65 protein-coding genes (2 of these 65 only partly in view) are annotated in these 55696 nt (G+C 57.6%); 6 read left to right on the forward strand and 59 right to left on the reverse strand.

Annotated features, from left to right (window positions below):
• On the reverse strand, positions 1 to 1256 hold the beginning of the coding sequence (gene glnE, locus HNR38_RS13615) for a bifunctional [glutamate--ammonia ligase]-adenylyl-L-tyrosine phosphorylase/[glutamate--ammonia-ligase] adenylyltransferase (RefSeq protein WP_183705210.1). The gene continues 1648 nt to the left of window position 1, outside the view; the window shows 1256 of its 2904 coding nt (coding positions 1-1256); the start codon lies at positions 1254 to 1256; the stop codon falls past the left edge of the window.
• Between the two features lie 80 nt (positions 1257 to 1336).
• Here glnE and HNR38_RS13620 point away from each other — a divergent pair, with 80 nt between their 5' ends.
• Positions 1337 to 2512 (forward strand): ion channel, encoded by a 1176-nt coding sequence (locus HNR38_RS13620; RefSeq protein ID WP_183705212.1) that lies wholly within the window; start codon positions 1337 to 1339, stop codon positions 2510 to 2512.
• Here the strand turns inward: HNR38_RS13620 and HNR38_RS13625 are convergent.
• The 5 genes from HNR38_RS13625 to typA form a co-directional block, all read right to left on the reverse strand.
• The gene (locus HNR38_RS13625; protein ID WP_183705215.1) at positions 2489 to 3349 is read right to left on the reverse strand and encodes a CYTH domain-containing protein; all 861 of its coding nucleotides are present in this window, start codon (positions 3347 to 3349) and stop codon (positions 2489 to 2491) included. The genes HNR38_RS13620 and HNR38_RS13625 overlap by 24 nt on opposite strands.
• 94 nt (positions 3350 to 3443) lie before the next feature.
• A complete protein-coding gene (locus HNR38_RS13630; RefSeq protein WP_183705217.1) occupies positions 3444 to 4496 on the reverse strand; it encodes a porin in 1053 nt (350 codons plus the stop codon).
• A gap of 513 nt (positions 4497 to 5009) precedes the next feature.
• Entirely contained in the window at positions 5010 to 5459 is a 450-nt protein-coding gene (gene dtd, locus HNR38_RS13635) for a D-aminoacyl-tRNA deacylase (RefSeq protein ID WP_183705219.1), read from the reverse strand.
• 107 nt (positions 5460 to 5566) lie between these two features.
• On the reverse strand, positions 5567 to 6529 hold the full coding sequence (pip, locus tag HNR38_RS13640; RefSeq protein ID WP_183705221.1) for a prolyl aminopeptidase: 963 nt from the start codon (positions 6527 to 6529) through the stop codon (positions 5567 to 5569).
• Between the two features lie 149 nt (positions 6530 to 6678).
• The gene (gene typA / locus HNR38_RS13645; protein WP_183705223.1) at positions 6679 to 8490 is read right to left on the reverse strand and encodes a translational GTPase TypA; all 1812 of its coding nucleotides are present in this window, start codon (positions 8488 to 8490) and stop codon (positions 6679 to 6681) included.
• A gap of 307 nt (positions 8491 to 8797) precedes the next feature.
• On the opposite strand from typA, the gene glnA reads away from it, so the two are divergent.
• The 4 genes from glnA to ntrC all read left to right on the forward strand — a co-directional run bounded on the left by glnA (position 8798) and on the right by ntrC (position 13683).
• The gene (gene glnA, locus HNR38_RS13650) at positions 8798 to 10201 is read left to right on the forward strand and encodes a glutamate--ammonia ligase (protein ID WP_183705225.1); all 1404 of its coding nucleotides are present in this window, start codon (positions 8798 to 8800) and stop codon (positions 10199 to 10201) included.
• A gap of 164 nt (positions 10202 to 10365) precedes the next feature.
• A complete protein-coding gene (locus tag HNR38_RS13655) occupies positions 10366 to 10887 on the forward strand; it encodes a DUF4124 domain-containing protein (RefSeq protein ID WP_183705227.1) in 522 nt (173 codons plus the stop codon).
• A gap of 277 nt (positions 10888 to 11164) precedes the next feature.
• The gene (gene glnL, locus HNR38_RS13660; protein ID WP_183705229.1) at positions 11165 to 12253 is read left to right on the forward strand and encodes a nitrogen regulation protein NR(II); all 1089 of its coding nucleotides are present in this window, start codon (positions 11165 to 11167) and stop codon (positions 12251 to 12253) included.
• The gene (gene ntrC / locus HNR38_RS13665; protein ID WP_183705231.1) at positions 12250 to 13683 is read left to right on the forward strand and encodes a nitrogen regulation protein NR(I); all 1434 of its coding nucleotides are present in this window, start codon (positions 12250 to 12252) and stop codon (positions 13681 to 13683) included. The genes glnL and ntrC overlap by 4 nt, the downstream gene beginning before the upstream one ends.
• A gap of 17 nt (positions 13684 to 13700) precedes the next feature.
• Here the strand turns inward: ntrC and HNR38_RS13670 are convergent, their stop codons facing one another.
• The 19 genes from HNR38_RS13670 to HNR38_RS13760 form a co-directional block, all read right to left on the reverse strand.
• Entirely contained in the window at positions 13701 to 17363 is a 3663-nt protein-coding gene (locus tag HNR38_RS13670) for a DUF6701 domain-containing protein (protein WP_183705232.1), read from the reverse strand.
• Positions 17360 to 17755, reverse strand: a complete 396-nt coding sequence (locus HNR38_RS13675; RefSeq protein WP_183705234.1) for a pilus assembly PilX family protein — start codon at positions 17753 to 17755, stop codon at positions 17360 to 17362. Before HNR38_RS13675 ends, HNR38_RS13670 begins: the two co-directional genes overlap by 4 nt.
• Positions 17745 to 18563, reverse strand: a complete 819-nt coding sequence (locus tag HNR38_RS13680; RefSeq protein ID WP_183705236.1) for a type II secretion system protein — start codon at positions 18561 to 18563, stop codon at positions 17745 to 17747. Before HNR38_RS13680 ends, HNR38_RS13675 begins: the two co-directional genes overlap by 11 nt.
• Positions 18563 to 19087, reverse strand: coding sequence for a type IV pilus modification PilV family protein (locus tag HNR38_RS13685; protein WP_183705238.1), 525 nt, complete (start codon positions 19085 to 19087; stop codon positions 18563 to 18565). Before HNR38_RS13685 ends, HNR38_RS13680 begins: the two co-directional genes overlap by 1 nt.
• A complete protein-coding gene (locus HNR38_RS13690; protein WP_246362723.1) occupies positions 19080 to 19511 on the reverse strand; it encodes a type II secretion system protein in 432 nt (143 codons plus the stop codon). Before HNR38_RS13690 ends, HNR38_RS13685 begins: the two co-directional genes overlap by 8 nt.
• 104 nt (positions 19512 to 19615) lie before the next feature.
• A complete protein-coding gene (locus tag HNR38_RS13695) occupies positions 19616 to 20101 on the reverse strand; it encodes a type II secretion system protein (RefSeq protein WP_281380420.1) in 486 nt (161 codons plus the stop codon).
• Positions 20102 to 20146: 45 nt separating this feature from the next.
• Positions 20147 to 20671 carry a prepilin-type N-terminal cleavage/methylation domain-containing protein gene (locus HNR38_RS13700; protein WP_183705242.1) on the reverse strand — a complete coding sequence of 175 codons (525 nt, stop codon included), beginning with the start codon at positions 20669 to 20671 and terminating at the stop codon, positions 20147 to 20149.
• A gap of 49 nt (positions 20672 to 20720) precedes the next feature.
• On the reverse strand, positions 20721 to 21263 hold the full coding sequence (locus HNR38_RS13705; protein WP_183705244.1) for a hypothetical protein: 543 nt from the start codon (positions 21261 to 21263) through the stop codon (positions 20721 to 20723).
• 7 nt (positions 21264 to 21270) lie between these two features.
• Entirely contained in the window at positions 21271 to 22500 is a 1230-nt protein-coding gene (locus HNR38_RS13710) for a type II secretion system F family protein (protein WP_183705246.1), read from the reverse strand.
• Positions 22500 to 24266 carry a GspE/PulE family protein gene (locus HNR38_RS13715; protein WP_183705255.1) on the reverse strand — a complete coding sequence of 589 codons (1767 nt, stop codon included), beginning with the start codon at positions 24264 to 24266 and terminating at the stop codon, positions 22500 to 22502. The genes HNR38_RS13710 and HNR38_RS13715 overlap by 1 nt, the downstream gene beginning before the upstream one ends.
• A complete protein-coding gene (locus tag HNR38_RS13720) occupies positions 24263 to 25456 on the reverse strand; it encodes an MSHA biogenesis protein MshN (protein WP_183705257.1) in 1194 nt (397 codons plus the stop codon). Before HNR38_RS13720 ends, HNR38_RS13715 begins: the two co-directional genes overlap by 4 nt.
• Positions 25453 to 26292 (reverse strand): ExeA family protein, encoded by an 840-nt coding sequence (locus HNR38_RS13725; protein ID WP_183705260.1) that lies wholly within the window; start codon positions 26290 to 26292, stop codon positions 25453 to 25455. The genes HNR38_RS13720 and HNR38_RS13725 overlap by 4 nt, the downstream gene beginning before the upstream one ends.
• Positions 26292 to 28016 (reverse strand): pilus (MSHA type) biogenesis protein MshL, encoded by a 1725-nt coding sequence (mshL, locus tag HNR38_RS13730; RefSeq protein WP_183705262.1) that lies wholly within the window; start codon positions 28014 to 28016, stop codon positions 26292 to 26294. Before mshL ends, HNR38_RS13725 begins: the two co-directional genes overlap by 1 nt.
• Positions 28013 to 28342: a hypothetical protein gene (locus HNR38_RS13735; protein ID WP_183705264.1), complete on the reverse strand. Its 330-nt coding sequence runs from the start codon at positions 28340 to 28342 to the stop codon at positions 28013 to 28015. Before HNR38_RS13735 ends, mshL begins: the two co-directional genes overlap by 4 nt.
• A gap of 1 nt (position 28343) precedes the next feature.
• A complete protein-coding gene (locus HNR38_RS13740) occupies positions 28344 to 29024 on the reverse strand; it encodes an MSHA biogenesis protein MshJ (protein WP_183705266.1) in 681 nt (226 codons plus the stop codon).
• Positions 29017 to 29640 carry a PilN domain-containing protein gene (locus HNR38_RS13745; protein ID WP_183705268.1) on the reverse strand — a complete coding sequence of 208 codons (624 nt, stop codon included), beginning with the start codon at positions 29638 to 29640 and terminating at the stop codon, positions 29017 to 29019. The genes HNR38_RS13740 and HNR38_RS13745 overlap by 8 nt, the downstream gene beginning before the upstream one ends.
• Positions 29637 to 30572: a type IV pilus biogenesis protein PilM gene (locus tag HNR38_RS13750; protein WP_221275823.1), complete on the reverse strand. Its 936-nt coding sequence runs from the start codon at positions 30570 to 30572 to the stop codon at positions 29637 to 29639. Before HNR38_RS13750 ends, HNR38_RS13745 begins: the two co-directional genes overlap by 4 nt.
• Before the next feature lie 215 nt (positions 30573 to 30787).
• Positions 30788 to 31333, reverse strand: coding sequence for a single-stranded DNA-binding protein (gene ssb / locus HNR38_RS13755; protein ID WP_183705271.1), 546 nt, complete (start codon positions 31331 to 31333; stop codon positions 30788 to 30790).
• 58 nt (positions 31334 to 31391) lie between these two features.
• A complete protein-coding gene (locus tag HNR38_RS13760) occupies positions 31392 to 32762 on the reverse strand; it encodes an MFS transporter (RefSeq protein WP_183705273.1) in 1371 nt (456 codons plus the stop codon).
• 171 nt (positions 32763 to 32933) lie between these two features.
• Between HNR38_RS13760 and uvrA the strand changes: the two genes are divergently transcribed.
• Positions 32934 to 35759: an excinuclease ABC subunit UvrA gene (gene uvrA, locus HNR38_RS13765; RefSeq protein WP_183705275.1), complete on the forward strand. Its 2826-nt coding sequence runs from the start codon at positions 32934 to 32936 to the stop codon at positions 35757 to 35759.
• Positions 35760 to 35813: 54 nt separating this feature from the next.
• Here the strand turns inward: uvrA and bfr are convergent, their stop codons facing one another.
• From bfr to rpoC, 34 genes are all read right to left on the reverse strand, one after another.
• Complete coding sequence (gene bfr / locus HNR38_RS13770) at positions 35814 to 36281, reverse strand: bacterioferritin (RefSeq protein ID WP_183705277.1); 468 nt, start codon at positions 36279 to 36281, stop codon at positions 35814 to 35816.
• A gap of 184 nt (positions 36282 to 36465) precedes the next feature.
• Positions 36466 to 36864, reverse strand: a complete 399-nt coding sequence (rplQ, locus tag HNR38_RS13775; RefSeq protein ID WP_183705279.1) for a 50S ribosomal protein L17 — start codon at positions 36862 to 36864, stop codon at positions 36466 to 36468.
• A gap of 33 nt (positions 36865 to 36897) precedes the next feature.
• Entirely contained in the window at positions 36898 to 37902 is a 1005-nt protein-coding gene (locus HNR38_RS13780) for a DNA-directed RNA polymerase subunit alpha (protein ID WP_183705281.1), read from the reverse strand.
• A gap of 35 nt (positions 37903 to 37937) precedes the next feature.
• A complete protein-coding gene (rpsD, locus tag HNR38_RS13785; protein WP_183705290.1) occupies positions 37938 to 38558 on the reverse strand; it encodes a 30S ribosomal protein S4 in 621 nt (206 codons plus the stop codon).
• An 18-nt stretch (positions 38559 to 38576) separates the two neighbouring features.
• The gene (rpsK, locus tag HNR38_RS13790; RefSeq protein WP_007153992.1) at positions 38577 to 38966 is read right to left on the reverse strand and encodes a 30S ribosomal protein S11; all 390 of its coding nucleotides are present in this window, start codon (positions 38964 to 38966) and stop codon (positions 38577 to 38579) included.
• A gap of 13 nt (positions 38967 to 38979) precedes the next feature.
• Complete coding sequence (gene rpsM / locus HNR38_RS13795) at positions 38980 to 39336, reverse strand: 30S ribosomal protein S13 (RefSeq protein WP_183705292.1); 357 nt, start codon at positions 39334 to 39336, stop codon at positions 38980 to 38982.
• 141 nt (positions 39337 to 39477) lie between these two features.
• On the reverse strand, positions 39478 to 39591 hold the full coding sequence (gene rpmJ / locus HNR38_RS13800; RefSeq protein ID WP_111498293.1) for a 50S ribosomal protein L36: 114 nt from the start codon (positions 39589 to 39591) through the stop codon (positions 39478 to 39480).
• Positions 39592 to 39621: 30 nt separating this feature from the next.
• Positions 39622 to 40944 carry a preprotein translocase subunit SecY gene (gene secY / locus HNR38_RS13805; protein WP_183705294.1) on the reverse strand — a complete coding sequence of 441 codons (1323 nt, stop codon included), beginning with the start codon at positions 40942 to 40944 and terminating at the stop codon, positions 39622 to 39624.
• A 17-nt stretch (positions 40945 to 40961) separates the two neighbouring features.
• Positions 40962 to 41396 carry a 50S ribosomal protein L15 gene (gene rplO, locus HNR38_RS13810; protein WP_183705296.1) on the reverse strand — a complete coding sequence of 145 codons (435 nt, stop codon included), beginning with the start codon at positions 41394 to 41396 and terminating at the stop codon, positions 40962 to 40964.
• 1 nt (position 41397) lies between these two features.
• The gene (gene rpmD / locus HNR38_RS13815; protein WP_183705298.1) at positions 41398 to 41586 is read right to left on the reverse strand and encodes a 50S ribosomal protein L30; all 189 of its coding nucleotides are present in this window, start codon (positions 41584 to 41586) and stop codon (positions 41398 to 41400) included.
• A gap of 4 nt (positions 41587 to 41590) precedes the next feature.
• Positions 41591 to 42091 (reverse strand): 30S ribosomal protein S5, encoded by a 501-nt coding sequence (gene rpsE / locus HNR38_RS13820; RefSeq protein WP_183705300.1) that lies wholly within the window; start codon positions 42089 to 42091, stop codon positions 41591 to 41593.
• A gap of 12 nt (positions 42092 to 42103) precedes the next feature.
• Positions 42104 to 42451, reverse strand: coding sequence for a 50S ribosomal protein L18 (rplR, locus tag HNR38_RS13825; protein ID WP_183705302.1), 348 nt, complete (start codon positions 42449 to 42451; stop codon positions 42104 to 42106).
• A 9-nt stretch (positions 42452 to 42460) separates the two neighbouring features.
• Entirely contained in the window at positions 42461 to 42994 is a 534-nt protein-coding gene (rplF, locus tag HNR38_RS13830) for a 50S ribosomal protein L6 (RefSeq protein ID WP_183705305.1), read from the reverse strand.
• 9 nt (positions 42995 to 43003) lie between these two features.
• The gene (gene rpsH / locus HNR38_RS13835; protein ID WP_183705307.1) at positions 43004 to 43396 is read right to left on the reverse strand and encodes a 30S ribosomal protein S8; all 393 of its coding nucleotides are present in this window, start codon (positions 43394 to 43396) and stop codon (positions 43004 to 43006) included.
• Between the two features lie 88 nt (positions 43397 to 43484).
• A complete protein-coding gene (gene rpsN / locus HNR38_RS13840) occupies positions 43485 to 43790 on the reverse strand; it encodes a 30S ribosomal protein S14 (RefSeq protein ID WP_183705309.1) in 306 nt (101 codons plus the stop codon).
• Positions 43791 to 43802: 12 nt separating this feature from the next.
• Complete coding sequence (gene rplE / locus HNR38_RS13845; protein WP_183705311.1) at positions 43803 to 44342, reverse strand: 50S ribosomal protein L5; 540 nt, start codon at positions 44340 to 44342, stop codon at positions 43803 to 43805.
• A gap of 15 nt (positions 44343 to 44357) precedes the next feature.
• Positions 44358 to 44678, reverse strand: coding sequence for a 50S ribosomal protein L24 (gene rplX / locus HNR38_RS13850; RefSeq protein ID WP_183705313.1), 321 nt, complete (start codon positions 44676 to 44678; stop codon positions 44358 to 44360).
• Between the two features lie 16 nt (positions 44679 to 44694).
• Positions 44695 to 45063, reverse strand: coding sequence for a 50S ribosomal protein L14 (gene rplN, locus HNR38_RS13855; RefSeq protein ID WP_183705315.1), 369 nt, complete (start codon positions 45061 to 45063; stop codon positions 44695 to 44697).
• Positions 45064 to 45081: 18 nt separating this feature from the next.
• Positions 45082 to 45348: a 30S ribosomal protein S17 gene (rpsQ, locus tag HNR38_RS13860; RefSeq protein ID WP_183705317.1), complete on the reverse strand. Its 267-nt coding sequence runs from the start codon at positions 45346 to 45348 to the stop codon at positions 45082 to 45084.
• A gap of 1 nt (position 45349) precedes the next feature.
• Positions 45350 to 45541 (reverse strand): 50S ribosomal protein L29, encoded by a 192-nt coding sequence (gene rpmC, locus HNR38_RS13865; RefSeq protein ID WP_183705397.1) that lies wholly within the window; start codon positions 45539 to 45541, stop codon positions 45350 to 45352.
• Positions 45541 to 45954 carry a 50S ribosomal protein L16 gene (rplP, locus tag HNR38_RS13870; RefSeq protein WP_183705319.1) on the reverse strand — a complete coding sequence of 138 codons (414 nt, stop codon included), beginning with the start codon at positions 45952 to 45954 and terminating at the stop codon, positions 45541 to 45543. Before rplP ends, rpmC begins: the two co-directional genes overlap by 1 nt.
• A 12-nt stretch (positions 45955 to 45966) precedes the next feature.
• Positions 45967 to 46650, reverse strand: a complete 684-nt coding sequence (gene rpsC, locus HNR38_RS13875) for a 30S ribosomal protein S3 (RefSeq protein ID WP_183705321.1) — start codon at positions 46648 to 46650, stop codon at positions 45967 to 45969.
• 11 nt (positions 46651 to 46661) lie between these two features.
• A complete protein-coding gene (rplV, locus tag HNR38_RS13880) occupies positions 46662 to 46994 on the reverse strand; it encodes a 50S ribosomal protein L22 (RefSeq protein WP_183705323.1) in 333 nt (110 codons plus the stop codon).
• 16 nt (positions 46995 to 47010) lie between these two features.
• Positions 47011 to 47286 (reverse strand): 30S ribosomal protein S19, encoded by a 276-nt coding sequence (gene rpsS, locus HNR38_RS13885; RefSeq protein ID WP_183705325.1) that lies wholly within the window; start codon positions 47284 to 47286, stop codon positions 47011 to 47013.
• Positions 47287 to 47310: 24 nt separating this feature from the next.
• On the reverse strand, positions 47311 to 48138 hold the full coding sequence (gene rplB, locus HNR38_RS13890; protein ID WP_183705327.1) for a 50S ribosomal protein L2: 828 nt from the start codon (positions 48136 to 48138) through the stop codon (positions 47311 to 47313).
• Between the two features lie 17 nt (positions 48139 to 48155).
• Positions 48156 to 48449, reverse strand: a complete 294-nt coding sequence (rplW, locus tag HNR38_RS13895) for a 50S ribosomal protein L23 (RefSeq protein WP_183705329.1) — start codon at positions 48447 to 48449, stop codon at positions 48156 to 48158.
• Positions 48446 to 49051: a 50S ribosomal protein L4 gene (rplD, locus tag HNR38_RS13900; RefSeq protein ID WP_183705331.1), complete on the reverse strand. Its 606-nt coding sequence runs from the start codon at positions 49049 to 49051 to the stop codon at positions 48446 to 48448. Before rplD ends, rplW begins: the two co-directional genes overlap by 4 nt.
• A gap of 11 nt (positions 49052 to 49062) precedes the next feature.
• A complete protein-coding gene (gene rplC, locus HNR38_RS13905) occupies positions 49063 to 49701 on the reverse strand; it encodes a 50S ribosomal protein L3 (RefSeq protein ID WP_183705333.1) in 639 nt (212 codons plus the stop codon).
• A 75-nt stretch (positions 49702 to 49776) separates the two neighbouring features.
• A complete protein-coding gene (gene rpsJ / locus HNR38_RS13910; protein ID WP_183705335.1) occupies positions 49777 to 50088 on the reverse strand; it encodes a 30S ribosomal protein S10 in 312 nt (103 codons plus the stop codon).
• A gap of 184 nt (positions 50089 to 50272) precedes the next feature.
• Entirely contained in the window at positions 50273 to 51469 is a 1197-nt protein-coding gene (gene tuf, locus HNR38_RS13915; RefSeq protein ID WP_183705337.1) for an elongation factor Tu, read from the reverse strand.
• A gap of 34 nt (positions 51470 to 51503) precedes the next feature.
• A complete protein-coding gene (fusA, locus tag HNR38_RS13920) occupies positions 51504 to 53606 on the reverse strand; it encodes an elongation factor G (RefSeq protein ID WP_183705340.1) in 2103 nt (700 codons plus the stop codon).
• Positions 53607 to 53624: 18 nt separating this feature from the next.
• Complete coding sequence (gene rpsG / locus HNR38_RS13925; protein WP_183705349.1) at positions 53625 to 54095, reverse strand: 30S ribosomal protein S7; 471 nt, start codon at positions 54093 to 54095, stop codon at positions 53625 to 53627.
• Between the two features lie 115 nt (positions 54096 to 54210).
• Complete coding sequence (gene rpsL / locus HNR38_RS13930) at positions 54211 to 54585, reverse strand: 30S ribosomal protein S12 (protein WP_183705351.1); 375 nt, start codon at positions 54583 to 54585, stop codon at positions 54211 to 54213.
• 166 nt (positions 54586 to 54751) lie between these two features.
• Positions 54752 to 55696: the final stretch of a DNA-directed RNA polymerase subunit beta' gene (gene rpoC, locus HNR38_RS13935; RefSeq protein ID WP_183705353.1), read on the reverse strand. It continues 3270 nt past the right edge of the window; 945 of the gene's 4215 nt are visible here — the last part of the coding sequence; its start codon lies beyond the right edge, outside the window — the gene reads right to left on this strand; the stop codon is at positions 54752 to 54754.

Below are 55696 nucleotides of genomic sequence, written 5' to 3' on the forward strand. Positions count from 1 at the left end.
GCTCGGGTCAGTTCGTCATCCGGTAAGACCTGAGTCTGCTTGTCGTCCATCCCCTGGAGGGCATGCTCAAGGTTTCTGAGAAAGCGGTATGCCTCAATCAACTCACGCACTACCTGCGAGGGCAACAGTTCCAGCGCTTCCAGCTCCCGCAGAATCACCAGCAGCTCCCGTTGCTGAAGCTCCCTGTCGCGGCCACCCCGTATCAACTGGAAGGCCTGAACGACGAATTCGATCTCGCGGATGCCACCACTACCCAGCTTGATGTTGTTTTCCAGCCCCTTACGACGGACCTCGCGACCGATCATCGCCTTCATCGATCGCAAAGATTCAAACGCGCTGAAATCGATGTACTTGCGATACACGAACGGGCGCAACGTCTCCATCAGCACCTGACCGGCACGCTGGTCCCCGGCCACGACTCGGGCCTTCACCATGGCGTAACGTTCCCAGTCGCGGCCCTGATCCTGGTAATAGGCCTCCAGGGCGGCAAAACTCAGCGCCAGTGCCCCGCTCTGGCCGTAGGGCCTCAGGCGCATATCGACCCGGAACACAAAGCCGTCGGCAGTGATCTGGTCCAGGGCCTGAATCAGCCGTTGTCCCAAACGAACGAAAAACTGCTGGTTATCGAGGGAGCGGCGCCCACCGCGCGTCTCCCCTTTGGAAGGAAACCCGAAAATCAGATCAATATCGGACGATACATTGAGCTCCCGGCCACCCAGCTTGCCCATGCCGAGCACCACCATTTTCTGGGGCACTTCCTCACCGGTAATAACATCCTTGCCCCAGGGCGTCCCGAATTCTTCACAGGCCTGCTCATAAAGCCAGTCGAGCGCACCGTCAATGCAGATATCGGCCAGGGCACTGGCCGCAGCCATGGTTTCCTCAAGTTCTGCCCAGCCCAGCAGATCTCGCCAGATAATCCGGAACTGGCTCTCACGCCGGAACTGGCGCAGCGCCCGATGCAGGTCCGCTTCGCAGTCAACAACATCCATGAAATCGGCCCATCGCTGGGATAACCAGTCCGGGCTTGTGGCCTGGGTCAACCCCCGGACCTCAAGGGACGCCTGAATCTGCTCAGGATGCCGCTCCAGCATCTGGCTCAGAAAGGGGCTCACCGCAACAGCACGGGCGACATCCTGTTCGGGCACATCCCCGGCCAACAACCATTCCGGCATTCCGTCCGGAAACACCGATGACCAGGCCCCGGAAACCTCCTCCGCCAGCACTGCCGGTAACGCCTTCCAAGGCTCAGACATAACGCAAACCCCTGTCTCTCTGTTATATTTCGGGTACTGTATAACGAACACGCCAAGGACTGAACAGGCTCCCCCACTCCATGATGAGAAATCGCCGTCCCCTGAACCCGGAGCACTCCCAGCCTCACCTGCCTATGGGGGAATTGATCCGCAATCGGATAAAGCGGCTTTTTCTCATTCTCGGCGGCCTGGTATGCGCCCAGATCCTGATCCTCTGGGCCGTTGAGCCGCTGAACTTTTTCGAAGCCGTGTGGCTGACCATGACTACACTGGTCACGGTCGGCTACGGTGACTATGCACCCGCAACAGCTTTGGGGCGGATAAGTACCATCGCCCTGATGTTTGTTTCCGCCATCACCCTGCTGACACTCATTGTCAGCGACTACATCGAGTACCGGTTTTACCGCCGGGAACGAATCCTGACCGGACGCTGGGTTTACAAGATGAAAGACCACATTGTGATCATCAACACACCACGCAGTGGCGGCGAGCAGTATTTCATGCGCTTCGCCTCCCAGATACGCTCTGTCCCCGAGTACCACACCACGCCCATCATGCTGCTGACACGGGAGTTCCCGGAAGGACTGCCCGCGGAGCTTAGGGATTGCGGTGTGGTGCATTTTCATGGCTCGGGCACGGATCCCGCAGCTCTGCGAGCGGTTCACATCGGCAGTGCGAAACACATTATCGTGCTCTCGGCGGATGAAACCGATACCTTCTCTGACAGCCTGACCTTTGATATCGCCCACCGATTGACGGAGTCGAATCTGGGATCACACACCACGGTGGAGTGCGTCAGTGACGACAACCGGGCTCGGTTCAAGGCGCTTGGCGTGCGCACGATCATCCGGCCGGTTCGGACCTATCCGGAGATTATGGTCAGGGCCGTGGTGGCGCCGGGGTCAGAAAAAGTCCTCGAGGACATGTTCAACTATGAGCGGGATCACCCACACCGGTACGATCTGGAACTGGATGACCTGATCTGGGCGGACATTGTCAGCGCCCTGGTCCGGCATGGTATCGGGACGGCGCTGGCCTACATTGACCATAACAACGAAGTGGTGTGTCACCCGGATACCAACGCAGAGGTAGAGGGTAAAGGGCTGATTGTACTGGTGCGTTCGGCAGAAACGCCGGAAGTATCGGTCGTGGAAGAGGCCCTGGACCGCTACCGGGAGTTTCTGGCCCAGTGGCGCACCATGCACAAACAGAACGAAGAGAAGCGAAAGGCCTCAGCCGAGGCTGGCGATCGCTAACTGAAGTTCACCAAACCGGGGATTTTCCGCCAGCAAACGCTCAACACTCCCCCCGCTCAACAGTAACTGGCGAGCCGGCAACCAGATGCTCTCCAGCCCGGCCTGTGATACTGACCGATCAACCTGCTGAAGAGCGGCCTCACTCAGGGCCGGCTCTTCCCCGGTTAGCCAGGCCACACTGAGCAGGTGCAGGAACCCGGTAATCGACAGAGGCGTCTCTTCTACAGAGAGGTCAGGCTGGTAGACACCCGCCAGAAAATAGCCCTGCTCGGCCTTGCTGACCAGGTTCAGAAAGACCTGCACGTCAGCAGCCAACCTGCGCGCTTCGGCCATCAGACTCCCGGGGTCACCGGATTTAAGCTCAAACTCCACTTCATGCAGCGGACGGGATAGACCACCGCCAGCCACATGCCCGGAATCCACAGCCACCTCGATGAGGCTTTCCCCGGATTCAAGCATCACCACCTGACGCTGGAAGTCGGTTTCAAAAGCCAGCCGCAAGCCACCAAGATCAATACGCTCATCCAGCGGTGTCTGCGCCAGCAGGGACAGATCGAGTTCGGGCCTGTCCAGATCCCATTCCCACTCCTGACGGTTATGGGCACCGTGTACAAACTCACCCCGGGTTTTCAGGGTCTGAATATACCGGTCGTCGGCCTGTCGCACTCGCAGGGCGGCACGGGCCTTATTCAGAGCAGCCTCAGGGGTATCGTAATATCGGTTCAGCAAGGTTTTACGACCGGCTTCTCGGGCTCCGGGCAGCGCCAGCAACCATTGAAGCGCCTGCTTCTGGGCAGGCTCAGAGACCGTCAGCTTGATTTCAAGTTCCGTCGCCATCTGGGGTTCTCCGGTTTTCAGGGTATCCAGAAACAGAAAAGCCGGTGACCTGAGTCACCGGCTTTCTGATCTACTTGATTAGCCGATGGGCTGATCAGAAGTAGTAAACAGCACCAACGGCTGCGACGGTACGCTCGTCGCTGTAGTCTGTAGCGGCGCTGAAATCGTCATCACCAACTGCGGTGAAGTTATCACCATATACATCGTCGCCGCCACCGAAGTAGCCTTCAGCGTAGATGTACATGTTGTCAGACAGGTGACGCAAAGCCTGCAGAGTCACAGTGCTGCGGTCATCGTCGCCCATTTCGTCGTCATACTGAGCCAGCTCGTAAGACAGGGCAAACTGGTTCTGGCCGATGGCGTAGCTTGCGAAGGCACCCCAGGTGTCGCCGAACTCGTCACGAGTCTGGAACTGACCGGTCAGACGCAGGTCGCCCATGGTGTAGCTGGTACGCAGGCCGTAGGTGTTTTCGTTGTTGATGCTGCCGCCATTGCCGGAGTAGGAAGAACCACCGTCGTTGGAGTCCATAGCAACTGCAACTTCCAGGGCGTCAACCATGTAAGTCGCGGCCAGCTGGTACGGGTAGGACTTCTTGTCGTTATCCCGATCACCATTAACCTGAACCGCGCCGTGCAGCTTGAAGCCGCCGAAGCTCGGAGTGGAGTACTGGATCAGGTCGCCTTCGCCGGTATCGTAAGGACCACCGATGTTCAGGTCAGCGGCTTCGTAATAGTTGGCGATTTCGTCGATAGCGGTTTCATAGGTGGAGTCGTCGGAACCGATCCAGACCTTACCGAACTGGTCGCTTTCCACACCGATGTAAGCTTCATCAAGAGAGCTCAGGCCAGTGCTGTTTGCTTTGTCGTCGGCATTGAATTCCATTTCGGCTTTGAAAAAGCCGGTCAGGCCGGGCGCGATTTCGTGATCGTGTTTGATGCCCAGGGTGGAGCCGTTGTCACGGTGTTCCAACTCGGACGGACCGTTGTCAACGGCGTCGTGAATCAAGGCATACTGGATGTTACCGTAAACCTCGGGCAGGGAATCCATCTTCGCAGCCAGCTCGGAAGCAGACATGGTAGTCTGGCCGAAAGCAGCACCGGAGAAGGTTGCGGCTGCGATTGCAGAAGCAAGAATCGTTTTTTTCATGTTGCGTCTTCCTTTTTGAGTTAACTCAGGTTTTCGACGGGTACAGACCCCGATTTTCATGGCAGAACCGACATAGGCCGACTCCACCGGATTCCTGATTCGGCAATACTTGCCCGGGGCAAGGCCGACATTTCTTTTTCTTGTCCGATCCGGCGACACACCGAACCTTGGATCTCAAACACTTACAAAGCTTTCTTAAAGCCCAAAGTGATGAAAACGTTTTAATACATTACCCGTTTTTTTGCAAATCTTTAATGGCTATTTTTTAGCCTTTTTCGCATCTGATCGACTGCCTGTTATGCCACTCAAACCTTTCAGTTTTATGACACCCTTGTCACCCTTCAGGCACCTGATGGAACAAATTCAGGGCCAACCAGAATAAAAGACTTAAAAATCAACCCACTAACAAAGAGTGACCAGCTTCCCCGACCTGCTCTGGGGCCTCAACCCCGACACTATACGCACTTCCATGAAGCAGAAGGGCAATCCGTGTCACTTTTTTGCGCACTTTCTTCACGCCCCGACTTCAAGCATGAAGGTCACAGGGCCGTCGTTGACCAGCGACACTTCCATATCGGCCCCGAACGCCCCTTCAGCAACGAACTCTTCCGACCACTGCTCACGGGCGGCAACCAGGAACTCCTGATACAGTTTTTCTGCGATTTCGGGTGCGGCTGCCCGGGAAAAACCAGGGCGGGTACCCGAAGCGGTATCAGCGGCAAGTGTGAACTGGGGAACCACAAGCAGAGAGCCTCCTGCATCCTGAACATTCACGTTCATACGGCCCCGCTCATCGGAAAATACCCGGTAGGAAAGAATCTTTTGGCACAAATCCCTGGCCTCATTTGACGTATCGTTCCTTTCAACGCCCAACAGCAACAACAACCCCGGACCAATGCTGGCAATCTGTCGGCCATCCACCTTGACGCTGGCCTGGGAAACACGCTGAATCAGTCCTTTCATTCCGTGCCTGATCGCTCACATACGGGGTTGCGAAAAATTAATCGCGGAAGAGTGTATCGGGCACGCCGAAAGGCCGCAACCCCTCAGATCAAGAAAAAGCGCTCCTGCTACCCGGCTTCACCATTGGCCCGGGCGACCACCGACTCAACACCCCGGATCAGGGCATCCACGATGGCCGGCTCCGAGGCGGAATGCCCAGCATCCCGGATCACCTGAAAATCCGCCTCAGGCCAGGCATTGCTGAGCGCCAGCGCATTATCCATGGGGCAAACCATGTCGTACCGGCCATGGACGATGACGCCCGGTATATCACTAAGGCGACTGGCGTTACGCACAATCTCGTCCGGCTCCAGAAACGCCTGGTTCATAAAGTAGTGGCACTCGATACGGGCAAGCGCAATCGCCACATGGGGATGACCGAAATGCTCCACCACAGACGGGTTGGGATGCAGGGTCGCGCAGCGGCCCTCCCAGACAGACCAGGCCTTGGCTGCCTGTATCTGCTCCAGTTCATTGGCACTGGTCAGGCGCCGATAATAGGCACCGACCAGGTCGTCACGCTCTGACTCGGGAATTGGGGCCAGGAAGTCCTGCCAGTAATCAGGAAAGACACGACTGGCTCCCTCCTGATAGAACCAGTGAATGTCCCGGGGACGACACAGGAAAATTCCGCGCAGCACCAGCCCGAGCACTCGATCCGGGTGACGCTGGGCATACACCAGACTCAGCGTAGACCCCCAGCTACCGCCGAACAGCAACCAGCGATCAACTCCCAGAAAACGGCGAACGGTTTCAAGATCCTCAACCAGGCGGTTCGTATCATTCCCTTGCAACTCCGCCAGGGGCGTCGAGCGCCCGGCACCACGCTGATCCAGCAGGATGATCCGGAACCGCTCCGCGTCAAAAAAACGCCGATGGGAGTCCTCGCAGCCACCACCAGGGCCACCATGGACAACGATGACTGGAATTCCCTCAGGATTACCGGATTCCTCGAGATACAGCTCGTGTGGAGCATCTACAGCCAGTCGGTGCGTTGCGTAGGGTTCGATTTCAGGATAGAGCGTCAACATCGGGAACTCCTTGTGTGGAACACAGAAGAGTCTAACCCAGGTTAGAGGCAGGGGAACAGGAGCCACCCCGGACGCCACAACAGCACTTCCGGGGCCGCTCAGAAATCACCGGGCGGCGGAGAACACCGCCCGGTCAGTCAGCAGCAAGCTCAGGCCTTCTTCGCCCGCTTACGCTCATTCTCGGTGAGAAGTTTCTTGCGAAGGCGAATGGATTGCGGCGTCACTTCCACGAGTTCGTCATCATCAATGAACTCCAATGCCTGCTCCAGCGTGTGCTTGATGGGCGGCACCAGAGCAATGACCTCGTCCTTGCCGGAGGCGCGCATGTTATCAAGCTTTTTACCCTTGGTGGGGTTGATAACAATGTCGCTCTCGCGGCTGTGAATGCCACACAACTGACCTTCGTACACCTCGTCACCGGGCGCCAGGAACAGCTTGCCGCGACTCTGGAGTGTTTCCAGAGAGTAGGTCAGCGCCGTGCCCTTGGCCATGGAGACCAGCACGCCATTCTGACGGGTGCTCATGGCACCTTCCTTGATCGGGCCGTAGTGGCTGAATGTGGATGTCAGGATGCCGCTGCCGGAGGTCATGGTCAGGAAGGCATTCCGGAAACCGATCAGCCCGCGCGCGGGAATCACGTAATCCAGACGGATACGCCCCTTGCCATCCGGAACCATGTTGCTCATCTCGCCTTTGCGCAGCCCCAGTTGCTCCATAACGGGGCCCTGGTGCTGCTCTTCAATATCGACGATCAGGTTCTCGTACGGCTCCTGCTTGACGCCATCCACCTCACGGATGACAACTTCCGGGCGGCCCACCGCCAGCTCAAAGTTCTCCCGCCGCATGTTTTCGATCAGCACCGACAGGTGCAGCTCGCCGCGACCGGACACCTTGAACTTGTCCGCGGACTCACCATCCTCAACCCGCAACGCCACGTTATGCAGGAGCTCTTTCTCGAGCCTCTCCTTGATGTTACGGCTGGTGATGTACTTGCCTTCCTTACCGGCAAACGGCGAATCGTTCACCTGGAAGGTCATGGATACGGTGGGCTCATCCACCGTCAGCGCCGGCAGCGCCTCCACGTTATTCTGGTCACACAGAGTGTCGGAGATGTACAGCTCATCCAGCCCGCTGACACAAACGATGTCGCCAGCCTGGGCATCATCCACTTCAACACGCTGCAAACCGGAATGCCCCATGATTTTGAGCACGCGGCCATTGCGTTTTTTGCCGCTGGCCCCGATCACAGTCACCGGCGTGTTGGTTTTCACCTTGCCACGCATGATGCGGCCGATACCGATCACACCCAGGAAGCTGTTGTAGTCCAGCTGGGAGATCTGCATCTGGAAGGGCCCGTCCGGGTCAACATTGGGCGCCGGCACGTGATCCACGATTGCCTGGAATACCGCATCCATGTTGTCGTCGAGGTTTTCGTGCTCTTCACCCGCGATCCCGTTAAGGGCGCTGGCATAGACAATCGGGAAGTCCAACTGCTCTTCAGTGGCCCCAAGGTTGTCGAACAGATCAAAGACCTGATCCACCACCCAGTCCGGGCGGGCGCCCGGGCGGTCAATCTTGTTGACGACCACAATCGGTCGCAGGCCGGCATCGAAGGCCTTTTGGGTTACGAAACGGGTCTGCGGCATGGGACCGTCAATCGAGTCCACCACCAAAAGAACACTGTCGACCATACTCATTACCCGTTCTACTTCGCCACCAAAATCGGCGTGTCCCGGGGTATCGACAATGTTGATGTTGTAGTCATGCCATTTCAGAGCCGTGTTCTTGGCGAGAATGGTAATGCCACGTTCTTTTTCCTGGTCGTTGGAGTCCATGACACGCTCGTTCTCGAGCTCCTTACGCTCAAGAGTGCCTGACTGACGCAACAACTGGTCGACAAGCGTTGTCTTGCCGTGGTCAACGTGGGCGATAATGGCTACGTTTCTAAGCTTTTCAATCACAACTGGTATCCTGCAGAATTTAGCGGGACGCAGTATATCCGAAAGTCCATGGCGTTAATATGAAGAATAGTGCCTAATAGGGAATGATGAAGGCTGCGCACAATTTTAATGCGAGACCTCAATGCGCGCACCATTTTAGAGCACAACAATAGTGCATTTATAGCGCGCAAGCACCCTGGGCTTTCGGGGAAATCGCACCAAACCCTTGCAGTTGCGCTTTTCTGGCGCAGAAAAAGAAAACTGGCAAGCCGCTTGCTTGAAACTAGGCAACGCAACGAACATGTAATAACCAAACGGAGCATGCACAATGTCCAAAACGATTGATCTCATTAAAGAACACGAAGTGAAGTGGGTTGACCTGCGCTTCACCGACAGTCGTGGTAAAGAACAGCACGTGACCCTCCCGGCCACCGAAGTCGACGAAGATTTCTTTGCCGACGGCAAGATGTTCGACGGCTCCTCCATCTCCGGCTGGAAAGGCATCAACGAATCCGACATGATCCTGATGCCGGACGACGAGACCTCCGTTCTGGATCCGTTCACCGAAGAGACCACCGTCAACATCACCTGTGACATCGTGGAGCCTTCCACCATGCAGGGTTACGAGCGTGACCCGCGCTCTGTTGCCAAGCGTGCCGAGGAATACCTGAAGTCCACCGGCGTTGCCGATGGCGCCCTGTTCGGCCCGGAGCCGGAATTCTTCGTGTTCGATTCCGCCAAATGGAACGTCGACATGAAAGGCGCGATGTATGAAATTCACTCCGAGGAAGCCGCCTGGGTTTCCGGTGAAGACTTCGACCGCAACAACATTGGCCACCGCCCGGGCGTAAAAGGCGGCTACTTCCCGGTTCCGCCGGTCGACAGCCTGCATGACCTGCGTGGCGCCATGTGTGCCGCCATGGAATCCATGGGCCTGGAAATCGAAGTACATCACCACGAAGTCGGTACTGCCGGCCAGTGTGAAATCGGCGTTGGCGCCAACACACTGACCCGCAAGGCGGACGAAGTTCAGATCCTCAAATACTGCGTCCACAACGTGGCTCATGCCTATGGCAAAACCGCCACTTTCATGCCCAAGCCGGTTGTCGGTGACAACGGTTCCGGCATGCACGTTCACATGTCCCTGAACAAGGATGGCAAGAACCTGTTCGCAGGTGACGGCTATGCCGGTCTGAGCGAGATGGCCCTGTACTACATTGGCGGCATCATCAAGCATGCCAAGACCATCAACGCCTTCACCAACAGCTCCACCAACAGCTACAAGCGTCTGGTTCCAGGCTTCGAAGCACCGGTTATGCTGGCCTACTCCGCCCGTAACCGTTCCGCTTCCATCCGTATCCCGTACGTGAACAGCCCGAAAGCACGTCGTATCGAAGTTCGCTTCCCGGATGCGTCCGCCAACCCGTACCTGGCGTTCTCCGCCCTGGTTATGGCCGGCATGGACGGCATCCAGAACAAGATCCACCCGGGCGATGCCATGGACAAGGATCTGTACGACCTGCCCAAGGAAGAAGCTCTTAACATCCCGACCGTGGCAGAGACATTCCAGGAAGCCCTGGAATGCCTGGAGAAGGATCACGAGTTCCTGACCCGTGGCGGCGTGTTCACCGAAGACATGATTCAGGGTTATATCGACCTGAAGCGCGAAGAAGTGGAGCGTCTGAACATGACCACGCACCCGGTCGAGTTCGATATGTACTACTCCTGCTGATAAGCCGCACCATTACGGTGCGCAGGCATCAGCTTTCAGCCCCGCCCCGTGCGGGGCTTTTTTTCGCCTTAACGATATGTAACCGGTTGCAGGAGCCCACCCGTTGCAATGGCAACACACGGCACTGATAATCCGGAAAAGGACTGCAGATACAGGTTATCGTCATGAAAGCACCCCTAGCGTTCGCCACAGGACTGCTGGTACTGGCTACAGCGGCTCACGGAGAGGTTTACCGCTACGTGGACTCCCAGGGTAACGTCACCTATTCGGATGAACCCATTGACGGTGGTGAAGAAGTCAAGGTTAAGCCGGTTACGACCATTACCCTCCCCAAACCGGAAACGGTTCAGGAAACTGAAGAGCTGCGTCAGAAAGTGGAAAAGGAAGGCTCTGTATATCAGAGTCTGTCGTTCAGCTACCCCAGCGACCAGCAGGCGTTCCATAGCGGCAATGGCAATGTGACCTTTGAAGTAAGCAGTAGCCCCGGGCTCCGGGAAGGACATAAGTACGAGGTAACACTTGACGGCCAGCCCGTTGGTCAAAGCACCTCTGGACAGGTCACTGTTAATAATATTGACCGCGGCACCCACAACGCTGGCGTCCACATTGTCGATCCTGAAGGCGTGCAAGTGAAAACCGGAACGCCCATCACCTTCACCATCCACCGTCCCTCCGTTCAGAACTGACTCCTACCTGTCGGACTGACCGGCAAGTCACGGTGCATAGGCGCGCACCATAGTTGTGCGCGCGCGCCATAGTGGTACATACTCCCGAGATCTCGCGGTAATCCTTCATGCCCGGCAGCGGCGGCAGATTGGCCAGCTGCACCAACCTATGGCATCTGACTGCCCCACTTGACGGCAGTCGCCCGTCTTTTGCCCATGAATTCGCCGCCCACCACAAATGTGGTTCGCTTTTTGCAGCCCGGCAGAGGTATCCATGTGCTCAATACGGACCGACTCCATGTCCCTGCAAACCCCGGCCCTGGCCAACAACGGCTACAAGAGTATTCTCGACAGTCTCACCACTGGTGTGCTGGTCTTGGGCGATAACCTGGATATCCGCTATCTCAATCCAGCAGCAGAAAGCCTGTTTGAAACCAGCCTCACTCGCTGCCAGGGGCAGGTGCTTGATGACGTTCTGATCGACTCTGAGGGAGCTCTGAAAACCCTTCACGAGGCTGCCGATAACGGGCATTCGTATACCCGCCGGGAAGCCGAGTTTTTCCTCGCCTCCGGCTCGCGGCTGCTGGTGGACTACTCAGTGACCCCCATCAGCGTCCAGCCTACCGAACTGCTGGTGGAAATACAGGCCAGAGAGCGCCTGATGCGCATCAGCCGGGAGGAGGACATCATCTCCCAGCAGGAGACCACTCGCATACTGGTCCGGGGAATGGCCCACGAGATCAAGAACCCACTGGGCGGAATCCGCGGCGCAGCGCAACTTCTGGACCGGGAACTGGACGACGCCGGGCAGCGGGAATACACCCGGGTGATCATCAACGAAGCCGACCGCTTGCGGACGCTGGTTGACCGGATGCTGGGCCCCAACAAAGCCCTTCAGATGGCACCCACGAACATTCACCAGGTACTGGAGCGCGTCGCCACCCTGATCGAGGCAGAAAGCAAGGGCAGCATTCACCTCAAGCGTGATTATGACCCCAGCCTGCCCGAGTTCTCAGGAGACGCAGAACAACTGATTCAGGCCTTCCTGAACATCGCCCGGAATGCCATGGAAGCCGCCTTCGAAAACGACGCGTCACAGCCTGCCACCATCTGCTTCCGTACCCGGGCGCTGAGACAGTTCACCATCGGCCACCACCGGCACCGCCTGGTCTGCCGCATCGACATCATCGACAACGGGCCGGGCATCCCCCCGGAACTGCTGCAGAATATTTTCTACCCCATGATCAGCGGCAGAGCATCGGGAACCGGCCTCGGCCTCTCCATCACACAGAGCATCATCGGCCAACACCGTGGACTGGTGGAATGTGAGAGCGAACCCGGAAGAACCGACTTCATCATCTTCCTGCCCCTGGAGGACAGCAAATGAGCCAACCGGCAAACGTCTGGATTATTGACGACGACCAAAGTATTCGCTGGGTGCTGGAGCGCGCCCTGAGCCAGGCCGGTATGCAACCGCGTGTCTTTGAAAGCGGCGAAGGCATCCTGATGCGGCTGGACCACGAACAGCCCGATGCCATTGTCTCTGACATCCGTATGCCCGGAATCGACGGTATTACCCTGCTGTCACAGGTGGTCGAAAAGCATCCCGATGTGCCGGTCATCATCATGACCGCCCATTCCGACCTCGACAGCGCCGTGACCAGCTATCAGACCGGTGCCTTCGAGTATCTGCCCAAGCCCTTTGACGTGGATGACGCGGTGGCCCTGGTCAAACGCGCTGTGGCCCATAGCCATGAAAAGCGGGCAACCGGGGAGACTCATACCGAAAGTCCACAACGCAGCGCCGAAATCATTGGTGAGGCGCCGGCGATGCAGGAGGTATTCCGGGCCATCGGCCGGCTGTCACACTCCAACATAACGGTGCTGATCAACGGTGAAAGCGGTACCGGTAAGGAACTGGTCGCCCAGGCACTGCACAATCACAGCCCGCGCGCCAGGAATCCGTTTATTGCCCTGAATATGGCCGCCATCCCCAAGGACCTGATTGAATCCGAACTCTTCGGGCACGAGAAAGGCGCCTTCACCGGCGCGGCCGCCGCCCGCCAGGGACGGTTCGAGCAGGCCAACGGCGGCACCCTGTTCCTGGATGAAATCGGCGACATGCCCGCCGATACCCAGACGCGCCTGCTACGCGTACTGGCAGACGGCGAGTTCTATCGCGTTGGCGGCACCACTCCGATCAAAGTGGACGTCCGTATTATTGCTGCCACCCACCAGGATCTGGAAAAACTGGTGCAGGCCGGCAGTTTCCGGGAAGACCTTTTCCACCGTCTGAACGTCATCCGCATCCACCTGCCCAAACTGGCGGAACGCCGGGAAGACATTGCCCGGCTGATGCAGCACTTCCTGAAACGGGCGGCGAAAGAACTGGCGGTGGAACCCAAAGTCCTGCGGCCGGAGGCCGAGGAATACCTCACCACCCTGCCCTGGCCGGGTAACGTCCGCCAGTTGGAAAACACCTGCCGTTGGCTGACCGTCATGGCCAGTGGCCGTGAGATCCACATCGATGACCTGCCGCCGGAACTGCTGCAACAGGCTGAAACGGAAACCACAGCCTACGGCCAGACCTGGCAGGAAGGTTTGCGCAACTGGGCGGATCAGGAACTGAAACGGGGCAAGAAAGGCATACTGGACATCGCCGTGCCCGAATTCGAGAAAATCATGATCGAGACCGCCCTGAAACACACCGGCGGTCGCCGTCGGGATGCCTCGATTCTGCTGGGTTGGGGCCGAAACACCCTGACCCGCAAGATCAACGAACTGGGCCTGGACCACCCCGAAAGTGATGAGGGCTGAGGCCGCAAGGCCTCAGTTCAGAGTTCCCGCCAGTAGATGATGTGGTCATTGCCCCGATAGACCCCGAAGGTTGCCAGGCCACTGGGGTCTTCGAGGCTGCCATCACCATCAAAGTCATCCCGCAACCAATCGGGCACCGTGAACGTCGCCCGCACATCCCCCTGATTGGGCTCTCCCGGTGCCGTAAGCACCAATTCATTTCCGGCGCCAGGTAAGCCGGCGTTCAAGGTACCGGTTGCACCATCCACGGCTGTGCTACCGCCACTGAGCCCGGACTGATCCAGTGCGACATCCGTACCGGTGGCATAGCTCCAGCAACTGTCGTCGGTATTGGTGATAAAACCATTGGCGGTGTAGTACTGGGCCCGGAAAGGAACAATCAAATCGGAGCTTTCCGGACCAAACGCATTATCCATTTGCACCCGTCCGTACCGCATCTCCAGGGGAAACTTGGGCTCTACGGCCACAGGCAGTTGCGTTGAGCTGACACCATCGGCGTCCGTCAGGCCGGAGAGTTCAATGCGGTAATCGGGGGTGAAGGCCGGCACCCTTGCCACAGGTGATTTGACATAGGCAATCTCATCGGCCGAGGCAAAAGCGTATTGCATGCGCCCGGGGCTCAACGTTGTTAAGGAGCCATCGTCAAGTGTCGCACTAACCGATAACGGCTGCCCGTTGGTATCCTGAGCGACCTGATCCACGGTCCCGGGGGTTCGCAGAAAATCGGAAACAGCCAACCTCCGGAAATCCCCGAACGTATAATTCCGGGTAACTGCACCCGCCACATTAAGGGCCTCAACCCTCAGCCTTGGTTCCAGCTCGTCGTCCCAGGCAAGTGCCTGGCCAGTGTAGGCAAATGGAGCAGCAGCCGAACAATAAGGCTGCACTTCCCCGGGCTCTGTGACCACCACATCAAACCGGTCCGGGATAAACCGCCCCACGTAGGGAACAGCATCACCGACGACGTCCAAGGTCCCCAGATAAGCAGAGTTGGCCAGTGAAGGCGTCAGGCTGATGATTCCCACTTCCGGCCACTGGAACTGACCACAGGCGATTCCGGCCGTCGCAGAATTGCCCTCGCAGTCTTCGGCAAAATCACCGAATTCACCCACTATATCCGGCGATACGGCATCAGAATCGGTAGGGGCGACCAGTGACGAAGCCAGCACGACGGACTCCGGGGCACTTTCCTGGCCGAAATTCGGTGTTAGGTCACCACTGGCATTGATGGCCTTTACCCGGATTTCAAAATCCGCCCCGGCAGCCACAAAATCATTGTCATCCCCCACCGCCTCCGCGGCCGGGTTATCGGGGATAATCAGTTCGAAATGGTCCGGCCGGGCGACAAAGTCGCCATTACCTTCCATCACAAGGCCCGCCTCTTCGCCGGTTCCGGTGTATTGAGCGTGCAGCCGGACCTTGCCGGCATCCGGATAGCGGAGCGTTTCCGTAGCTACTCCATCTGCATCGAACGTCAGATTGGTGGTTTCGCCCTGTGATGTCGGAATCTCATCACCATCGACCCATACGTTCAGCGTCCCGGGCTTAGGGTTCACATACTCCGACCAGAGAGCGACGGCCCTGGTTTCGTTGGAAAAGCCCGGCACGCACTCCTGGGTCACCTCGTTCTTGCGCACGGCGGCAATCGTCGCCTGAACCTCCGTGTCGGCCACATGATCCGGAATGGCTATATCAAACCCAGAGTCGTAGAAAGTCATCTCGCAATTGTCAGCGGACAGAGTCCCGGAGCCATCATCGCAAAGGGTTTGTGAAAACGCCCTTGCCCCTGGCGTTGACCCTGGCACGCCCAGAGTGACGTCGCCGGGGGATGTGACCCTCAGAGGGTGTGATGTCTGTCCCGTGAAGGTGAACGCATCACCGCCGACCCAACCGGTTGGTGTCATGTTCACCTCAACCGAGCCCGGGAACAGTTGACTGCAATCGGCATTATCACAGGCCCGGATAGTCACACTGGCAGGACTGCATGTAAGCCCCGAGCCTCCGTGCTCGATTTCGAAATGATCAACCAGTGCTTCTATCTCGCCAACTTTATAGGCACAGACCTGAAGGTTATCCATTTCATGGATGTTGGTGGATGAACCCGTTGAACCGGTTAGTGAGAAAAACAGATTTTCCGGTATTTCCGGCTGGCCACTCAGGACCTGCTCAATCAGCAACTCAAAACCGCTTCCGGCACCCGCCACCTGGCGCTCCACCGTCAGTACCGGTGTAATGCCGCCTCTTGAGTCAATGGTGATCCGGTAACGATGGGGATTGTTATCGTTAACAGCGTCAATCCCGGGTGTGAGTTCTCCCGAGTCACCAATATACTCATAATCCGGCGCAGCACCTCGAACAGCTACCGAATCCAGCGTCCGGCCGTTGTTGCCCCCCTCTCGGCCTTCGCTGTCGTTGGAGAAATTGCCGTATTCATCAATACCGATGCCCAGCCAGCCGCCAGCAAAACCACCGGAGCCATCAGGTTCCTGGGCATACCCAAGCGAACCACCGTATCCACCGGCCTGCGGTGTGATGGCGGCATCGGAAAAGACCACAGCCATACCGTCAGCACCAGACGAATCATCATAGGCGTAGTAATCAAACTCCACCCGGATGAGGTTGTCCGCCCCGGGAAACTTTCTCTGGTAAGTCACAGCCGTCGCCTGATTTGTTGCGTCCTGCGTCATACGCAAGCGGCCGTTAACAATCTGGGGCGTAAACGGCCCTCTGGAAACGGACGTCACCCAATCCTCCGAAAGCATTCCGCCGGAGTAATCATCACTGAAACAATTCAGGGGCTCCGAGAAGCAGGGCCGGGTATTACGTGCCAGTTCCTGGATCTGCGATCGCGACAAGTTCGCATCGTGAATATAGAGCTCGTCCAGCGTGCCATCGAGAAAGTTTGTCGGGTCCCCATTCCAACGGGTCCCCCCGATAATCAACGGCTGATTGAAAGCCTTGTTCGTGTAATTGCCGGTAAACGAACTCTCATCCGTGCGACTGTTACTGGCTACCACGTTGCCATTTTCATCAAACAGGGTTAACTGGAAATCAACCGAATAATCCCACTCTCCCCATATAGGCCAGAGAATCCAGCGGTACTCTTCATGGCGAAGGGCCTGTGCATTGAGGAAATACCACCGACCTTCGGTCATCTGATAGTTCATGGACAGGGATGAGGAACCACCATAAACGTTCCATACCGTCAGCTCCGGCCGGCCATCCTGTAACCGGACGTTATACTCCTGTTCCCTCCCGGCGCCTTTATGCACAAAGGTCTGTGTACCGCTCCGGTTATCCAGCCGGACCCAGCCTGATATCGACATTTCCCGGGTTGTGGCCAGAGGCGAAAGCTCATTGCTGTCCGGCACCTCAACATAGTGACGAGCCTGGTACCACGTATTATTTTCTTCCGGAACAAGAAATCCCTCACCCCGGAAGCGCCCGCCCTGACAGACCTTGGCGTCAACGGTGTTGGGCAAGGAGCCACTGTAGCCGGCCGTCCGGGCGATGCCGTCATTGCCGTTGCCGGAACTGTCCTCCACCTCACCCGGTTCACCGGACCACTGCGCTTCATCCATCTGCCAGAAAGCGACTGGGTCTTGAGCCGAGGCACTGGTGGAGATCAGACTCAAGAGCATTGCTGAAGACACCATGGCCACACGCAGGAATCGCTTCATCGTAACCGCACCTCCACCGTCCGGGCGGCCTGGTCCTGGCCGCTGCCACACTGCCCGGCACTGACCACCTCATAGACCCCGCCGCCCGGAGTCCCGCAAGTAACGGTTGCACGGCAACCAGCCAGGCCCGCCTGGCTAAACCCGACACTAATACTGTTGGTAAAACAGGCGGGCGTGGCCGGATTGGCCAAAACCCTGGCAACCCCCACCTGGGCGCCGCTTTCAGCGGCAAGGAAGGCCCGCTGGGACTGGATCTGCAGGCTGACCGAGCGGCCGGAACTCTCCTGCAACTGGGCGATCCCCGCCACAATCAGGGCCAGAACCGTGATCAGGAACAGGGCGACCGGCAGCCCGGCACCGGCCTGTCGGGTCAGCTTGTTGTCAAGGTACATTGCGAATCTGTACCTCCTGACTAAGTCGAGTTTCCTCTCCGCTCGGAGAGGTCAGAACAAACGCGAAATTTACGATAGCAGACCGTCTCAGTGACGCTGGTATGAATTTTACCCGGAAGCTATCGGGCTTCAGATTTGCAGCGATTATGCCTGCACCCAAACCATTGAGGTCACCATATGAGGGCTGGGAAGCACGTAAACCATAGCCTTCAAATCTATACAGGCGGTTGTCATCTTGACAAATACTTACCGGCTCTCGAATCACATAAAGCCTTTTTGTAGGTGACTGTGACTGAAAGCGGTGGTTCCCCTGTAGAATAACTTTCCCGTTAGCTACAGCGCCGTTATCTTGTATATCGGAAATCGGAGGGGAAATCGGGGCCGGATCAACGCTCGTGTCGAAGAAATTCGTTGCTGAGTACCCGTATACGGCCAAGCGGAATGAGGAAGGACTACTCTTTATCTGTGCGGTTACATCAGTTGAGAGTGGAGTAATTATCCCCTCGTTAGCTGCTGCTGAAAAAGGAAGGCTATCGTAGCTAGTGGCCGCAAGGATCGGAATCCACTCGATACACTGCTGGTTACTGTCAGCTCTAACTCTTATAGACAGCGGATGCGCCTCTCTTAATTGTCGAGTAATCTGTTCACTGACAACCACACCCTGTAAAGCCCTTTGTTGGCGGTCGCCAACATCGATGGCTCCCTGCGTGGACAGCGCGACGAACTGCACGGAAATGGTGGCCACGATGCCTAGAAGGACAATAACCATCACCAGTTCGACAAGCGTGAATCCACGTTGACTGCTCATCAGAAGTTCCCCCGATAAGCAGTGAAGAGATACTTATTCCCAGAGGGATCGGTGATGGTGATATCGATACGCTTAACTTCCACGTCCACACCCAACTCGCTTGTTGGATTATTAACGCATGTTACCGACACACTAACCCGGAACAGCTCATAGCCTCCCTCTTGAGGCGTTGAAGGTGTATCCCAATAGCTCGATGGGACCTCACTGTTGATCGCATCGTAGTCATCCACATCCCGGTAGTCATCACGATCACGGCTCGGGTCGATTGTCACTCGGCACCCCCCACCATAGCCCTCACCCGGATCTGCCGCTTCATCAAACGGCTTCGCCAATATTTCATCCATATAGCGTTGAGCCAACGCAACAGCACGAGTCTGGTTTAGGGGGTCAGCACTGCGCCCGACGATCAGGGAATAAGCACCGACAACACCACTGATTGCGACGCTGATGATGACGATTGTCATCACAAGCTCTACCAGAGTTGCGCCTCGTTCACGAGGCGCGGAACGGGGGCTTTCAACCATTGCAATTCCCTGTTAAATCAACTTGGTAGACAGCGCCCAGAGAGCTTATACAGAGAATAAACTTAGTACCATCTTTTGTAATTTCTATCGCAGTTGCCCCCAGGGAGTTCCCTGAAGCATCTATCGAAGCTGCTAGTCGATTGAAATAGATATCTTGGTTGGATGGAGTGGTAGTGAAATCTTCGCCATCCAGGGAAAAACTTTGGAGAGTAGATACGGAGCCATCAGCTTCTTCAAATCTGGCTCGAAATGTGGTGCCCGAAATCTCAACACGAGAATTTTTCTTACCCGCCAACGCTGCCTGCTGGGCAAGCAGCGTGGCGGATTGGAGCTGCTGGGTGGCCAGCAAGGGGGAGAAGGCGGAGCTTCTGGCAAACAGCCCGATCCCGAGTGCGGAGAGCACGCCGATCAGGATGATGACCATGACCAGCTCTATCAACGAGAAGCCAGACGCGCCGGTCCCCGAGGGCCGACGCAAGCTGCGTTCCGATGACAGTCCGGCATGAAGTTCCGCCATCGACTACCTACTCAAGGGCAGGTCACAGCTGAAATAACAGGTGGCACGTTATTTCCATTGCCGTCTTGAGTTGCTTGCGTATAGGTAAAGCTACAGTTGTCGCTAGACACTTCCAATTCATTATCATCAGCTGTGTAGTCCAACGTAAAGTCGTCAGCAGAAAGCTGAGCGGCTTCTACGATGCCCACTGCACCGTCAGTGCCACCGGTAGCGTCACCACTGTCAGCGGCTGGATAACCATTGACCATCGTAATGTTAGCGCCTTCAAGGGTAACCGTTCCGCCCTGTCCATTTGCCAGCCAAGCAGAATGCGCTATCCCGGAAGCAGACTTAACAGCGCCTTGGGCACCACGTAGCGCAGCCTCCTCCGCGTCTCCACCAAGATCCGCAAAACGTGGCAGGGCAAAGGCTGCCAGAATGCCGAGGATCACGATGACCATCACCAGCTCAATGAGGGTGAAGCCCTTTTCTTTCCGGTTCGGAATCATGTCTTTCATGTTACTGCTCCGTTCGATTACAGGTTGTTTCAGTTAAAGCGGGTTTTAGTCGACATTGGCGGTCGTTATTTCGCCCGTGTCCGCGTTGTAGCTGATCTGGCGGGCATCGCCGCCGGTCAGGCCATCCGGCTGATAGGTGTAGTCGCAGGATGTCCCGGTCGCGCTGGCCAAATACTCCACGCCATCACCGGAGGTGGTGGCCACTTCCGGGGCGTTGGACTGAAGCAGCGCGTTCCAGAGCGACACACAACGGGCGTCGGTCAGGTTGTTGGGATCATTGGCACCATCGGTGGACACAGCCCAGCCATCCTCACTGACATCGATGTCATCTTCACCAAAGCCATCCACATTATCTGCAGCCGCCGTAAGCCCGTTAGTGACCCACTGAGCCTTGACCAGAGCCACGCTGGCAGCCAATGCGCCAGACGTTGCCCGGACATTGGCGCGGTGCGCCTGCTCCGAAAGCTGCGCAAAGCGCGGCAGGGCAAAGGCGGCCAGGATCGCCAGAATCGCAATCACCACCACCAGCTCAATCAGAGTGAAGCCTTGGTTGCGTCTTTTCTCTGTCATTTCAGCTCCTTCGGCAAGCCTATTCGTGGATTGTGTCACAGTTTTCCGGTCAGTCCCTATGGGTATCCCCGGGTTTTTGACCGGATTTAACATGGATCAAGGTCAGCCCCACCGCCCGTCGGTTTCCGTCCCTGGCGGAGCGGGCGTATTCCGGAACAACCTGCAATGTCATCAGGCCTCCGGCTGCAGCCATCAGGTCATCTCTGCCATCCGCAGCCTCAAAAACATCGGTCCGCGGGCGATAAACCACCCACGACCGGTCCGCCTGAAAGCACCACCGGCCGGGCGCTGGCTGGCTGTCGCTACAGAGCCCGTCCCAGTTGGCCGGCGGCTGTTCCAGCAGTTGCGCCGGATTCAGCCCGCGCCACTGTTCAAAATTGCCGTCGCTCAGCAGGATCTCGGCACCTTTGACCACCAGCGCACTGCGAAACTGATTCAGCATCATCCGCACGCCCTGGCGCTCCGACTGCTGCGCCACCTGTTCCACCGAGTTGAACAGGTAGGTCACCGCCACACCCAGCAGGCAAACGGACAGTGCCACCTGAAAGCGCCAGCGGTTATCGGCGCCGATGTGGCCGATGCGACTGGCCATGACGGGCTTACCCCCGCCCCATGGCGGCCGCACCCAGGTCCCAGATCGGCAGGAAGACACCCAGGGCGAGGATAAGCACCAGAATGCCCATCGCCACGATCAGTATCGGTTCGATGGACTCCGCCAGCCGCTTCAGGCCGTAATCCACGTCTTCGTCGTAAAAATCCGCGACATTATTGAGCATGTCGTCCACCGAGCCGGTTTCCTCGCCCACCGCAATCATCTGCAGGATCAGCGGGGTGAACATCTGGCTCTGGCGGGCGGTTCTCAGCAGGCTTTCACCCCGCTCGATGCCATGGCGCATTTCCCGGATATGCTCGCCAATCCAGGCATTGTCCGTGGCATCGGCTACCACGCTCAGGGCATGGGTCACCGGCATGCCGGCGGTCAGCATTGTGGCAAAGTTACGGGCAAAACGGCTCAGGGTGATCAGTTCCAGCAATGGCCCGATAATGGGCACCCGCAGTTTGTAGCGATCCCACATCAGCCGCCCTTTTTCGGTCTGTTTCCACTGGCGCACCAGCACCACACCGCCAGCCAGAACCAGCAGCATCACCGGCCAGTAGCCCAGCAGGAAATTGGAGGTACCGACAAGAACCTGGGTCAGGAAGGGCAGGTCGGCCCCGAGCTTGTCGAACACCGAGGCAAACCGGGGAATCACCAGGAAGTTCACCACCATCAGGGCGGCAAACAGGGCGACCACCACGAAGGTCGGGTACCGCAGGGCCTGTTTGACCCGGCGCTTGGTATCCCGCTCCAGCTCGAGAATATTGGAGAGGCGTCGGAAAGCGTCGTCCAGCATACCGGTGTTCTCACCCACGTGGATCATGGCGATAAACAGGTCGGAAAACACCTTGGGATGCGCCTGCATGGCCGTGGCCATGGTGGTGCCGCCTTCAAGCCGGTTGGCCAGATCCTCCAGCACCTCACCCAGCACCGGGGACTTGGTGGTCTCCGCCAGCCCCCGCATGGTCCGGATCAGCGGAATACCTGCCTTGGTGAGCGCATGCATCTGGCGGCAAAAGACGATCAGTTCGTCCAGGGTCACCTTTTTGTTGAAAATCGGCAGCTTGCCCAGAGCGTCGCCAGCCGATGCCTTCTGCTGCTGTTCCTTGATGGTCAGCGGGGTAATACCGCGGCGCATGAGCTCGGTGGCCGCCGCATCCGGATTCGGCGCGGTCAGCGTGCCCTGCTGGACAGCGCCCCGGCTGTCCTTGCCCCGGTAGCTGAACTGCATCAGTTATCCACTCCCATGGCGTCCCGGGGCAGGTCATCCACTTCCAGTGACACACCGGTTTCAGAGGTGGCTGCCACCCGCGAGACCTCCTGCAGCGAGGTCAGGCCCTGCAGGGCGTAATCCATGGCACACTGCCCCAGTGGCCGGAACAGGGGGCTTCTGCGCGCCGCCCGGGTAAAATCGGAGACATCCTGCCGGCGCAGGGCATCCAGCATGTCCTCGTTCATCTCCAGCATTTCATAGACACCGATCCGCCCCCGGTAGCCGGTGTTACTGCACTGGTAGCAGCCACGGCCGTGCACGAAGCCGGCTTCGATATCCAGCGGGTCCAGCTCGAAAGAGCCCAGCCAGACCTGCTCCTGCTCGGTCGGGTGATAGGTTTCCTTGCAGTTGTCGCAAACCCGGCGTACCAGGCGCTGGGCCACCACCCCCAGCAGGGAACTGGCCACCAGGAAGGGCTCGGCCCCCATGTCGATCAGTCGCATGGCGCTGCTGATGGAATCGTTGGTGTGCAGGGTGGACAACACCAGGTGACCGGTCATGGCCGCCCGCAGGCCGATTTCCACGGTTTCCTGATCCCGCATCTCACCCACCAGGATGATGTCTGGATCCTGGCGCAGCGCGGCTCGCAATACACCGGCGAATTCCAGCCCGATCTTGGGGTTCACCTGAACCTGGGTGATCCGGGGCAGACGGTATTCCACCGGGTCCTCGGCGGTGATGATTTTGACTTCGGCCTTGTTCAGTTCGGTCAGCGCGCCGTACAGCGTTGTGGTCTTACCACTACCGGTGGGACCGGTCACCAGAATCATGCCGTGGGGGCGTTTGATCAGTTTGCGGAAGCGCTCCAGCAGTTCCGGCGGCATGCCCGTGCCGTCCAGATCCAGGGTGCCCTGACTCTGGTCGAGCAGACGCATGACCACCGATTCGCCATGCTGAACCGGCATGGTGGAGACCCGGACATCGATACTGCGCCCTTTCACCCGGATGTTGAACCGGCCATCCTGGGGCAGGCGCTTTTCGGAAATGTTGAGGCCAGCCATCAGCTTCAGGCGAAGAACCAGGGCAGAGTTCACCCGCTTCTCCTTCATCACCTGTTCCTGCAGCACCCCGTCAATCCGCTGGCGGATACGCACCACCGTTTCATCCGGCTCGATGTGGATATCGGAACTGCGGGCCTGGACGGCATCCTCAAACAGCGTCTGCAGGAGTTTGACCACCGGCGCATCGGCGCTTTCGGATTCCGCCGACAGATCGGCCAGATCGAAGGCGTCGTCGCCCAGTTCGTCTTCCAGTTCCTCCGCCAGCGAGGCGATCTCATCCGTGCGGCGGTAGACCAGATCCAGGGTATTGAGCAGTTCACTCTCACGCACCACGGCCTGTTTGACCGGTTGCTTGAGCACCCGGACCAACTCGTCATAGCCCACCAGATCCAGGGGGTCGGCCATCCCCACCAGCAGTTCATTGCCCTGCTCCGCCAGCACAATGGCCCGGAAACGACGGGCCATGGCCTCTGGCAGTTTCTTCACCAGCTCGTTATCGAACTGGTAATGGCGTAGCTGCACGAAGGGAACGTCCAGCTGGCGGGAAAGAATGTTGAGCAGGCTGTCTTCCTCGACATAGCCCAGTTCCACCAGGGTCCGCCCCAGTTTGCGACCGGTATTCTTCTGCTCCCGCAGAGCGGTCATCAACTGCTGTTCAGTGATGACATCGTTCTGGACCAGAAGGTCACCGATGCGGATTTTCTTTTTCGGTTCCGTGCTCATGATTCAGCCTGCAGTGCCCGCAGCCGGGCTCTTGCGTATTCCGTCAGCGATTCCGACAGCCCGGGCATGGTAGCGGCCTGGGCATAAGCCCGAACGGCACTGCGGGTGCGCCCGCCGGACTCCAGCGCAATCGCCAGCCCCAGCCACCAGGCCGCCCGGCTGTCGTCATAGGCAATGAGTTCAGACCAGTGGCCGGCAGACAATTCCGCCTGCCCGGCCTGTTGTAACAGCGTGGCGAGGGTGACCCGGTATTCGACATGGCCATCCACCGGCGGCACCCGGCTCTCCAGCGTGGCAACAGCCTGCGCCAGATCGCCCAGGGCCAGCTGCGCCCTCGCCCTCAGCAGCCTTAACCCGGCATGTTCAACGGTCACGGATTCCGGCAGCCAGGTGAGCGCCCGCTCCGGACTGTCCTGCACCAGCATTTCCCGGGCAAAAATTTCCCGGCTGCCCGGGGCGGCCTGACGGGCAGTAATAACTTCCAGCCGCCGCTCCGCGTCCAGGGTACGGCCACTGGCCAGCAGTTCTTTCAGTTCCTTCCGGGTTCGACGGTCGATGGCCTCCGGCGTTTCCCGTTGCTGTTTAACCTCGGCAATCGGCTGCGACGTTTCCTTTTCGCCCGTCGGAGGGAACTCCGGTTCACCCGTCTCGGTTGGCTGATCGGAATTCCGGACCACGGCAACCGGCTCCGGGTCTGGTTCGGCACTGGCCGGTGTCTGCCGGGGCTCTGGCTGCGGAGCCGGCGCTGTCTTCGGGACCTCTGCCGGTACGGCTTTCGGGGGCTGCCCGGCTACCGGCTCCGGCGCACGCTTTTCTTCGGATGAAGATAGTGCCACTTGCGGGTTTATCGGCTGCTCATTCGCAGCCTTTTCCGGTTCCGGTTTCTGTGCCGCCGGGACCGGAGGTTCCTCAGTTACCGTTTCGACCTCAGGCGCCGCGGTTGTCCTGGCGGATTCGGCCGGGGCGGTTTCCTGTGCCACATTGCCGTCGCCCGGAACCGTCTGATCTCCGGGGCCGATCAGAAACCACCACAGGGCCCCTGAACCGGCAACCAACAGCACAATCACAAGAACCACCAGAGGCAGTCGGCTGCGGGGCGCATGAACAGACTGGCCAGTGTAGGCACCCGATACCGTCGGTTGCTGCTGGCGCTGTTCGGCGGCCCTCAGGGCATCATTCAGCAGGCTCATAGCCAGCCCCCCAACGCTCCGACGGATCGGGCGCTTTCAGTATCACGAACCGCCTGCAGGACATGCTTGCGTGCCACACGCTGATCGCCCCGACCCCAGGCCGCCAGCAGGGCCTTATGGGCCAGCACGTTGACCAGCCGGGGAATGCCACCGGACGCTTTGGAAATCACCCGGAGCGCCGATGGGGTAAACAGGTCAGCGCCGTTATAACCGGCCTGAGTCAGGCGATGGCGGATATACTGGCTGACCGATTGACGGTTGAGTGGCCGCAGCCGGGTCTGGAAGGTGATCCGCTGGCGAAGCTGGCGCAGGCTGTCCTGCCCGAGCGCCACGTCCAGCTCCGGTTGCCCGAACAGGACCACCTGCAGCAGGCGGGTGCTTTCCGTTTCCAGATTGGTCAGCAGACGCAAAGCCTCAATGGTTTCTTCCGGCATGGCCTGGGCTTCGTCGATCACCAGCACCACCGGTTTCTGCTCCATGGCCAGCTCAATCAGCCACTGGTTCAGGGCTTTCAGAACCTGATGCACATTCGCGCACTGGCTCACGTCCACCCCCAGTTCCTCGGCCACAGCCTCGTAAAGCGTATCGGCAGGCAGTCCGGGGTTGGGGATGTAGGCGGTGTGGGCTTCCTTGTCCAGTTCGTTGAGCAGCAAACGGCACAACAGTGTTTTGCCGGTACCCACCTCGCCAGTGACTTTGATGAAGCCTTCCTTCTGGCGCAGGGCCACCAGCAGCAACTCCAGGGATTCGGAGTGGCTCGGCGCCCGCAGGAAGTAGCGGGTGTTGGGCGTCAGTGCAAACGGTGCTTCCTGCAGTCCAAAATGACTCTCGTACATCAGCGGGCGTCAGCCTCGGGTTGCGGTTTCACCGATTCCGGGGAGTTCAGCAACTCACGCAGCACATTCATCCGTTCGCGACTGGCCTGGATATCGGCCCGCATCTGGTCGCTGCTGGCAACTACCGGGCGCAACAGGATCACCAGTTCGCTCTTGGTGCTCTGATAGTTACGCTGCTTGAACGCTTCCCCGAGAAGCGGAATCTCACTGAAGAAAGGCACAGCGGCATTGTTGTCTTCAGTGGAATTCTGGATCAGACCACCAATCACCACAATCTGGCCACTATCGGCGCGGATAACGCTGTCGGTTTCCCGCACGGTACTGCGTGCCAGCGGCAGGGTGACATCCCGCTCACCAATGGTAATCAGCTTCTGCTGGTCTTCCACCTCACTGACCGAGGGATGCACATGCAGGGTAATGGCGCCTTCTTCGGAGATCTGCGGCGTCACATCCAGGGAGATACCCGAGAAGAACGGGGTCAGTTCCACCGAGGTGGACGTGCTTTCGGTAACAGAGCCGGCGGTGGTGTCGTCGTCAAAGTCGATGTCCGTGACGAAGAACTCATCCGTCCCCACCTTGATCACCGCTTTCTGGTTGTTGATGGTCGAAATGCGCGGGCTGGAGAGAATCTGGACATTGCCCTGTTCTCCCAGCAACTCAATCACCGCCGAGAAATTGCCTTCCCGGATGGTTGCGGAGAACAGGCCACCAATATCTGACGTCCGGATCGCCTGGCCGGCCAGGCTCTGGGCGGTAAAGTCCGCGGGCAGGCCATCGCTGGCGGTCACCGAGGAGCCTTCCTGCAGACCAGACCAGTCAATGCCCTGCTGGTAACCTTCATCCAGCGTAACTTCCAGAATCTTGGCCTCCAGTACCACCTGGCGCTGCATGATCAGCTCGGTGCGGCGCAGGTAATTCTCGACCATGTCGAGCTGCGACGTCTGGGCACGCACCATGACCAGGCCCGCGCCCGGATTGACGACCACCTGGCCCCCATCGGCCGCAACGATCATGTTCAGGGCATCCCGGATGCTTTGCCAGAAGTCCGATTCGGTTTCAGTGGAGATGGCCGTACCAACGAGATTCCGGGTCTCACCGGACTGGTTATCACTACCGGAACCGGAGCCGGAATCGTTGCTGCGGGCACTGCTGACCTGGCCGGAACTGACCCGGGTATCGGAGGTGCCACGACGTTTGAAATGCAGGTAATCGATGGGGAACAGTCGGGTCTGCACCTGATTGGCAGCAACCCGGAACAGGCGCCCGGAACGGGAGATATCCAGACCGTAGAGGTCCGCTGCGATATCCATCACCTCGGGCACGGACACGTCAGTCAAACGCAAATCAATGGTAGCGGCCACGTCGGGATGGACCACGACGTTGTAACGGGTGCCTTTGACCAGCGCGGCAAAAAAGCTGTCCGCAGGAATGCCATTCGCATTCACATCAAAGCGATCTTCCTGTTCACTGGCACCCGTTAGCGGAGGCAGCAACTGGCTACTGATGTCAGCGGCCGATGCATTCTCCGCTGGATTGGCGGTGCCACTCTGTGCCGATGCCGCTTCTGCCTCAGCCAGGGACTGATCAATCTGGTCCGCCACGTCGGTGGAAGTGGCTGTGCTGGTCCGCATCATCGGATTGTTGGCACAGGCGGTCAGCGTCAGCCCGAGGAGCACAGCGGTTAGCAGTCGGAGTCTGTTTTTCATGATTGGTTCGTCTGTCATTGGCTTTTCCGCACCTGTGGCAACGTCTCGGGATACAGTACCCGGTATTGCCCCTGGTCGGTCACTTCCACTTTGTTCCGGTGAATTCGATGCACATGGATGCCGTCATAGCTCTCGCCTTCTTCCAGAGCGGTTCCCTCGATGACCGCCACACGCCGGTCACCAGCCAGCAGGATAGACCCCAGCGTAATCTTGCGCGGCGGCGCAACTTCTTTCCCGGGAGCCCTGGCGTCTGGCGGCCGGGTCGGGTCCTGCGCGGCCAGAACGCCAGTGCTGAGAACAAGACTCAGGCAGACAAGGACACAGCCCGCACTCTTCAGAAACATGTCACACCCCCAACCAGGCAGCTTCCAGGCTCAACGTACGAACCCGAAGGGTCGCCTCTCCACTGGGCCAGTTACCGGCATCGTAGCTTAACTGCAGCCAGCCCAGGCGATCGTCCATACTCTCCAAAGCCTCCAGATAGACTTGTACGTCCGGATAACTGCCACGGATGGTGAGTTCAACATCATGGGCATAGAGCAGAGGTTCAGCGGTTTGTGCGTCTTCGTCCTGCTCGCCCGGTTGCGTCTCGAATACGGGCTGAGGAGAGAGCAACTCCAGGGATTGCAGCTCCAGCCCTTGCTGGGCCGCCAGCATGTCTCTGAGCAGCGCCACCATTTCCCGGGGAGCGATCAACTGGTCCGTGGTCTCGGCGATCTGGCGATCAAGCCGGGCCAGGCGATCCCTGCGGGCGTCCAGTCGCCGGCGCAGCTCAGCCGATGGGTCGGTGGCCAGCTGTTGCTGGAGGGACTGCTGCTCGGAGATCAGGGCATCGCGGTTATCTGACAGGGTGCCGATTTCCCGGTTCAATTGCTGTCGCTCGACCAGTGAAGGCGCGACCAGCAGTTCCCACCCCATAAGGACCACCAGAACACAGGCGGTCACCAGGATCAGTGTGCGCTCGCGGACCGGGCGATCGTCATACCAGACAGCACCCGCCGCCAGCCTGTCACGAAGTTTAGTCATCGCGGCCCTCCCCTGCCGGTGTGGTCGACAGGTGGAACCCGACCCACTCCGCCGAAGGCTCCTCATCCCCGGGCCGCCTCAACCGGAAATCCCGGAAGGTCTCCCCGGCAAAGACAGGCTCTTCGCCCAGGCGCTGGAGGTAGTCGGGAACCCTTTTGGCAGCGTAGGTTCTGCCTCTGAGCGACAGGGAATGGGGGGCAGATTCCAGAGAGATGGAAGTCAGCCACAGATCTTCCGGCACCTGCCGGGCAAGGGCCGCTAGCCGGCCGGAAAATCCAGAGTGATTGTCATTGGCCAGAGTCTCCACCCGGTCCAGCAGGCGCTGGCGCCGGGACAGGGTATCAGCAACCCGTTTCAGGGCGGCCTGGAGTTCCGGGTCCGGCTGCCGTGCATCCACCTGTTCAGACAGCTGTTGCACCGAGGCCTGAAGCCCGGCATTGCGTTGCTCCATGTTGACCACCCGCTCCGCCAACTGACGACTCTGCCATTCCCCGTACCCGGCGATGCCCAGAATCATGAGCAGGAAGACCGCCACCAGTGCGAGTGCGGCTCCTGCGGTCAGCCGCTGTTGCCGGGGACGGAGCTCTGCGGTGTAGAGATTGACCTGCTGTTTCATTCCGCCAGCCCCTTATCCCCCGGAGCGAGCGCAGCACTCCAGGCGGGCAGGCACCGGCTGTCGATTGGCTGTTCGCGGCCAAAGGCCGACCAGTCCGGCACATCAATGCTCGCAGCCATATAAGAGGAGAGCATGGAGGCCAGAGGCAACACTGAATCCCTCGCCACCAGCCGGATGGCGGAAGGAGGCGCCTGGCCGAGCTGGCTCTCGAAATAATCCACTGACCGCTGCATTTCCAGGGCCAGGGATTGCACCGCGTTTTCCTGTCGGGATGCGTCCTGCAGGTCCTCATAGGACAGCTCAAGACGACGGGAGAGGTACAGTGTCTCGCCACGACAGACAACCATCTGCCCATAGCGGTCACGCAAATGAACCAGACCGACGCCACGACCCTGGGGATCCAGACCGGCAGCAAAGTTACGCAGGGCGAGCTCCGCGATGTCGATACGCTCAAGCACCAGCGAAGCGCCATTCACCAGTTCGACCAGTTCCTGGACCAGGGATTTGCGGGTGGCCACCAGGTTGACCAGCGGGCCACGGCCCCGACTAGCATCTTCCGGAAACGCAAAGACATCCGAGACCGCATCCCGGGGATCAAAATCCAGAAAATCCTTGAGCTTCCATTTCAGGGCATCAGGCAGTTCACTGTCCTCAAGCCCTTCCGGACGCTCAAGCTGAAACACCTGATACTGATCGATAGGCAACACGAGAACGGCCGGCGCACCGGACCAGCCCTGCTCCTCAACCAGTTGCTCCAGGACTTTCTGCCGCTTGGCTGGCAGGCATTCAGCGAAACCCAGATCCTGTTTTTGCTGACCACCGGAAACCGCCCAGGCGATCCCATCCGGCCGTACTTCCAGACAGACACTGGTGACAGGGGCGCGGGAACGGAAAAGGCGGGTAATGGAATGTAGGGCAGAGATCAGGACCATGATTTCCTTGGGGATGTCCGGGTACTGTACCCCTGATAATGATGGGGCCACCAACAACGGGAATGCTTACATCGATTTACATCATAGGTGAAAAAGTAAATCCAACTCCACGTTTTTTGACGGATTTCACTGACATTTTGCAATATATCAATAAAAAGCCCATGCGGGACAGCACGGGCTTTTTATTGGGGGCACATCACTTCCAGAACGGTGTCTTAGAAGGGAATGTCGTCGTCAAAATCATCAATCGGCTCCGGCATTCCACCGGACGGCTGCCCCGAAGGCTGGCCACCACCATAACCACCAGACGGCGCACCCTGGTCCTGGGGCTGCTGTTGCGGTGGCGCATTATACTGGCCCTGCTGTTGGGGGCGGCCCTGGGGCGCGCCCTGGTTCATGCCACCTTCGCCGGCGCCACGGGAGTCCAGCATCTGCATCTGGCCATTGATGTCCACCACAATCTCGGTGGTGTAACGGTCCTGACCATCCTGGCCCTGCCACTTGCGGGTCTGCAGGCGGCCTTCGATATAGACCTTCGAGCCTTTGCGAAGGTACTGGCCAGCCACTTCGGCAATTTTGCCGAACATCACCACCCGGTGCCATTCTGTCTTGGGCACCAGTTGTCCGGTCTGACGATCCTTGTAGCTTTCATCAGTGGCAAGATTCAGGTTCACCACCGCGTTACCGTTCGGTGTGTAACGGGTATCGGGGTCCTGCCCCAGATTACCGATAAGAATTACCTTATTTACGCCTCGTGCCATAGTCCACTCCGATGATCTCTTTTGCCGGACACCCGCGGTCCATGCAAGCATCCTGTGTTTAAGAACTGTTACCCTGCCGCACAAACTCAAAGTGCGCAAGCTGATCTTCGCTAAAATCCTGACGGTCCACTTTCAGGTAGGCGGTTGCAGCTTCTTCCACAATCACCACATCCTGCACTCCCGGCAGACGCCGGAGGCAGGCATCCATGTCATCCAGGCTGGTCCCCAACGTTTCACGAAGCCTGACCACCAGGCTGGTGGTATAACTGGGAGCCGGCATGGAGAGCGCCACCAGCAGCCACAGGGACAGCCCGCCAGCCATCAGCCACAACACACCTTCCACACCAAACGTCTGCAGAAGGTAACCGCCAAGTGCGCCACCGAGGAACGCGCCAAAGAACTGGGAGGTGGAATAGACCCCCATCGCGGTGCCCTTACTGGCGGCTGGCGCTTCTTTGCTGATCAGCGATGGCAGGCTGGCCTCCAGCAGGTTGAAAGCCATGAAAAACAGGAAAAGCACACCCCAGGCCGCCCACAGGCTGTTGCCGACACCGGTCAAAGCCACCGCCGCCAGCGCCAGAAGCGCAATGGCTGAACACAGCACCGGTTTCATTTTCCGTTTTTTCTCACCGACAATGATAAACGGCACCATGGCGAAGAACGACGTGACCATAACCGTCAGGTAGAACCACCAGTGAGATTGGCTCGCCAGCCGCAGTTGATCCTGCAGCATGGTCGGAAAAACCAGGAACAGGGACGTCAGGGCGAAATGCAGAGCAAAAATACCGAAATCCAGGCGTAGCAGCCGGCCATCGGTCAATACCCGGCCGAGCATTTCCCGCGCCGGATGGGTATCGGCACTGGCCTTCTGGGAATGCGGGGCCGGCACCACCCTGGCCACAACCAACAGCGCCACCAGCGCCAGCACCGAAGTCACATAGAAAATACCGGACAGCCCCCAGACCGCCCCCAGCATCGGGCCCAGGACCAGGGAAACCGAAAACGACAGGCCAATGGAGATGCCCACGGTCGCCATGGCTTTGGTGCGCTCTTCTTCACGGGTCAGATCACTGAGCAGCGCCATCAATACGCTGGCGATCGCACCCGCCCCCTGAAGAATCCGTCCGGCAATCACCACGTATATGGAATCCGTGGATGCCGCCAGGAAGCTGCCGGCAGCAAACAGCAACAGGCCGATGTAAATCATGCGTTTCCGGCCAACCCGGTCGGAAAGCAGTCCGAACGGCACCTGCAGCACTGCCTGGCTCAGGCCATAGGCACCGATGGCCAGCCCCAGTAATGCCGGCGTTGCACCCTGAAGGTCGCGGCCCAGCAGCATGAATACCGGCATCACCATAAACAGGCCGAGCATACGCATGGCGTATACCGAAGCCAGAGCTATTACAGAGCGTTGTTCTAGCGCGTTCATGCTTACCTGCGAATAGACAATAATCAGCGAGTATCGGGGCGCGCATTGTAACAGATGCGCAGCCCCGGCGGGCACCGGCTGGCACACGGGTCCGTACAATCTGCCAGAGACGGTTTTAGCCGGGACTTGCCGAACACGATATAATGGCGGTTTTTATCCAAGCGAGGTGTTATGGACCATATCCAGATCCGGGGTGCACGCACCCATAACCTGAAAAACTTCGACCTGGATATGCCAAGGGACAAGCTCATTGTCATCACCGGCCTGTCCGGTTCCGGCAAGTCCTCCCTGGCGTTCGACACGCTTTATGCAGAGGGTCAGCGACGATACGTGGAGTCTCTTTCTACCTATGCCCGCCAGTTCCTGTCGATGATGGAAAAGCCCGATGTGGACCACATCGAAGGCCTGTCCCCGGCCATCTCCATCGAACAGAAGTCCACGTCCCACAACCCCCGCTCCACCGTCGGCACGATTACCGAGATTTACGACTACCTGCGCCTGCTGTTCGCCCGCGCCGGCGAGCCCCGGTGTCCGGACCACGGGCAACCGCTGGAGGCACAGACAGTCAGCCAGATGGTCGACCAGGTAATGGCGATGCCCGAGGGCAGCAAACTGATGATCCTGGCTCCCGTCATCCGGGACCGCAAAGGCGAGCACCTGCAGGTGATCGACACCATGCGGAGCCAGGGCTTCATTCGTCTGCGCGTGGACGGAACGGTCTATGATATCGATGACGTCCCGGCGCTGGACAAGAAACGCAAACACCAGATCGACGTCGTGGTAGACCGCTTCAAGGTCAAGGAAGGACTGGAGCAGCGGCTGGCAGAAAGCTTTGAAACCGCCCTGGACCTGGCCGACGGCATCGCCCTGGTCGCGCCAATGAGCGGCGACGGTGAGGAACATACCTATTCGGCAAGGTACGCCTGTACCCAGTGTGGTTATTCCCTCAGCGAACTGGAACCCCGGCTGTTTTCGTTCAACAATCCGGCCGGTGCCTGCCCGACCTGCGACGGGCTGGGCGTCCGTCAGTTCTTTGATCCCGACAAGATTATCCAGAACCCCGAGGCCACCCTGGCGGCAGGAGCGATCAAGGGCTGGGACCGCCGTGCGGTTTACTACTTCCAGATGCTCAACAGTGTTGCTGACCACTACGGGATGGATCTGGAAACACCCTGGGAGGAGTTGCCCGAGAAATTCCAGTCCATTCTCCTGAACGGTTCCGGCAGCGAAGAGATTCCGTTCCGCTATGTGAATTCCCGCGGCCATATCATGGAGAAGGCTCATCCCTTTGAAGGCATTCTGCCCAATCTTGAACGCCGCTACCGGGAAACCGAATCCCAGAGCATGCGCGAGGAGCTGGCCCGCAACCTGAGCACCCAGCCATGCAAGGACTGCGGAGGCTCCCGGCTGCGCCAGGCCGCCCGTAACGTGTTTATCGAAGAGCGCAATCTGCCGGAGGTTACCCATCTGCCGGTGGGCGAGGCGCACCGTTACTTCAGCGACCTCACACTGCCCGGACGCAGGGGAGAAATCGCAGAGAAGATCCTCAAGGAAGTGCGCGAACGGTTGCAGTTCCTGGTCAACGTCGGCCTGGAATACCTCACCCTTGAACGCAGTGCCGACACCCTGTCTGGCGGCGAGGCCCAGCGTATCCGGCTGGCCAGTCAGATCGGCGCCGGCCTGGTGGGTGTGATGTACATTCTTGACGAACCCTCCATCGGGCTGCACCAGCGTGACAATGACCGGCTGCTCGCCACCCTGACGCACCTGCGGGATCTGGGGAACACGGTCATCGTGGTCGAACACGATGAAGACGCCATCCGTGCCGCGGATTACGTGATCGATATTGGTCCCGGGGCCGGCGTTCACGGGGGCCACATCGTGGCCTCCGGCACCCCGCAGGAAATCATCGACAACCCGGCGTCACTCACCGGCAAGTACCTTAGCGGCGAAGAGGCGATAGCTGTCCCGGCCAAACGCAATAAAGGCAACGGCAAGAAACTGACCCTGACCGGCGCCTCGGGCAACAACCTGCAGGATGTCACGCTCAAGCTCCCCCTGGGGATCATGACCTGCATCACCGGCGTATCCGGTTCCGGCAAGTCCACGCTCATCAATAGCACCCTGTATCCCGTTGCGGCGGCCAAGCTGAACAAGGCAACCAGCCTCGACCACTCTGCGTACCGCAGCCTCAAGGGCCTGGACCACCTGGACAAGGTTATCGACATTGACCAGAGCCCGATTGGCCGGACACCCCGCTCCAACCCGGCCACCTACACCGGCCTGTTCACGCCGATCCGGGAACTGTTTGCCGGCACTCAGGAAGCACGGGCCCGCGGCTATAAGCCCGGGCGGTTCTCCTTCAACGTCAAAGGCGGTCGCTGCGAAGCCTGCCAGGGCGATGGCGTCATTAAAGTCGAAATGCACTTCCTGCCAGACATCTATGTGCCCTGCGATGTCTGTAAAGGTAAACGGTATAACCGCGAGACACTGGAAGTCCGGTATAAGGGCAAGAATATCCACGAGGTCCTGGAAATGACCGTCGAGGAAGGGCGGGAGTTCTTCGATGCCGTGCCCTTCCTGGCCCGAAAACTGCAGACCCTGATGGATGTCGGCCTGTCCTACATCCGCCTTGGCCAAAGCGCCGTGACGCTATCTGGCGGCGAAGCCCAGCGGGTAAAACTCGCCAAGGAACTGTCCAAGCGGGATACCGGTAAGACCCTGTATATTCTTGACGAACCGACCACGGGCCTGCACTTCTACGATATCCAGCAACTGCTGAACGTACTCCAGCGTCTGCGGGATCATGGCAACACGGTGGTGGTGATTGAGCACAACCTAGACGTGATCAAGACCGCCGACTGGATTGTCGACCTGGGCCCCGAAGGGGGGTCCGGTGGTGGGCAGATCATCGCAGAGGGAACGCCCGAAGAGGTAGCAGCCAACAACAGCTCTCATACCGGCCGCTACCTGAAACCCATGCTGGGCAGGGGCTAGCCCTTCGAAAGCGGCACCCATCAGACCTTGCACCTGATGGGTCGCCACCGCCCTTTACCCGCTCTGCGACTGACGGTAGTTCTCCTCACCCATCAACCGGATCAGGCGTAACTGCTTTTCAAGCCAGTAGGCGTGATCTTCCTCGGTATCCTCGAGTTGCAGGCGCAGCATATCCCGGGTCTGGTAATCCTGCACCGACTCGCACAGCGCCATGGCATCCGTCAGGTTCTCCCGGACCTGATATTCCAGCCGAAGATCCGACTCCAGCCGTTCAATCAGGGTTGTGCCTGGATAAATGGCATGGGGCGTCATATCCGGCTGCCCTTCCAGGAAAAGAATACGCTTGAGAATTGCGTCCGCATGATCCGTCTCTTCCTGCATCTCATGATTCAGGCGTTCATACAGCACCGGATAACCTTCATCCTGGTACTGCCGGGAGTGCAGGAAATACTGGTCCCGGGCTGCCAACTCGCCCTTCAGCAGTTCACACAAACACTCTATAACGTCGGGATGGCCTTTCATGGAACGATCCTCTGTAAATTCAGTATGCGTTCATTATGCCTGTTTGACCGGCCCAACTGCCAGCAAGCAGACAGCCTGTATGAATGACACTTGCTGTGGAACAAATTACGTCGCACCGGAACAGCCATAAAAAAAGCCGGGAACCTCGCGGAACCCGGCTTCTCTGGGACTTCAGACGCTGGAATTAATCCTCGTCTTCGTCCACCTCTTCAGCTTCGATGTCCAGAGGACGACCGACCAGCTCAACAAACGCCATAGGCGCATTGTCGCCGGCACGGAAGCCGCACTTCAGGATACGAAGATAACCGCCCGGGCGCTCGCTGTAACGGGGGCCCAGCTCATCAAAGAGCTTGGCAACCGCTGCGTCGTTACGCAGACGAGAAAATGCCAGACGACGATTCGCTACCGAATCTTGTTTTGCGAGGGTGATCAAAGGCTCGGCTACCCGACGAAGCTCTTTGGCTTTCGGAAGCGTTGTCTTGATCAGCTCGTGCTCAACCAGTGACGCAGTCATGTTACGGAACATGGCCTTGCGATGCGCACTGGTCCTGCTGAACTTACGACCACTCTTACGATGACGCATTGCTCTGATTCCTTACCTTAAACTAATCGGCGATTAACCGCCCAGAACCCGGTCGTCGCCACGAAGGCTTGCCGGCGGCCAGTTATCAAGACGCATACCCAGTGACAGACCACGGGACGCCAGAACGTCCTTGATCTCGGTCAGCGACTTTTTGCCAAGATTAGGCGTCTTCAGCAGCTCCACTTCTGTGCGCTGGATCAGATCGCCGATATAGTAAATGTTTTCAGCCTTCAAGCAGTTAGCTGAGCGTACTGTGAGTTCCAGATCGTCGACCGGACGCAGCAGAATCGGATCAATCTCTTCCTCTTCCTCGACACGTTCCGGCTCTTTCTCATGATCGAAATCCACGAACACGGCAAGCTGCTGCTGGAGAATGGTGGCGGCCCGGCGAATCGCTTCTTCCGGATCGATGGTGCCATTGGTCTCCAGATCAATCACCAGCTTGTCCAGGTCTGTACGCTGCTCAACCCGTGCGCTTTCAACGGCGTAAGCCACGCGGCGTACCGGGCTGAATGTGGCGTCCAGCTGCAAGCGTCCGATGGCACGAGTTTCATCCTCGTCCAGACCGCGCTGGTCGGCAGGCTCGTAGCCACGACCGCGAACCACACGCAGACGCATGTTGACTTCACCGCCCTCACTGAGGTGGCAGATCACATGATCCGGGTTCGCAATCTCAACATCGTGGTCCAGCTGGATGTCTCCAGCAGTCACGACGCCCGGTCCCTTTTTGCTGAGCGAAAGCTCGGCATCATCATGACCGGACATTTTTACGGCAACGCCCTTGAGATTCAGCAGAATCTCGATGACGTCTTCCTGGACACCTTCAATGGCGCTGTATTCGTGCAGGACTCCATCAATCTGGGCTTCAGTGATGGCGCAGCCCGGCATCGAAGACAGGAGAATACGACGCAGTGCGCTACCCAGGGTATGACCAAAGCCCCTTTCAAGCGGCTCCAGAGTGACCTTGGCGCGCGTGGCGCTGGATTCTTTCACGTCAATGGTACGAGGTGTCAATAACTCTTGTACTGAACGCTGCATAGACGCCCCTATCTGCTATCGTTGCTAACTGGGCTTTACTTGGAGTAAAGCTCGACGATGAGGTTCTCGTTGATGTCGGCAGGCAGCTCAGTACGCTCCGGCACTGACTTGTAAACGCCAGACATCTTGTTGGCGTCGACCTCTACCCAGCTCACCGGCGCACGGCTTGAAGCCAGATCCAGAGCGCCTTTTACGCGCAGCTGGTTTTTGGCCTTTTCACGCACGCTCACGACGTCTCCCGGCTTGACCTGGTAAGACGGGATGTTCACCGACTTATCGTTTACCAGGATGGCTTTGTGGGAAACCAGCTGACGGGCTTCTGCACGGGTAGAACCAAAGCCCATGCGATACACAACGTTGTCCAGACGGCCTTCCAGAAGCTGCAGCAGGTTTTCGCCTGTTGCGCCCTTGCGACGGGCCGCCTCTTTGTAATAACCACGGAACTGTTTCTCGAGAACGCCGTAGATACGACGAACTTTCTGTTTTTCACGAAGCTGTACGCCGTACTCGGACAGACGACCGCGACGCGCGCCGTGCATACCCGGCGGAGTCTCGATGTTGCACTTGGAATCGAGCGCGCGAACGCCGCTCTTCAGAAAAAGATCTGTCCCTTCACGACGAGACAGCTTGCACTTCGGGCCTATATAACGAGCCATATTTCACTGTCTCCTGTGTTAGACGCGGCGCTTCTTGGGCGGACGGCAGCCGTTATGGGGAATCGGCGTCACATCGGTGATGTTGGTGATCTTGTAGCCGCACGCATTCAGCGCACGAACTGCAGATTCACGTCCGGGCCCAGGACCCTTAACCTCTACGTCCAGGTTTTTAAGGCCGTATTCAGCAGCCGCATTACCGGCTCTTTCAGCTGCTACCTGCGCAGCAAAAGGTGTGCTCTTACGTGAACCGCGGAAGCCGGAACCACCAGAAGTGGCCCAGGACAGGACGTTGCCCTGACGGTCCGAAATGGTCACGATAGTGTTGTTGAAGGACGCGTGAATGTGCGCGACGCCATCAACAACCGTCTTTTTCACCTTTTTACGGGTACGTGTACCTGGCTTTGCCATGTTTGCCTACCTGTTACTTGCGAATCGGTTTGCGAGGACCTTTCCGGGTGCGGGCGTTGGTCTTTGTGCGCTGGCCACGGACCGGAAGGCCATGACGGTGACGCAGACCACGGAAGCAACCGAGATCCTTCAAACGCTTGATGTTCATCTGTACTTCACGACGCAGATCGCCTTCGACGGTGAACTTGCCCACTTCGGTACGAAGGGATTCAAGCTGATCGTCGCTAAGGTCTTTAACCTTGACGTCCGGCTTAACGCCGGTTGCATCGCAAAGCTTCTGGGCTGTTGTCTTGCCGATACCAAAGATGTAGGTCAGCGAGATAACAGCATGTTTGTTGTCGGGTATATTGACACCGGCTATACGTGCCATCCAAATTACTCCGCGTTCAAAGCTTTGCTGTGTGAATTTTCCGCCACAAAAAGGGCGCGAAATAATAGCGCCTGACCCGCCAGCGAGTCAAGCGCCATCATTCCGAACCCCAATTGCAATGTCAGTACTGATTCCTGGGAATCAGCCCTGGCGCTGCTTGTGACGAGGCTCCGTGCAAATGACCCGGATTGAGCCATTGCGACGAATTACTTTGCAGTTACGGCAAATTTTCTTTACCGAAGCGCGTACTTTCATTGTCGACTCCAGTTTTTCCGGGGAACGGGATTAACCGTTCCGTCCATAGCCCTTGAGATTGGACTTCTTCATCAGTGATTCGTACTGATGAGACATCAGGTGCGACTGAACCTGAGCCATAAAGTCCATCACGACGACTACAACAATCAGCAGTGAGGTGCCACCCAGATAGAAAGGCACATTACCTGCCACCATCAGAAACTGAGGGAACAGGGACACTGCTGCAATATACATAGCCCCGAACAACGTCAGACGGGTCAGCACACCATCGATGTACTTGGCTGTCTGCTCTCCCGGACGAATGCCAGGGATGAACGCGCCGGAACGCTTGAGGTTATCCGCAACTTCCTTGGGGTTGTACATCAGGGCCGTGTAGAAGTAGCAGAAGAACACGACTGCTGCTGCGAACAGGATGATATACAACGGCTGGCTGGGCGCCAACGCCTGGGAGACATCGCTGAGCCATTCCATGCCTTCACCCTGGCCAAACCACTGACCCAGCGACGCCGGGAACAGCAGGATGGAGGAGGCAAAGATCGGCGGAATAACGCCAGCCATGTTCACCTTCAGCGGCAGGTGGCTGGACTGCTGGGCAAAAACCCGGCGGCCCTGCTGCCGCTTGGCGTAGTTGATGGTCAGGCGGCGCTGGCCGCGCTCCATAAACACCACAAAGCCAACCACGGCGATCGCCAGGACGCCAATCCCCAGCACCACCAGCAGGCTCATCTCGCCATTGCGGGCCTGCTCGAGGGTCTGGCCAATCGCACCGGGCAGACCAGCAACGATACCTGCAAAGATCAACAGCGAAATACCGTTACCGATACCGCGCTCGGTGATCTGCTCACCCAGCCACATCATGAAGACGGCACCACAAACAAAAGACACAACCGCCACAAAGTGGAAGCTGAAGCTGTCGTTAAAGGTTACGCCCTGGGACGCCAGCCCCATGGAAATACCAAAGCCCTGAACCAGGGCCAGGATAACCGTACCATAGCGCGTATACTGGCTGATTTTACGACGACCAGCCTCGCCCTCTTTCTTCAGTTGCTCAAGCTGCGGACTGACCGCAGTCATGAGCTGCATGATAATCGAGGCCGAGATATACGGCATGATACCGAGTGCGAAGATACTCATGCGCTCAAGCGCACCACCGGAGAACATGTTGAACAGACTCAGGATCGTACCCTGGTTCTGATCAAACAATGCCGCCAAACGGTCGGGGTTAACCCCCGGCACCGGAATGTGGGCACCGATCCGGTACACCAACAATGCCAGGAAGACAAACCAGAGCCGCGACCGCAGCTCTGCAAATCCTTTTCCGGCGCCCGCAGGCAATGATGCTGTCTTGGCCATTTAGTCCTCGACTCGCCTTAGTCTTCGACTTTGCCACCCGCGGCAATGATTGCCTCGCGTGCGCCCTTGGTAACCCGAAGGCCTTGAACGGTTACTGCACGGTCGATTTCGCCGGACAGGATAACCTTGGCTTCGCGGATTTCGTCGCTGACGATATCGGCACGCTTCAGCGCGTCGAGATCTGCAACATCACCGTCTACCTTGGCCAGCTCGTTCAGGCGGATTTCCGCGAAGTAACGCTGCTGACGGGAAGTGAAGCCGTACTTCGGAAGACGACGTGCCAGAGGCATCTGACCGCCTTCAAAACCGCGCGCTACGGTACCGCCGGAGCGTGACTTCAGACCCTTGTGACCACGGCCGCCGGTCTTGCCGAGGCCGCTACCGATACCACGACCGACACGCTTGGCGTCAGGACGTGAACCGGGTTCCGGAGCAAGTTCGTTCAGACGCATCTCAGTTCTCCTCAACCCGAACCAGGTAATTTACCCGGTTGATCATGCCGCGAACGGAAGGTGTATCCTCCAGCTCAACGGTATGACCGATTTTACGAAGACCCAGGCCCTGTACACACAGCTTGTGCTTGGGCTGACAGCCAATCGGGCTGCGGGTCAGAGTTACTTTGATCGTTTTTGCATTCGCCATGACATCAACCCAGAATCTCTTCCACGGTCTTACCGCGCTTGGCCGCAACATCTTCAGGCGCTTTCATAGCCTGCAGACCCTTGATGGTGGAACGTACTACGTTCACCGGATTGGTGGAGCCGTAGCACTTGGACAGTACGTTCTGTACGCCCGCCACCTCGAGAACGGCACGCATGGCGCCGCCGGCGATAACACCGGTACCTTCGGATGCCGGCTGCATATAGACCTTGGAGCCACCATGCTGAGCCTTCACCGGGTACTGGAGCGTGTTGCCGTCGAGAGCAACATCCACCATGTTTTTGCGAGCAGCTTCCATGGCTTTCTGGATGGCAACCGGCACTTCCCGGGCCTTACCACGACCGAAACCAACCCGGCCTTTACCATCACCGACAACAGTCAGTGCGGTGAAGGCAAAAATACGGCCGCCTTTAACAACCTTGGCAACCCGATTGACCTGAACCAGCCTTTCCTGGAGCTCAGGCGCCTTCTGTTCGTTAACGCTCATCTTCTCCACCTCTTAGAATTGCAAGCCAGCTTCACGGGCTGCGTCGGCCAGAGCCTGTACGCGACCGTGATAACGGTAACCTGAGCGGTCAAAAGCGACCTTCTCAATGCCCGCTGCCTTGGCACGCTCAGCGATCAGCTGACCGACCTTTTTGGCAGCATCCACGTTACCTGTCGCACCCTGGCGCAGATCCTTGTCCAACGTGGAGGCAGACGCCAGAACCTGGCTGCCGTCTGCAGTAGTGACCTGGGCGTACATATGACGCGGAGTACGGTGAACGCACAGACGGTCAGTACCCAGCTCACGAATCTTCATGCGCACCTTACGTGCGCGCCGCAGTCTTTCGTTATTCGCGCTCATAGTCCCGCCTTATTTCTTCTTGGCTTCTTTGCGTCTTACCTGCTCTTCCGCATAACGCACACCCTTGCCTTTATAAGGCTCGGGCGGACGGTAAGCGCGGATCTCAGCAGCGACCTGGCCAACCTGTTGCTTGTCGATACCGCGAACGACCACTTCGGTATTGGAAGGGGTTTCAGCGGTAACACCCTCGGGCAGCTCATACTCGACCGGGTGGGAAAAACCCAGAGTCAGATTGAGCTTCTTGCCTTGCGCCTGGGCACGGTAACCAACGCCCGTGAGCACAAGCTTGCGCTCCCAGCCCGTGGATACACCGGTAACCATGTTATTGACCAACGCACGGGTAGTACCGGCAAGCGCGCGGGACTTTTTGGCACCATCACGGGGAGCGAAGCGCAGAACGTTTTCTTCCTGCGACACTTCCACCGCCTGGTGGATGTTGAATTGAAGCGCACCTTTGGAGCCCTTCACATTGATTTCCTGTCCGTTCAGCTTGACCTCAACACCGGAAGGCAGCACGACAGGATTATTGGCAACCCTGGACATGAGTATCTCCTAAAATACGGTGCAGATGACTTCGCCACCCACGCCTGCAGCTTTTGCGGCGCGGTCTGTCATAACGCCCTTGGACGTAGAGACAATTGCGACTCCCAGACCACCGGCAACCTTCGGCATCTCACCTGCGCCACGGTATTGACGCAGACTCGGACGACTGGCCCGCTGAATTTCCTCGATAACGGGTTTGCCACCGAAGTACTTCAGGGTAATGGTCAGCTGAGGCTTCGCATCGGCTGAAACGGAAAATTCCTCGACGTAACCTTCGTCCTTCAGGACCTGGGCTACGGAGACCTTCATTTTTGATGACGGCATCGTGACGTCTGCCTTTGATGCCATCTGGGCATTACGGATACGGGTAATCATATCCGCAAGCGTGTCTTGCATACTCATTGGTATGAGGCTCCTGATCTTTTTAGTTGTGCAGCGGCTTGCCGCACCGCTTACCAACAGGCACCTGACCGGGGCCAGGCAGCCTATCTTACCAGCTGGACTTGGTCAGGCCCGGAACGTCACCGCGCATGCCGTATTCACGGAGCTTGATCCGTGACAGCTCGAACTTGCGCAGAACGCCATGCGGACGACCAGTTACCTGGCAACGATTCCGAAGACGGGCCGGGCTCGCGTTACGAGGAAGCTGTTGCAGCTTCATCTGCGCGTCCCAACGTTCTTCGTCGCTGGTATTCGTGTTTTTGATAATTGCCTTGAGCTCAGCGCGCTTGGCCGCATACTTCGCAACCGTCTTTTCACGCTTGAGCTCACGCTGCTTCATGGAAACCTTCGCCATGTCACTCGTCCCTTATTTCTTGAACGGAAAGCCAAAGGCTTTCAGAAGTTCGCGACCTTCGTCGTCGGTACCGGCAGAGGTGGTGATGGTGATATCCAGGCCACGGACCTTGTCTACTTTGTCGTAGTCAATTTCCGGGAAGATGATCTGCTCACGCACGCCCATGCTGTAGTTACCGCGACCATCGAAGGATTTCGGGTTCAGACCACGGAAGTCACGAATGCGGGGTACCGCAATGTGAACCAGGCGATCAAAGAAATCCCACATGCGCTCGCCACGCAGGGTCACTTTACAGCCAATCGGCCAACCTTCACGGATTTTGAAACCCGCGACGGATTTGCGAGCCTTGGTGATAACCGGCTTCTGTCCGGCCAGGCGTTCAAGATCCGCCATAGCGCTTTCAATCAGCTTTTTGTCACCAACGGCTTCGCCGACACCCATGTTCAGGGTGATTTTCTCGATCCGCGGTACCTCCATGGAGTTCCTGTAGCTGAACTCCTTCTGAAGGGCAGGCACCACTTCTTGTGTGTATTGCTCTTTACTGTTAAGCATCGTAACCACCACCACTTACTGGTTATCGACGGCTTCGTCCGTGGACCTGAAAATCCGCACTTTGCTGCCGTCTTCCTTTACCTGGAAGCCGACACGATCGGCTTTGCCGGTCTGCGGATTGAAAATAGCCACGTTGGAAACCTGAATAGGTGCTTCTTTCTCGACGATACCACCCGGGGTGCCGAGCATCGGGTTAGGCTTGGTGTGCTTCTTGATCATGTTGATACCAGAAACAATCACACGGCCATCGTCCTGAACCTTCAGGACTTTACCACGTTTACCCTTGTCTTTCCCGGTGGTGACGATTACTTCGTCATCGCGTTTAATCTTTTTCATAACCGGCCTCTGGTCCTTAAAGTACTTCGGGTGCCAGTGAGATAATCTTCATGAACTTCTCGTTCCGCAGCTCACGGGTAACCGGTCCGAAGATACGGGTACCAATGGGTGCGTCCTGATTGTTCAGCAGCACGGCAGCGTTGCCGTCAAAACGGATCAGTGAACCGTCGGGACGACGAACACCCTTGCGGGTGCGTACCACGACAGCCTTCAGGACCTGGCCTTTCTTCACCTTGCCGCGGGGGATGGCTTCCTTGACGGTCACCTTGATGATATCCCCAACTTTGGCATAACGCCGGTGCGAACCGCCCAGGACCTTGATGCACTGAACCTGCCGTGCACCACTGTTATCCGCGACTTCAAGCATTGTTTGAGTCTGAATCATGGTTGTTCTCCGGGCGAATTACACCTTAGATGCAGTTTCGGTGACTTCCACCAGGGCCCAGCTCTTGGTCTTCGAGACCGGACGGGTTTCCTGAATGGTAACTGTGTCGCCTACGTTGCACTGGTTGCTTTCATCGTGTGCATGAATCTTGGTGGAGCGCTTCATGTACTTACCGTACAGAGGATGTTGCACCTGACGCTCTACCAGGACCACGATGGACTTGTCCATCTTGTTGCTCACGACCTTGCCGCTCAGAGTTCTGGCAGTTTGGGTAGCTTCGGTCATGTTACTGTCCTGCCTTTTCGTTCAATACCGTTTTCACGCGCGCAATGTCGCGCTTCACCTTGCCGAGGAGGTGAGACTGATTGAGCTGACCTGTCGCCTTACGCATGCGCAGGTTGAACTGCTCCTTCAGGAGGTCGATCAGCTCCTTGTTCAGCTCCTCGACTGATTTGTCACGCAGCTCTGTTGCTTTCATCACATCACCGTCCTCGTTACGAAGGTGGTTTGAACCGGCAGTTTGGCCGCAGCGAGAGTGAAGGCTTCGCGTGCTACGTCTTCAGCAACGCCTTCCATCTCATAGAGCATACGGCCGGGCTCGATTTCAGCCACCCAATACTCGACAGAACCTTTACCTTTACCCATCCGCACTTCCAGGGGCTTGCCGGTAATCGGCTTATCCGGAAATACGCGGATCCAGATTTTACCGCCACGCTTGATGCGACGGTTCATGGTACGACGAGCAGCCTCAATCTGGCGCGCAGTTATACGCCCGCGGGTTGTCGCCTTCAATCCGTATTCACCGAAGCTCACCTTGTTGGCGCGGTGAGCAAGACCGGTGTTACGCCCTTTCATTACCTTGCGGAATTTGGTGCGTTTTGGTTGCAGCATAAGAGTGCCCCTTTACTTAGAACCTTTCTTCCCAGAGGCTTTCTTGTCAGCACGGACCTGCTCCATACCACCAAGAATCTCACCTTTGAAGATCCATACCTTTACGCCGATGATGCCGTACGTGGTCTGCGCTTCGTAGGTTGAGTAATCGATGTCTGCACGCAGTGTGTGCAGCGGAACTCGACCCTCACGATACCACTCGGAACGGGCGATTTCGGCGCCCCCAAGACGGCCGCCTACCTGAATCTTGATACCCTTGGCGCCCTGACGCATAGCGTTCTGTACCGCACGCTTCATCGCGCGACGGAACATCACACGACGCTCCAGCTGACCAGCCACGTTCTGTGCAACGAGGCGAGCATCCAGATCCGGTTTGCGGACCTCTTCGATGTTGATATGCACAGGTACACCCATCATTTCGGTGACCTCGCGACGCAGGCGATCAACATCCTCACCCTTTTTACCGATAACGATACCGGGACGGGCGGTATGGATCGTGATCCGGGCGTTCTGAGCCGGGCGTTCAATCACGATCTTGCTGACAGACGCCTTTTCGAGGCGCTTGTCCAGGAATTCGCGAACTTCAATATCGTTCAGAAGCTTGTTCGCGTAGTCCTTTTTCTCGGCGTACCAGACTGAGTTGTGCTCTTTGATCACACCCAGGCGGATGCCGGTTGGATTTACTTTATGACCCATCTGAGCATCTCCTACTTGTCGGCGACCTTGACGGTGATATGACAGGTGCGCTTGAAAATACGGTCAGCGCGCCCCTTGGCTCGAGCTTTGATTCGCTTGAGCGTTGGGCCCTCATCCACCATGACGGTGGAAACCCGCAGATCATCTACGTCCAGACCTTCGTTGTGCTCAGCGTTGGCAATGGCGGACTCAAGAGCTTTCTTGATCACAACCGATGCCTTCTTCGGGCTGAAAGTCAGAATGTTCAGGGCGTCCTCAACAGCCTTGCCGCGTACCTGGTCGGCGACAAGACGTGCTTTCTGAGCTGAGAGGCGAGCGCCCTTGTACTTGGCTGCTACTTCCATTTCTATTACCTCAGAATCAGCGTTTAGCTTTCTTGTCGGCCGCGTGGCCACGGAAAGTCCGCGTTGCCGCGAACTCACCCAGCTTATGTCCAACCATATCTTCGGTGACATAAACCGGCACGTGCTGCTTGCCGTTGTGGACTGCAATGGTCAGGCCTACCATCTCCGGAAATACCGTGGAACGACGGGACCAGGTCTTAATGGGCCGCTTGTCGTTGGATTCCAGAGCTGCCTCGACCTTCTTCAACAGATGCAGGTCTATAAAAGGACCTTTCTTCAAAGAACGTGGCACAGCAAATTACCTCTATGTAGTCGTTTACTTGGCCGAACGACGACGTACTATCATCTTGTCAGTACGCTTGTTCTTACGAGTTTTATGCCCTTTGGTCGGAACACCCCACGGAGTAACCGGGTGACGTCCGCCAGAGGTACGCCCTTCACCACCACCATGCGGGTGGTCAACTGGGTTCATAGCAACACCACGTACTGTTGGCCGTTTGCCGCGCCAACGTGATGCACCCGCTTTACCAAGTTGCTTGAGAGTGTGCTCGCTGTTGGACACTTCGCCCAACGTTGCGCGGCAGTCTACAAGCACCTTTCGCATTTCACCTGAACGCAGGCGGATGGTTGCATATGCACCTTCCCGAGCAACCAGCTGTACGGATGCGCCCGCGGAGCGAGCCAGCTGGGCACCTTTGCCAGGCTTGAGTTCGACGCAGTGGATCACGGAACCGACCGGAATGTTCCGGAGCGGCAGAGTGGAGCCCACTTTAATCGGTGCGTCGATACCGGAGCGCACAGGATCACCGATCTTCATTCCTTTGGGAGCGATAATGTAGCGACGCTCGCCATCGGAATACTTCAGCAGTGCGATGTGCGCAGAGCGGTTCGGATCATATTCCAGACGTTCAATAACGGCTGGAACACCATCTTTGGTCCGCTTGAAATCAATAACGCGGTAGTGCTGCTTGTGACCACCACCGACGTGACGGGTGGTAATGCGACCGAAATGGTTACGGCCACCCGACTTTTTCAGAGTTTCGACCAACGGCTGGTAGGGGCGCCCCTTGTGCAGATCCGAGTTGTAAAGCTTTACAACGTGGCGGCGTCCGGCAGATGTTGGTTTGGTTTTGATGATCGGCATTTTACGACCCCTTTACCTTATTCCACATCCATAAAATCGATGTCCTGACCTTCTGCCAGCTTGACATAAGCCTTACGAACGTCATCACGCTTGCCGAATCCGCGGATAGTGCGTTTGAGCTTACCCTTGCGGTTCAGAACCTGAACACCCTCTACGGTCACGTTGAACAGCTGCTCAACGGCCTTTTTGATCTCCGGCTTGGTTGCATCAGGTGCAACACGGAAGACCACCTGACCACGCTCTGCTGCCAGAGACGCTTTTTCTGATACGTGCGGCCCCAACAGGACCTTGTAAATACGTTCCTGATTCATCCCAGCATCTCCTCGATCTTCTTCAGCGCCGGAACGGTTACCACGACGTTCTCGTAGGCAACCAGGCTGACCGGATCCATGCCCGCAACGTCACGTACGTCAACGTGAGGAATATTGCGGGAAGCCAGGTGCAGATTCTGCTCAACGCTTTCAGACAGAATCAGCGCATTGGAAACGCCAATGTCCTTGAGCTTGGCATTGAAAGCCTTGGTCTTCGGGGAATCGACGGCAATGTCGTCCACGACAACCAGGCGCTCCTGACGCACCAGCTCTGAAAGAATGGACCGCATCGCTGCGCGGTACATCTTACGGTTAACCTTCTGCTCGAAATCACGGGGCTTGGCAGCGAATGTTACGCCACCGGCACGCCAGATCGGGCTACGGATGGTGCCGGCACGGGCACGACCAGTACCCTTCTGACGCCAGGGCTTCTTACCACCACCGCTGACTTCAGAGCGGGTCTTCTGGGCCTTGGTTCCCTGACGGCCACCCGCCAGATAGGCGGTAACGACCTGGTGAACCAGAGCCTCATTAAAATCTTTGGCGAACGCAGCTTCGGAAACCGAAATCCCCTTGCCGCTACCAGTAATTGTCAATTCCATCGCACCGCTCCTCAGGCTTTGACTGCAGGCTTGATGACAACGTCGCCGCCAGTTGCGCCGGGTACGGCACCACTTACCAGCAGCAAGTTGCGCTCGGCGTCAACACGGACGATCTTCAGGTTCTGCACGGTGACCTGTGCGTTACCCATCTGCCCGGCCATTTTCTTGCCCTTGAATACCTTACCCGGGGTCTGGTTCTGACCAATGGAACCCGGCGCACGGTGAGACAGGGAGTTACCGTGGGTAGCGTCCTGCATGTGGAAGTTCCAGCGCTTAACACCGCCCTGGAAGCCTTTACCCTTGGAGCGACCGGTGGCGTCAATCAGCTGGCCGTCTTCGAACACAGAGACGTTCAGCTCACCACCTGCCTGAAGGTCATCACCTTCGCCTTCGGCCAGACGAAATTCCCAGACACCACGACCAGCTTCAACGCCGGCTTTGGCAAAATGTCCGGACTCCGCCTTGGTGACGCGGGAGGAGCGACGAGAGCCAACGGTGACCTGAACGGCCCGATAGCCATCGCTTTCGAGAGTCTTCAGTTGGGTAATGCGGTTGGGCTCAACCTCAATTACCGTGACAGGCATCGCCTGCCCTTCATCCGTAAAAATACGGGTCATACCGGCCTTACGACCGACAATACCAATTGCCATGTTTCACCTCTTAAGTGTACGGGGCTTGCACCCTCTATGGCCTGTGACAGTTACACAGACTGATACCGGGCGGTATCAGCCGAGGCTGATCTGAACGTCTACACCTGCTGCCAGGTCTAGTTTCATCAGAGCATCCACTGTCTTTTCCGTCGGCTCAACAATGTCAAGCAAACGCTTGTGCGTGCGAATTTCATACTGATCACGCGCGTCTTTGTTGACGTGCGGAGAGATCAATACGGTGTACTTTTCCTTGCGCGTAGGCAGAGGAATAGGGCCACGCACCTGAGCGCCGGTCCGCTTGGCGGTCTCGACGATCTCTTGCGTGGACTGGTCGATCAGGCGGTAATCAAACGCCTTCAACCGAATTCGAATTTTTTGGCTTTGCATGATGCACCAAACTCCACTCGTAGCAGCTACTGTTTAGCCGGCCTTCAAAAAAAGGAGCCGCATTGTATGCAGAATACCCAACAGTGTCAACAACTATGCTGTCAACACGATTGGGCAGCCTTGCAAACTTGGATATAAAAAGGGGCTGCCAAGACAGCCCCTTTTTTTCGATCAGGCGAGATGATTACTCGATGATCTTGGATACCACGCCGGCACCCACGGTACGACCGCCTTCGCGAACCGCGAAGCGCAGGCCCTCTTCCATGGCGACAGGTACGATCAGGGTAACAGACATCTTAACGTTGTCACCCGGCATAACCATTTCCACGCCTTCCGGCAGTTCACAGGAACCGGTCACGTCAGTGGTCCGGAAGTAGAACTGCGGACGATAGCCCTTGAAGAACGGGGTGTGACGACCACCTTCTTCTTTGGACAGAACGTAAACCTCACCTTCGAACTTGGTGTGCGGGGTGATGGAGCCCGGCACTGCCAGCACCTGGCCACGCTCAACCTCGTCACGCTTGGTGCCACGCAGCAGCGCGCCGATGTTCTCGCCTGCACGACCTTCGTCGAGCATCTTGCGGAACATTTCAACACCAGTACAGGTGGTCTTCTGGGTGTCACGAATACCAACGATCTCGATTTCGTCGCCAGTCTTGATCACACCGCGCTCAACACGACCGGTCACAACAGTACCACGACCGGAGATGGAGAAGACGTCCTCGATCGGCATCAGGAACGGCTGGTCAATGGCACGCTCCGGCTCAGGGATGTAGTCGTCCAGGGCCTCTACCAGCTTCTTGACAGCGGTAGTACCCATTTCGTTGTCATCCTTGCCTTCCAGCGCCATCAGCGCGGAACCGGTGATGATCGGAGTGTCGTCACCCGGGAAGTCGTACTGGCTCAGCAGATCACGAACTTCCATTTCTACCAGCTCGAGCAGCTCTTCATCGTCAACCATGTCCGCTTTGTTCAGGAACACAACGATGAACGGTACGCCAACCTGACGGGACAGCAGGATGTGCTCGCGAGTCTGCGGCATGGGGCCGTCAGCTGCGGAACAAACCAGGATTGCGCCGTCCATCTGGGCCGCACCAGTGATCATGTTCTTCACATAGTCAGCGTGACCCGGGCAGTCTACGTGCGCGTAGTGACGAGTCGGGGAATCGTACTCAACGTGGGAAGTCGCGATGGTGATACCACGCGCTTTTTCTTCCGGTGCGTTATCGATCTGGTCAAACGCACTGGCGCTGCCACTGCCCCAGACTTCGTGACATACACGGGTCAGCGCCGCGGTCAGAGTGGTCTTGCCGTGGTCAACGTGACCAATGGTACCCACGTTTACGTGCGGTTTACTACGCTCAAATTTTTCTTTAGACACGGTTACACCTCTTCCTGTTTCTCAGATCCTGGGATCAACTCTGTTTGATGATTGCATCGGCAATGTTCGAAGGAGCCTCGGAATAACCGGCGAACTCCATGGAGTAAGACGCCCGGCCCTGCGTTGCAGAACGCAGATCGGTGGCGTAACCGAACATTTCAGCCAGCGGAACCTCTGCCCGGATCAGCTTACCGGACGGATTCTCGTCCATACCCTGAACCAGACCACGACGACGGTTCAAATCACCGACGACATCGCCCATGTATTCTTCAGGGGTTACGACTTCCACCTTCATCATCGGCTCCAGCAGTGCCGGACTTGCTTCCAGCGCGCCCTTCTTCATCGCCATGGAACCGGCGATCTTGAAGGCCATTTCGTTGGAGTCAACGTCGTGGTAGGAACCATCGTAAAGGGTTGCCTTGATACCAAGGAGCGGATAGCCGGCCAGACAGCCGTTCTGCATCTGCTCTTCGATACCCTGCTGAACTGCCGGGATGTATTCCTTGGGAACAACACCACCAACAATTTCGTTCACAAAGATGAAGTTCTCGGTATCTTCATCCAGCGGCAGCGGCTCAAGCTTGATCTTGACGTGACCGTACTGACCACGACCACCGGACTGACGAACAAACTTGCCTTCAACATCCGCAGGACTGCGAATGCACTCACGGTAGGCAACCTGCGGCTTACCGATGTTGGCTTCAACCTTGAACTCGCGACGCAGACGGTCAACGATGATGTCCAGGTGCAGCTCACCCATACCCGAGATGATGGTCTGACCGGACTCTTCGTCGGTCTGGACACGGAAAGACGGATCTTCCTGGGCCAGTTTGCCCAGCGCAACGCCCATCTTTTCCTGGTCCGCCTTGGACTTCGGCTCAACCGCAACGGAGATAACCGGCTCGGGGAACTCCATGCGCTCGAGAACGATCTTGTGGTTCTCGTCACACAGGGTATCACCGGTGGTCACACTCTTCAGACCGATCGCAGCAGCGATATCACCAGCCAGTACTTCTTTGATTTCCTGACGCTCTTTGGAGTGCATCTGCACCATCCGGCCGACACGCTCTTTCTTACCCTTCACAGAGTTATAGACAGCGTTACCGGATTCAAGCTTACCGGAGTAAACACGGAAGAACGTCAGAGTCCCCACAAACGGGTCAGTCGCGATCTTGAAGGCCAGGGCCGCGAAAGGCGCATCATCATCCGCCTGACGGGTTTCCTCGGTACCTTCGTCATCCACTTCACCGCGGATCGCCTTGACTTCGTCCGGCGCCGGCAGGAATTCGATCACGGAGTCCAGTACGGCCTGAACACCTTTGTTCTTGAACGCGGAACCACAGGTGGCAACGACGATTTCGTTGGCCAGGGTACGCATCCGCAGACCTTTCTTGATGTCCTCAATGGAGAGTTCGCCCTCGTCGAGGTACTTCTCCATCAGCTCTTCATTGGCCTCGGCGGCGGACTCGACCATTTCCTCGCGGTATTTGGCGACTTCGTCGGCCATTTCCGCAGGAACGTCTTTCTGCTCGTAGGTTGCACCAGCGTCTGCGTCGTTCCAGTAGATTGCCTTGTTACGGATCAGGTCGATCACGCCGGCAAACTCATCTTCAGCGCCGATCGGCAGCTGGATGGGAACACAGTTCGCGCCCAGACGGTTTTTGATCTGGTCAACAACACGCATGAAGTTCGCGCCTGCACGGTCCATCTTGTTGACGAACACCATGCGGGGGACTTCGTACTTGTTGGCCTGACGCCATACCGTTTCGGACTGAGGCTCTACGCCGGAGGAGCCACAGAAGACCACGACCGCACCGTCGAGAACCCGCAGGGAACGCTCAACTTCGATGGTGAAGTCAACGTGGCCCGGGGTGTCGATGATGTTGATGCGGTGTTCCGGGTACTGCTTGTCCATACCCTGCCAGAACGTAGTGGTCGCAGCAGAGGTAATGGTGATACCACGCTCCTGCTCCTGCTCCATCCAGTCCATGGTGGCCGCGCCATCATGAACCTCACCGATCTTGTGGGAGATACCGGTGTAGAACAGCACCCGCTCGGTGGTAGTGGTTTTACCCGCATCCACGTGCGCACAGATACCAATGTTTCTGTAACGTTTAATAGGAGTCTTGCGTGCCACGATATAAACCTCGGCTGTTTAGAAACGGAAGTGGGAGAAGGCCTTGTTGGCTTCTGCCATGCGATGTACGTCTTCGCGCTTCTTCACAGCGGCACCTTTGCTGTCTGCCGCATCAAGAATCTCGCCGGCCAGACGTTGCGCCATGCTTTTCTCACCGCGCTTCCGGGAAAATTCAACGAGCCAGCGCATGGCCAGCGCGTTCTGACGGGAAGGCCGTACTTCCACAGGCACCTGGTAGGTAGCACCACCCACACGACGGGATTTAACCTCAACCATCGGCTGGATGTTTTCCAGGGCCTTCTCGAACATTTCGATCGGCTCTTCCTTGGATTTGTCGGCAACAATATCGAGCGCGCCATAAACAATGCGCTCTGCAACCGCCTTTTTGCCGCTTTCCATCACGTGGTTGATGAACTTGGCAAGACGTGCACTGCCGAATTTCGGATCGGGAATAATCTCCCGTTTAGCTGCAACTCTTCTTCTAGGCATCGATAAGCCCTTATATATCTAAAAGGTCTTCAGGAACCCCTGAGATAGCAAACTGCTACTCAGCCTTACTCTTACCGTTCTGACAAGCAACGATAAAAGACACCCGTGCGGGACATCAGGACTTGGGTCGTTTAGTACCGTACTTGGAGCGACCCTGCTTACGGTTCTGAACACCCTGGGTGTCCAACGTACCGCGAACAGTGTGATAGCGCACACCTGGCAAGTCCTTTACTCGACCGCCACGGATCAGCACAACACTGTGCTCCTGAAGGTTGTGACCTTCACCACCAATGTAAGACGAAACCTCGTAGCCGTTGGTCAGACGAACACGGCACACTTTACGCAGTGCTGAGTTCGGCTTCTTCGGCGTAGTGGTGTACACGCGAGTGCACACACCACGGCGCTGAGGGCAAGCCTGGAGCGCGGGAACGTCGCTCTTGGCTGCACTGCGCTTGCGAGGCTTACGTACCAACTGATTAATCGTTGCCATGTAAGCAAACTCCAAAAAAACCATTCCAATGAAACTTACCCCCAGCAAAGGGGGTAAAATTTAAGGGACGCAAGTGTAAGCCTGCGCCCCGGGTCAGTCAAGATGACTGATCTCTTTTTAACCAGCCTCCGGATAGGTAACTACCCGGAGGCTGGTGGCGAGCTCATCAGCTTTCGCGGTTGAGCTCGGCGCTCAGAGCCTCTTCAACATCCGCGGCACTGACGCCCTGCTGCTCCATCTCACGCTTGCGACGGCGCTCGTTATGGTAGGCAAGGCCGGTACCGGCCGGAATCAGGCGGCCCACAACCACGTTCTCTTTCAGGCCACGCAGGTAATCCCGCTTGCCGGTAACGGCGCCTTCGGTAAGAACGCGAGTGGTTTCCTGGAACGACGCGGCCGAAATGAACGACTCGGTCGCCAGAGAGGCCTTGGTGATACCCAGCAGCAGACGCTCATAACGTGCCGGCTGCTTGTCTTCGGCCATGGCCTTTTCGTTTTCTTCCAGGACCTGGTTGATTTCCACCTGGTCGCCTGACAGCAAGGTTGTCTCGCCCGGGTCGGTGATTTCGACCTTACGCAGCATCTGCCGAACGATAACCTCGATATGTTTATCGTTGATGACAACACCCTGCAGACGATAGACGTCCTGGATTTCGTTGGTGATGTACTTGGCCAGTTCGACCACACCCAGCAGACGCAGAATGTCATGCGGATTGGACGGACCGTCGGAAATCACCTCGCCTTTCTCAACCGTTTCACCTTCGAACACGTTGAGCTGACGATGCTTCGGAATCAGAACCTCGTAGGCATCGTCGTCCTTCGGCGTGATTACCAGGCGCTTCTTGCCCTTGGTTTCCTTGCCAAAGGATACCGTACCGCTGATCTCAGCCAGGATGGACGATTCCTTCGGACGACGGGCTTCGAACAGGTCGGCAACCCGCGGCAGACCACCGGTGATATCCCGGGTCTTGGTGCTTTCCTGCGGAATCCGGGCCACAACATCACCCAGTTCAATCCGCGCACCATTGGCCATGGTTACCAGGGCGTTGGCCGGCAGGTGATAGACCGCCGGTGCGCCACCAGGCAGCTCAACGTCGTTACCGGAGTCATC

The sequence above is a fragment of the Marinobacter oulmenensis genome, assembly GCF_014201735.1.
Classification (GTDB): Bacteria; Pseudomonadota; Gammaproteobacteria; order Pseudomonadales; family Oleiphilaceae; genus Marinobacter; species Marinobacter oulmenensis.

Coding starts and splice junctions, on each gene's coding strand:
- rpsM (WP_183705292.1), bottom strand. CDS start 39,336: ATGGCACGTATAGCCGGTGTCAATATACCCGACAACAAACATGCTGTT.
- rplO (WP_183705296.1), bottom strand. CDS start 41,396: ATGCGTCTGAACGAACTTGCTCCGGAACCCGGTTCACGTCCTGACGCC.
- HNR38_RS13760 (WP_183705273.1), bottom strand. CDS start 32,762: ATGAACGCGCTAGAACAACGCTCTGTAATAGCTCTGGCTTCGGTATAC.
- uvrA (WP_183705275.1), top strand. CDS start 32,934: ATGGACCATATCCAGATCCGGGGTGCACGCACCCATAACCTGAAAAAC.
- rplN (WP_183705315.1), bottom strand. CDS start 45,063: ATGATTCAGACTCAAACAATGCTTGAAGTCGCGGATAACAGTGGTGCA.
- HNR38_RS13690 (WP_246362723.1), bottom strand. CDS start 19,511: ATGGTCATCATCCTGATCGGCGTGCTCTCCGCACTCGGGATCGGGCTG.
- rpsN (WP_183705309.1), bottom strand. CDS start 43,790: ATGGCGAAGGTTTCCATGAAGCAGCGTGAGCTCAAGCGTGAAAAGACG.
- HNR38_RS13780 (WP_183705281.1), bottom strand. CDS start 37,902: ATGCAGCGTTCAGTACAAGAGTTATTGACACCTCGTACCATTGACGTG.
- HNR38_RS13670 (WP_183705232.1), bottom strand. CDS start 17,363: ATGAAGCGATTCCTGCGTGTGGCCATGGTGTCTTCAGCAATGCTCTTG.
- rplV (WP_183705323.1), bottom strand. CDS start 46,994: ATGGAAGTAGCAGCCAAGTACAAGGGCGCTCGCCTCTCAGCTCAGAAA.
- rplC (WP_183705333.1), bottom strand. CDS start 49,701: ATGGCAATTGGTATTGTCGGTCGTAAGGCCGGTATGACCCGTATTTTT.
- HNR38_RS13680 (WP_183705236.1), bottom strand. CDS start 18,563: ATGAGCAGTCAACGTGGATTCACGCTTGTCGAACTGGTGATGGTTATT.
- rpsL (WP_183705351.1), bottom strand. CDS start 54,585: ATGGCAACGATTAATCAGTTGGTACGTAAGCCTCGCAAGCGCAGTGCA.
- rplQ (WP_183705279.1), bottom strand. CDS start 36,864: ATGCGTCATCGTAAGAGTGGTCGTAAGTTCAGCAGGACCAGTGCGCAT.
- pip (WP_183705221.1), bottom strand. CDS start 6,529: ATGTTGACGCTCTATCCTGAAATCGAACCCTACGCAACGCACCGACTG.
- HNR38_RS13675 (WP_183705234.1), bottom strand. CDS start 17,755: ATGTACCTTGACAACAAGCTGACCCGACAGGCCGGTGCCGGGCTGCCG.
- rpsD (WP_183705290.1), bottom strand. CDS start 38,558: ATGGCTCGTTATATAGGCCCGAAGTGCAAGCTGTCTCGTCGTGAAGGG.
- rpsC (WP_183705321.1), bottom strand. CDS start 46,650: ATGGGTCATAAAGTAAATCCAACCGGCATCCGCCTGGGTGTGATCAAA.
- HNR38_RS13630 (WP_183705217.1), bottom strand. CDS start 4,496: ATGAAAAAAACGATTCTTGCTTCTGCAATCGCAGCCGCAACCTTCTCC.
- rpsE (WP_183705300.1), bottom strand. CDS start 42,091: ATGAGCGTTAACGAACAGAAGGCGCCTGAGCTCCAGGAAAGGCTGGTT.
- dtd (WP_183705219.1), bottom strand. CDS start 5,459: ATGAAAGGACTGATTCAGCGTGTTTCCCAGGCCAGCGTCAAGGTGGAT.
- glnL (WP_183705229.1), top strand. CDS start 11,165: ATGTCCCTGCAAACCCCGGCCCTGGCCAACAACGGCTACAAGAGTATT.
- rplW (WP_183705329.1), bottom strand. CDS start 48,449: ATGAATCAGGAACGTATTTACAAGGTCCTGTTGGGGCCGCACGTATCA.
- HNR38_RS13695 (WP_281380420.1), bottom strand. CDS start 20,101: ATGAAAGACATGATTCCGAACCGGAAAGAAAAGGGCTTCACCCTCATT.
- rplF (WP_183705305.1), bottom strand. CDS start 42,994: ATGTCCAGGGTTGCCAATAATCCTGTCGTGCTGCCTTCCGGTGTTGAG.
- rpsQ (WP_183705317.1), bottom strand. CDS start 45,348: ATGACCGAAGCTACCCAAACTGCCAGAACTCTGAGCGGCAAGGTCGTG.
- glnA (WP_183705225.1), top strand. CDS start 8,798: ATGTCCAAAACGATTGATCTCATTAAAGAACACGAAGTGAAGTGGGTT.
- HNR38_RS13655 (WP_183705227.1), top strand. CDS start 10,366: ATGAAAGCACCCCTAGCGTTCGCCACAGGACTGCTGGTACTGGCTACA.
- rplE (WP_183705311.1), bottom strand. CDS start 44,342: ATGCTTAACAGTAAAGAGCAATACACACAAGAAGTGGTGCCTGCCCTT.
- HNR38_RS13685 (WP_183705238.1), bottom strand. CDS start 19,087: ATGGTTGAAAGCCCCCGTTCCGCGCCTCGTGAACGAGGCGCAACTCTG.
- HNR38_RS13725 (WP_183705260.1), bottom strand. CDS start 26,292: ATGTACGAGAGTCATTTTGGACTGCAGGAAGCACCGTTTGCACTGACG.
- HNR38_RS13720 (WP_183705257.1), bottom strand. CDS start 25,456: ATGAGCCTGCTGAATGATGCCCTGAGGGCCGCCGAACAGCGCCAGCAG.
- rplP (WP_183705319.1), bottom strand. CDS start 45,954: ATGCTGCAACCAAAACGCACCAAATTCCGCAAGGTAATGAAAGGGCGT.
- rpsG (WP_183705349.1), bottom strand. CDS start 54,095: ATGCCTAGAAGAAGAGTTGCAGCTAAACGGGAGATTATTCCCGATCCG.
- rpmJ (WP_111498293.1), bottom strand. CDS start 39,591: ATGAAAGTACGCGCTTCGGTAAAGAAAATTTGCCGTAACTGCAAAGTA.
- HNR38_RS13620 (WP_183705212.1), top strand. CDS start 1,337: ATGATGAGAAATCGCCGTCCCCTGAACCCGGAGCACTCCCAGCCTCAC.
- HNR38_RS13625 (WP_183705215.1), bottom strand. CDS start 3,349: ATGGCGACGGAACTTGAAATCAAGCTGACGGTCTCTGAGCCTGCCCAG.
- mshL (WP_183705262.1), bottom strand. CDS start 28,016: ATGACAGACGAACCAATCATGAAAAACAGACTCCGACTGCTAACCGCT.
- bfr (WP_183705277.1), bottom strand. CDS start 36,281: ATGAAAGGCCATCCCGACGTTATAGAGTGTTTGTGTGAACTGCTGAAG.
- rpmC (WP_183705397.1), bottom strand. CDS start 45,541: ATGAAAGCAACAGAGCTGCGTGACAAATCAGTCGAGGAGCTGAACAAG.
- ssb (WP_183705271.1), bottom strand. CDS start 31,333: ATGGCACGAGGCGTAAATAAGGTAATTCTTATCGGTAATCTGGGGCAG.
- rplX (WP_183705313.1), bottom strand. CDS start 44,678: ATGAAAAAGATTAAACGCGATGACGAAGTAATCGTCACCACCGGGAAA.
- HNR38_RS13740 (WP_183705266.1), bottom strand. CDS start 29,024: ATGACTAAACTTCGTGACAGGCTGGCGGCGGGTGCTGTCTGGTATGAC.
- rplD (WP_183705331.1), bottom strand. CDS start 49,051: ATGGAATTGACAATTACTGGTAGCGGCAAGGGGATTTCGGTTTCCGAA.
- HNR38_RS13735 (WP_183705264.1), bottom strand. CDS start 28,342: ATGTTTCTGAAGAGTGCGGGCTGTGTCCTTGTCTGCCTGAGTCTTGTT.
- rpmD (WP_183705298.1), bottom strand. CDS start 41,586: ATGGCGAATGCAAAAACGATCAAAGTAACTCTGACCCGCAGCCCGATT.
- rplR (WP_183705302.1), bottom strand. CDS start 42,451: ATGAGCGCGAATAACGAAAGACTGCGGCGCGCACGTAAGGTGCGCATG.
- rpsH (WP_183705307.1), bottom strand. CDS start 43,396: ATGAGTATGCAAGACACGCTTGCGGATATGATTACCCGTATCCGTAAT.
- secY (WP_183705294.1), bottom strand. CDS start 40,944: ATGGCCAAGACAGCATCATTGCCTGCGGGCGCCGGAAAAGGATTTGCA.
- HNR38_RS13750 (WP_221275823.1), bottom strand. CDS start 30,572: ATGGTCCTGATCTCTGCCCTACATTCCATTACCCGCCTTTTCCGTTCC.
- HNR38_RS13715 (WP_183705255.1), bottom strand. CDS start 24,266: ATGAGCACGGAACCGAAAAAGAAAATCCGCATCGGTGACCTTCTGGTC.
- HNR38_RS13705 (WP_183705244.1), bottom strand. CDS start 21,263: ATGGCCAGTCGCATCGGCCACATCGGCGCCGATAACCGCTGGCGCTTT.
- HNR38_RS13700 (WP_183705242.1), bottom strand. CDS start 20,671: ATGACAGAGAAAAGACGCAACCAAGGCTTCACTCTGATTGAGCTGGTG.
- ntrC (WP_183705231.1), top strand. CDS start 12,250: ATGAGCCAACCGGCAAACGTCTGGATTATTGACGACGACCAAAGTATT.
- rpsK (WP_007153992.1), bottom strand. CDS start 38,966: ATGGCAAAGCCAGGTACACGTACCCGTAAAAAGGTGAAAAAGACGGTT.
- HNR38_RS13745 (WP_183705268.1), bottom strand. CDS start 29,640: ATGAAACAGCAGGTCAATCTCTACACCGCAGAGCTCCGTCCCCGGCAA.
- HNR38_RS13710 (WP_183705246.1), bottom strand. CDS start 22,500: ATGCAGTTCAGCTACCGGGGCAAGGACAGCCGGGGCGCTGTCCAGCAG.
- rplB (WP_183705327.1), bottom strand. CDS start 48,138: ATGCCGATCATCAAAACCAAACCAACATCTGCCGGACGCCGCCACGTT.
- rpsJ (WP_183705335.1), bottom strand. CDS start 50,088: ATGCAAAGCCAAAAAATTCGAATTCGGTTGAAGGCGTTTGATTACCGC.